This window comes from Halalkalibaculum sp. DA384 (genome assembly GCF_043951955.1).
Classification (GTDB): domain Bacteria; phylum Bacteroidota; class Rhodothermia; order Balneolales; family Balneolaceae; genus JAMQKA01.
In genome coordinates, this window is sequence record NZ_JBINJE010000013.1 from 1 (window position 1) to 57,671 (window position 57,671).

Sequence of the window (57,671 nt, forward strand, 5' to 3'; positions counted from 1 at the left end):
GTAATTCTCCTTCAGATTTCAATTCTTTAGATTTCATTTTATAAAAAGGCAGATGGGTGAAATCTATTTGATCTGCTTTTTTACTGGCGTCTTTACTTTGTCCATCGTCAATGTCTGATAATATAGGTCCCGTTCCCATTAGCAACCATTGGGCACTTATCCTGTTTTCATTTTTGATAATATTTTTCAAAAATATTGAATCTGGAACAGATTCTCCTTTTCTATACCTATAATAGGTTGCCTGGCTACATCCCCCTAATTCTGCCATTTCGGGTGGTTTTAAATCTAAAATATCTTCTATCTTCCGTAGCCTATTACTTATTATTACATTTTCTTCTGTCTCTACGCTCATTATACTTTATCAATATTGATAATTTTTGTATCCTCTCATATAATTTTTTGAGGAGTGATTAAAAATTTCGTGGCCCTATAGAATTATTAACAAAAATTAATCTTTTAAAACTTTAAGCCAAAAGTGGGTTAGCATTGGATTCTGGGCACTAAATTACGATTGCTTATAACCGTAAATGTGTTTCGAGGAAGTATTAGTGCGACCATTTGAATTTTTTCCTGTAGTTTATTTTACAAATGGGAAAAATAGGATAATAGGTGTAAACGAGCAGTTTAAAAATAAATATAGCAATTCTTTTGATGTCATTGGTCGCTCATTAGATGAAATTAAACAGCCAATTCTTCCTGATAATTTTGTAAGTAGTCCATTTCTGGCAGGCGAAAGAGAATTTGCATTCTTCCATTTCAATAAAACAAAAACTGAATTGGTAGAACTTGTTTATGCTGTTGAAGAGTTTGAGGAAGAGTCGATAAATATTGCGTTCTTTAATGAAATTTTTTCTCCATCTCAATTTAATGAACAGAGAGAAGCTAATCTACCGGGTAAATGTAAGAACTTGGGTGAAATTGTTTTTCTGTTAAATAATGATGAGAAGATTCAACACATAAATGAGGCGGCTAGTCATAAGCTGGGATATTCAAAACAAGAGTTATTAGGCGTACATATTTCGCAGATAATTTACCCAGATCTTGGTTCCTACCTTGAAAAGAAGTGGAAATTAATGCTTTGCGACGGTGAAAGTAGTGGAGAGTATTTACTACAAACGAAGAAAGATGAACTACTTTTTGTTGAATATCGTGCCGTAGCAAATATAAGACTCGGATTACATCTGATGCTTATTAGGGATATAGCAACTGTTATTTCTAATAACACCCAAACTTCCGACAATTCTAAAAACAAGCGATACAATTAGTTAACTCAGAATATTGTGAAGCTAAAATTTTTAGTTCTACCCATCTGTATTAAAATGTCTCCAACAGGTTATCACAATTATTAAGGGGGACAGATCAATTATTAATAAACTATTACTTAATAAATGAAATCAAACAAAATTAAAACAGGTATTAAAGGACTTGATGAAATATTATTTGGTGGCTTTTTACCTGAACAAGCGTATTTGCTGCGTGGTGGTCCGGGTACAGGAAAATCGACAATCGGTTATAGATTTTTGGGAAAGGGTACAGAATTAGAAGAAGGGACCTCACTTCTTATAACCTTATCAGAATCCAAAGAAAACGTAATTCGAAATGCAGCTTCTATTAATATTGACCTTAGCCGGGTTTCAATTCTTGATTTAAGTCCAGAGGAACATATATATGCCGAGGCTCAGACTTATGATGTTTTTCCAGCTGAAGCAATAGAGGCAAAGCCATTTATTGAGTCAATCGTAGAAAAAGTTGAGGAGCTGAAACCTGACCGGGTATTATTGGATTCTGTTTCTATGCTAAAATATATGCACCAGGATCCCTATCAATACCGTAAAGTTGTGCTCTCCTTCATCCGGTATACTTGTAATATGGGAGCTACTGTCTTGATTATATCGGAAACGGAATCTGATGGAAAGGAGTCACAAGTGCCTTTCTGGGTAGATGGAATTATTAATCTGAGTTATAAACCCGGTTGGCGAAGGATTAATGTTACTAAATACCGGGGATCAAAATTCTTAACTGGAGACCACTCTTTTAAACTTGGCAGTAAAGGCCCTGAAGTCTTTCCAAGAATCCGTCCTGCCCAATATAACCGAGAGTTTCAAAGTGAACTGCTTACCACGGGCATAAAAGAATTGGATCACATGCTTAAGGGGGGTATTGAAAAGGGAACAGTTAATCTGGTTGCCGGCCCAACCGGCGTGGGTAAAACCAGTCTGGGAACCCAATTTATAAAAGAGGCTGCTTTGCGGAATGAACGTTCTGTACTATACACATTCGAAGAATCAGCTGACATCATTATAAAACGAACAAGTGCAATAGGCATTGATTTACGTGATGCGATAGCTTCTGGGAATTTAAAAATATTATCCATTGAACCATTGACCTATTCACCCGATGAATTTTCCAATATCGTCCGACGAGATATTGAGCAAAATGGTACAAGGGTTGTAATGATAGATTCAGTTAGCGCTTTTCGAATGTCTTTTGCCGAGGAGCATCCATTAAAGCGGCTGCATGCCCTGGGTGTGTACCTGCAAAATATGGGCGTAACCACCTTTTTGATAAATGAGGCGCCTAATGTTTCTGAAGGATTTCAGATGACAAATATGAATGCAAGCTATCTTGCCGATAACATTTTATTCCTGCGTTATATTGAACATAGCGGTGAGTTAAGAAAAATAATTGGTGTACTTAAAAAACGACTGGGCGATTTTGAACGTACAATTCGGGAATTCAAAATAGACGGATCGGGATTAGTGCTGGGTACACCGATGAAAAATTTTCAAGGATTATTAACGGGTAATCCAACAGTAACTGAATAATTTTTTTACCAATATTCTATGGCCTATATGGATTTTTATAGTCGGGAGTCTCCAAATCGGATCCTTTTACAACTTTCTAATCCAATGAATAAAAAAATGATCCGTCGGTATTTTGGTGATGATTATAAATTCATTGATATAAATATAGGTGAGGATTTAAAATCTGAATATTTTGATCTATGCATCCTGGGAGAAAAGTATTTACAAGACTTAGAAGAGGATATTGTCACCATAAAAGAACAACAAGCACCAATTTATCTACCTGTTATCCTGTTGGTCAGTGAAACCCATCTAAAAAAATATTTTAATACCGATTTTGGCTCTCTTTATGATGATATTTTGCCTCTTCCTATATCCCCTCAAATTTTAAATTCCAGAGTCAAATCCCTGCTCAATCAACGACGTCAATCCCTGGAATTAAAAGAGAAAGTTTTTCTTGCAAACAAGGCGATTAATTCTACCGATATTGGTATCTGCATAACCGATAAATCTCAGGAAGATAATCCCCTGGTATATGTCAACAAGGGATTTGAGCAATTAACCGGTTATTCAGAAGATGAAGTGTTGGGGAAAAATTGCAGAATACTACAGGATAATGATAATGAACAAGAGGGAATACAAAAATTGCGGGAAGCTATTGATGAGAATGATTATGAAAAAACAATAATACGGAATTATAAAAAGGATGGGAGCTTATTCTGGAATGAAATTACCATTTCTCCAATAACAAATTCCGATGGTACAGCTCGATATTTTGTTGGTACTCAAAATGATATTACGGAACTGGTATCAATCAAAAATGACCTTGAAGAATTAGTCGAAGAAAAAGAAGTATTACTTCAAGAAGTTCATCACCGGATTAAAAACAACTTGGCTGTTATTGTAGCACTGCTTGAGTTAAAAATAATGAATTCGGAAAAAGTGGAAACGGTTTTATCACTAAAGGAAACACGTACAAGGATTTTTTCGATTTCAAAAGTACATGAACTGCTTTACCATCAGGATCAACTCAATAAAATTCAGTTTAAGGATTACATTAAAGATTTAGTAGAACACCTCAATGAAGTTTACTCTGATATTTCTAAAAAAATAGATTTTCAACTGGACTTGGAACAGCTTTTAATTAGTCTTGACCAAGCTGTGCCTTGTGGTATGCTGATATCAGAACTTATTACCAACGTGTATAAACATGGTTTTGAAGAAGGGGATGTTGGTAAAGTAAGCTTAAAAATGAAAGAACAAGCTGGAAATATGGAAGTTAGGGTAATAGATAATGGAAAGGGTCTACCAGAAGGAAAAGCATTAAATGATATGAAAGACTTTTCCCATTCCATTATCAGGACATTGCTCTTGCAGCTGGAGGCTGACTGGGAGGCAAAATCAGGAAACGGGTTCCAGTTTATGTTCAATTTTAAGCTTAAAAACTATGCCGGAATAGTGAAAGAAAATATTAATGAGGTATAATTTCTTGATAAATATTTTCTGAAAATCAGGTACTTAATTAAGAAGTATGATCAAATACAGCAGAATAAGTTTAAGCTAATATATTATAAAATATACGATTATAAACACGTTAATAGCAGGGAAGCACGCACAGCGAAGGAACCAGTATTTTTGCAAAACTAATTTTAAAGGTTTCATAAGGAGAGAACAGGTAATTAAGTAGGATTGATTAATAAATTACCAATATTCCCTTATCCTCTTATTATTGTGTTGTAGCTCGGAACAATCCATCACCTTTGCCTATATATGCTAACGAGCTATCCTTTTATTTCAGGTACAATCACCTATATCATTTATTAATTTTTTTTAATATTCTAAATTAGTTAGGGAATCTGCGAAAAATTAAGGTGTTCCTCATTTAAAAACATGAAGGGCTGGGGAAAATTATTGAGGTGTCAGATATGGTAACACCACTTTTTACAGAGAATTCCAGCCCTATGTGGATTGTAGCAAACGATTCAATGAGCATTTTAGATGTCAATAGTGCTGCGATTGAAATCTATGGATATGGGAAAGAGGAATTCTTAACAAAAACGATTGGTGACCTCCAACCTAAGGCCAATTTGGTTTCTGAATTTGAGGAACAGGCCTTGCCCTCCAAGCAATTTGAACGCATTGGAATCATTAAAATTGTGGACAAGTGGGGGAATACCTATCCGGTAGAACTATTCAGCTGTTCAATGGAGTATGGAGGGGAAAAGGCCCAGCTAATAAAAGCAGTTCCATTAGAGACTGGTCTTGAAAACATTCGCCTGATTGACAAGACGGAACAGGAGCTAAATTATCACTTGGCCAACAGCCCGTTGGCTTATATCATTTGGGATAAAAGGTTTCAGCTCCAAGAATTCTCTCCAAAAATTACCCAGTGGCTTGGATTTACGGAAGATGATCTTCGAGGTGAAACGTCTATAAAGCTGGCTTTTGAACATGTCGTAGATTGTGATTTTAGCAAGGTAAAACAAAAGATTGATGCACTGCTTTCAGGGGCCGAAAAAAGCAATGAAATGCAAGTTGGCGTCACGAGCAAGGACAATGAGACAAAATACCTGCATTTCTATAACTCGGCCCTATCAAATGATGACGGGGAGTTGGTGTCGGTGCTATCTCTTGTTGAAAATGAAACGGTTTACATCGAAAATGAAAAAATCAAGCTGCGCCAACGAGAGCCATCCAACATACTTCTGATTTTGTAGGATTGGTAGATACAGAGGGTAATATTCAATATATGAACCCGTCAGGACGAAAGCTTCTCGGTCTGGCAAAAGACCAAGATATCATTGGCACCAACCTTGAAAAATTCCATCCTGAAATCACTAATCAGTATCTCCAAGAGGAAGTCTTCCCAAAAGCTGCGGAAGAAGGCGTATGGAGAGGGGAGCTTACCTTTCAAACCGTCGACGGGAAAGGTATTCCAACCTCAACGGTAATGACGGCCCATACAGATGCTTCGGGAAATGTCGAGTATTTTTCTACCATTTGCCGTGATATCAGTGAAGAAAAACAAACGATTGCGACGCTTGAAAAAGAGCAGCAAAAGTTGGCGTTGGCAATGCATGCAGGTGATGTGGGTTTCTGGCACTACTATCCTCAGAAAAAGCAGCTGGATATCAGCCACCAGTGGCTACAAAAAAAATTGGGATATAGTAAATCAACATTACAAGATCCGGAAATTTGGTTTGACATTATTCACGAAGATGACCTTTCAAGAATTCTCGAGAAATTTAACTTAATAACAACCGGAGAGGCTGAAATATTTGAAGAAGACCTCAGACTAAAAAAGCAGGACGGAACATATTTATGGATTCGTAGTCGGGCAAAAGTTATTAAACGAAATCGTAATGATAAGGTTGAGGAAATTAGTGGTCTTCACATAGACATTAACAACCAGAAACAAACAGAACTTAACCTGCGAAGAGAACGAGACCTCCAGAACCTTTTAAGTGATATCAGATATAATATAGACCACTTTGAAAAAATTGAAGAGGCCTTAGAAGAAAGTCTTAAAAACATCTGTGACTTTATAATGTGGCCATTTGCTCATATTTACGTCTTTGATGACGAGAAAGAACAGCTGGAAAGCGCCAGCGTTTGGTATTCCGATACATCTGGTACTAACCCTTTTATAGAAGCATCCCTCAAAACGACCTTTAAACCTGGTGAAGGTCTTGTAGGAAAGGTGCATGCTGAAGACAGCCCTTATTGGGTCAAACAAATTCAAAAATTTCCTGCCTATAAAAGAAAAGATTCTGTAACAGGAATATATAAATCCTGCATGAGCATCCCTGTCAAAGGAGAGCCATCGGCTATTATCGAGTTTTATCACAAGGATTCAATAGAAAGGGAACAGCAGACTTTGAACCAGTTATCTATTGTTGCCAAACAGCTTGGGCATCTTTTGGAGCGCAGGAAGTCTCAACAGGAAATAGCCGAACGAGAACGTAAGTTTCGATACCTGGCCGAAAATGCTACTGACAAAGTGGCCATTTTTGATGAAGAGGCTAACTGCATTTATGCCTCTCCTTCTACGGAGTTGCTTTTAGGTTATACGCCGGAAGAATATATGAAAAAAGATATCATTGGCTTGGTCCACCCTGATGATCGGCCAGATATCATAAAAAACCTTTCGGAGTTAATGGAAGGTAATGGTAAGAAACGTATTACCTACCGGCTGCAGCACAAGGACGGACATTACATTTGGATGGAAAACAGCATGAAACCCATTTATGATGAAGAAGGGAACCTGTTGGAAATACGGTCGGCTGCCCGAGATGTTTCTGATCGTATTGCGTATGAACAACAACTGGAAAAAGAAAAAGAATTTACCGAAAAAGCCTTAAACAGCCTGCCTGGATTGTTTTATGTACTGGACGAAGCCGGCAACTACGTGCGCTTAAATAAAGGATTTGAAGAAGAGCTGGGCTATTCCAAAGAAGAGGTAAAACAAATGAGCCCGCTGGATTTTCATTATGAGGAAGATCACCACCGGATTTCGGAAGCCATAAAACAAGCATTTACGGAAGGCACAGTAAATGTTGTAGCGAAGGTTAAGAAAAAAGAGAGAGGCGACGCATGGTATTACTTAACGGGAGCCCATTTTCAGCAAGACGGCGAAAACTATATACTCGGTGCGGGGATCAATATCTCTCAACGCATACAAGCAGAGCAACAACTTGAACATCAAAGCGCTTTGCTCTCAAACCTATTCCAAAATGCCCCGGTGGGTATTGCGATGATAGATGGTGAGAATAACGTTCTTGATGTTAATAGAAGCTTTGAAGATATATTTGGGTATTCTGCAGAACAGGCAAAAGGAAAGAATATTGATGATCTAATTACACCAGAAGAGTACCAAATAGAGCAAAAGGAACTTTTTCGTGAACAACGAAAAGGTGGCCAAGACTCCTTCCAATATGAATCTGTCCGACTTAACAGTGAAGGTGGGGAAGTCCCAGTTTTAATTGGCTTGGTCCCTATAGTGGTTAGCGATACCTCTACAATTAGTTACCTCATTTATGTAGACATTACCGAAAGGAAGTCGTACCTGGATAAGGTACGGCAATCGCTTAACGAAAAGCGGATCCTGTTGCAAGAGATTCACCACCGCGTCAAAAACAACTTGGCAGTCGTATCCAGCTATTTGCAGTTACAGAAGTTTAAATCCGATGACGAGCAGTTACAGAAAATACTGTCGGATAGTGAGATGCGAATTCAAACAATGGCCCTTATTCATGAGCAGTTGTATCAAACCGAATCTCTATCAGAAATAAATGTAGAAAACTATATTAGAGAACTTGTAGATTCAATTAAAGATATTCACGACCCAGAAGGCCGGATTGAGTTCATTATAAGTTGTGATGAAATCACCTTAAACATAAATCAGGCGGTTCCTTGCGCCATGATCGTGAATGAGCTCATTAATAATTCCTTTGAACACGCGTTTAAGGAGACCGAACAAGGAGAAATTGAGATTAGTTTAACTGAGAATAATGATAAAATTGAAATGTCCATTAAAGACAATGGTTGTGGGCTTCCAACCGGATTTAATCCCGATAACACCTCTACGTTAGGCTACACCATTATCAATACATTGGTGCAACAACTCGAAGCAGAAATAGATATTGAGAACAACCTGGGTGCAAGTATCTCTATTGCTTTTGATAAAGCAGATGTTAGGGGTTCTAGTAGTGCATTAGTTTGATAGAACTAAAGAGAATTTTATAAAATGAAATTCCGGTATTCAAAATTTAAAAAAAGGCAGTAAACCTGCCTTTTTGATTGAATGGTTATACTGATCTCAAAAGTTTGGTTGTTACTTTCCGAATAAGGCCACTAAATCGAACTAATCCCCCCACCAAACTGATCAATTACAAGCCGTAGCTCATGCAGGAAAAGATCTAACAGTCGCTCCTTTTCCTGCGGTGATAATTTTCTTCCTTCCTCGCTGTTGGGATTGGAGTACGCGGGTACAAACAAGGGTGGTTTTTATTGCATTTCATCAAATGCTTAAAATCAATTTTAGATTAAAGTTCCATATAGTACTACTAGTATCCCCGATTCGAGTAAAATGATATATAGCTTTAGGAAAATAAATGAATTGCGGGATAGTCTTTTTTATTTAAAAATAGATGGATAAAATCCTCTATAATTTAATATGGTTGTAAGAGATCAACGCCATAAAAGTTCTAATCTACCACAGGCTAATAGTTTCCCTGAGAGTCAGGAAGCCTACAAGAGCAATAAAACTTGTATTTAAAGAGTTATATAATGCATATTGTGGGAAATCCCACTATGGTATATATTTATCCCTGATATCTAATGGCAAAAGGTAATTTGTTATGAATACAACCGAAAAGAAAAAGGAGTACGATGCCAAGCTCGACTCCAAAAAACGATTAACTATTCGAGGAGCCCGTACAGAATATTATCATGTCACTGAATTTGAAGATGGCTCTGTTAAGCTAAGTCCCCGAGAGTTGATCCATCCTGATGAGATTTCCAAGCGTACGTTGGAGATGATGGATAAGGCGATGAAGAACCTCAAGGAAGGTAAAGTTTCAGAGCCAGTGGATTTGGAAGAACTCGAAAAGCTACTTGAGGAGTAATCCCATTACATGTTTGAAATATTGATGGGCGTTCCGGAAATGAAAGAATTTTGGGACAATTTAAAGGCCCGAAAAAAGAAGAATGAGTTAAGAGGAGATGAAAAAGAGTTATTTAAAAAGTTTGGTAAAGCCATACAGTTTTTAGCGGCCGATCCCCGGCACCGGGGACTGCAGACCCATGAAATAGAGGATTTGACCCGCCGATATGGCCAAAAAGTGTTTCAGTCATATCTCGGACAAGGAAAGCATGCGTACCGTATGTTCTGGGTATATGGTCCCAATCGAAAGCAAATAACGATTATTGGGCTGGAACCACATCCAGAGGATGCTAAAAGTGGGGCTTATGATCGTATTAAGCTTTCGGATGTGCCAAATCGTTAGTACCGGCTATAATAGATTTACAAGACAGACAATACGTATAGCTGGCATTCCATGTACCATCATTTGTTACATCAGGATGGAGAAAAAATGATCTTCTCTGTGTTTTTCCCGTTAGGATAAAATAAAATGTGCCCGCCAAAAATGACGGGCACTTTGTTTAAAAGTACGCCCGAGAGGACTCGAACCCCTAACCTTTTGGTCCGAAGCCAAACGCTCTATCCAGTTGAGCTACGGGCGCAGGTGTATTGAAGCTAAATATAACAACCAGCTCCAATTCTGAGAAAGACAAAAGTAAGGAATAATTATCTTTTCTTCATTTATTAATTTTACGGTTTAAATAAGCTAAAATACAACATGTTGTGGTGACACCGGATGAAGCGTATATAAAGTTCGCAGGTTGTTTTTTGTTGTACTCATCCCGGCAAAATTCGTACCCGGTATAAACGGTTTGCCGTCAAATTGAGTTGTACCAATAGCTAAACCCTTCAGGTAAATGGAAAATACAAAATGGGAGTTACATCATGAAGAGTACAGGGATTATTTCGGTTATAATGATAATGACAGGAATATTGTTGGTTATAGGTTGTTCAGAAGAGGATAAAGATCTGATCGATCGGATGCAGCTTGAGCATAATGATGATGAACCGGTTGCCAATGCGGCGGCTGACTACTCTCCAATACAGGAAGTTACCACCGAGACTGTTACGTATGCTACGGTTGACGGGGAGCCGGTTACCGGATATCTGGCCTACCCCGGGAATGCGGCTGATGATATTCCCGGGATAATAGTTATCCACGAGTGGTGGGGACTCAATGACAATATCCGCATGATGACCCGCCGGCTCGCCGAGCAGGGATACCGTGCGCTGGCGGTGGATCTATACAATGGGGAGTCGGCTGAATCTGCTGACCGGGCCGGTGAGCTTGCCCGGAAAGCAGGAGAACACCCAGAGCGGGCCGTCTCAAACCTGGAACAGGCCTATCGTTACCTGAGAGAGGAGCATCGTGTGCCTCGCGTCGGGACCATCGGCTGGTGCTTTGGGGGTGGTTGGTCGCTGCAAACGGCCCTGGCTCTCCCGCAGAATATTGATGCCACTGTCATTTATTATGGGCGGCTGGTAACCGACCCGGGACAGCTCCAAAAGCTGGAGATGCCAATACTTGGAATTTTCGGATCCGAAGACAGCGGGATTCCCCCGGAGGAGGTCAGGAAGTTTGAAACCGCACTCAATGAAGCGGGGATCTCCAATTCTATTCATATTTATGATGGGGCCGGGCACGCTTTTGCAAACCCTTCAGGCAATCGTTATATGGAGGAAGCCGCCGAGGACGCATGGAATAAAACCATATCATTTTTTGAAGAATATTTGAAATAATCGGAATATTCCCCTCTTGTCAGGGACTGTAGAACTGGAATCTGAATTTTATCTCAACATACGATGTCATACACAGTTGATATAACAGGTATTGAACAGGTTACGCATGATGTAAAGCGATTTAAAACAGAAAAACCGGAAGGCTACGAGTTTGAACCGGGCCAGGCCACAGAACTTTCGGTCAATAAGGAGGGATGGGCAGACGAAAAACGTCCATTTACTTTTACCTCCCTGAATGAGGAGCCCGAACTGGAGTTTACCATCAAAATTTATGATGATCACGACGGGGTGACCAAACAGATCGATCGACTGCAGACCGGGGATCAGTTTATTATCGGTGACCCCTGGGGTACCATCCAGTACAAAGGTCCGGGCGTTTTCCTGGCGGGTGGCGCCGGAGTTACCCCGTTTATCGCCATTTTGCGGGATAGTTATGAAAACGGGGAAATTGAGGGAAACAAACTTATTTTCTCCAACAAAACCGAAAAGGATATTATCCTTAAAGAGGAGTTCGAACAGATCCTGGGTGATAACTTCATCAACGTGATTACCGATGAGCCGACCAGCGATTATATCTATCTCGACGGGTTCATTGACAAGGCATTTTTAGAAAACCAGATCGACGATTTTGACCAGCCATTCTATATTTGCGGTCCCATGCCGTTTAATATGGCCATGATGGATTACCTGGAAGAGCTCGGGGCAGAGCCCGATGCCCTCATTTTTGAGGAATAGGCGGAGAAGACGGCTTGGCGGTGCTCCCTCGGCCTGGCACCCAGTGCTGCCGCCGGAATCAGATTTCTCCTTTGACCCACGGATTTTGTTACGCGAGGTCTTTACGACTATTCCAGTCGCCCCGAAAGGCGATCTCATCCAGCTTTTTGCGACTTCGCCCCGAGGAAGGCTCGGCCTCCCCGAGGTAACCCAGGGCGATGCCCGTAAAAGGCTCATATCCCTCGGGAATGTTGAATACATCGCGGGCGGCGCCGAGGTCGATTCCCGCCATCTGATGCAGGTAGATATCGTGGTTCATAGCCTCCAATGTCAGATAGGCAACGGCCTGGCCGAGATCATGCCTGGCGGAACGGTTTGGAGATCCGCTTCCTGAAAATATGGTCTTGACCACCGTAAGAATCAGAACCGGGGCTTCTTGTGCCCACCGGCGGTTTCCGGGATTAAGTATATCTAAAAGCTGCTCATATTCTTCCGGGTGATCCCGGGTTGCAACGATGAAACGCCACGGCTGTTCATTGTATGAGGAGGGCGCCCACCGTGCCGCATCAAAGAGCTGGCGCAGGAGGTCGGGATCCACCGCTTCACCGGAAAAAGAGCGGGGACTCCACCGCTGCTGTATTAGCGGATGAACGGGATAGTGCGTATCTGATGCGACAGTATATTTTTCTGTTTCGATACTCATGCAGATGGATTCAGGATTATTGTTCAATGTTAAACCAGGGAACGAGTCCCTGGAGGTCTTCATTCCAGCATTTAAGGAAACCGGTGGGGGAGTAGAGATGTTTCCAGAAGGGCCTGCTATATTTGCCGTTTATTTGAAGCTCTGCCAAAGGATTGATATCCTGTTAGTTCGTGTTATAAATGCAGAAATCAGAACAAGAATGAACACAGAACATAATGAAACTTGTAGATCCGTCAGGAAATGAAGTAACGAGTAAGCAAAATGAAAATGCCCAGGAGCTGGAAAAGCAGGTCTCCAAAAAGGTTGAAAAGTTACTGGAGCCGATCTTGAACAAGGTCAAGTTGTCGGGCGCCCAAGTTCCGCAGCAGCAGCTTGTACAGCTGAGTTCAATGGCCCATCAGATGCTGTTCAACCGCATGATTTATAATCTTATTCAAAAAGTTGGCATTGATGATATCGACGAGCTGCTGGCCGACGATGATGTGGAAGAGCTGAAGACAGAGCTGAGCAACCAGATCCAAATGGTTGACCAGGCCGATTTGCAGGAAAAGATGCAACAAGCTCAACAACAGGACAAGCCGGAAGCCTGACTATAACCTGGGTTAAAGTTCAAAACCCTTTAATTATTACAGCCTGTATCCCGCCGGGGTGCAGGCTTTTTTATTTTGTTGCTGCTGAAGGCTGCTGAAGGCTGCTGAAGAATGAAAAAAACTTTATAGCGCATGCTGTACGAAAGGAGTAGAATTTGAACAGGGAGAATTTTCAAAGGCAGGCAATGAAAAAACCCGATTGCTCAACGGGCTTTTTGAATCAACTGTTATTAATATAGGGAACAATACCTATACGGGGCAATATTATCTTTAAATACCCATTTAATATATAACTAATATACAAGTGAAGTCATTTTATCATATGTCTAACGTTATCTTTTGTTGATGAACTTTGTACCGGGATTGAACATAATAGAGACTTTTGGAAGGGATGTTGTGTCAGGGACAGGCCATATACGATGATCGCGCTTATAACCGTCCCTTCGTTGCCGATAGGTTATAAGATAAGCATGGCATCACCAAAGGAGTAAAACCGGTATTCGTTTTCGATTGCGTGCCGGTATACGCGGTGCATCTCCTCAAATCCCATAAAGGCTGCAATCAGCATCAGCAGGGTGCTCTTGGGCAGGTGAAAGTTGGTTATTAATGCATCAGCGGCCTTAAATTGGTAGCCCGGGCGAATAAATATATCTGTTTCCCTGGTTTCCGGTTTGAACTGTCCCGCCCTGTCGGCGTTGGATTCCAGCACGCGCATGCTTGTTGTGCCGATTGCGGTGATATGTGAGGCGCTGTTCAGCTTGTCGGCCGTTTCCCGGTCGATCTCATACCACTCGCTGTGCATATTGTGTTCGTCGATATCTTCCGTTTTTACGGGGGCGAATGTCCCCAGTCCCACATGCAACGTGACTTCGGCCCAATCAATAGTTGAAGCTTCAATTTTATCAATCAGGCTATCCGTGAAATGGAGTCCCGCTGTTGGGGCCGCCTTGCTTCCGGGGTCCCGGGCGTAAACCGTCTGGTATTCTCCGGAAAGCGACTCATCCTGCTCGATGTACGGGGGAAAGGGAGTATATTTATAGGTGTTGTAAATCGGGTCGTGCAGGCTCGGGGTGAGCTGAAGCGTACGGATGCCCTCTTCATCTACAGAAAGTACGGTTGCCGTTATCTGCCCGGTAAGCTCAACGGTCTTCCCCTCCCCAAATTTTTTCCCGGGCCGGACCAAAGCGCGAACCGTCGTCGGGTTGATGGTTTCGAGGATAAAAATTTCTCTGCGGCCATCTTCAAACAGGAGCCTGCATTTTTCAACCTTGCTGTTGTTGGCCACCAGCGTCGTGTTTTCAGGGAGGTAGTCAAGTATATTATAGAAGTGATCGTCGGTGATCGTTTTTCGAGAGCGGTCATAAACGAGTAGTCGTGCGTGATCGCGGGGATGGACCGGCTCTTGGGCGATCAGCTCCTTGGGGAGCTCATAGTCAAAATCAGAAAGGGAAAAACTCATTACAGATATCAGTTCGGGGATGATCGATTAGTGCCAGTTAATGCCGTTTAAGGTAAACACATCGGCCTACAGAAAAAAGGAAAATACGGCAAAAGTCGCTCGTCTCTCGCCCCCCGGTTTATGCAGCAAGTACCGAAGTTGAGGTTTCCCGACGATCAGTTCTCCCGGTTGTTGCCAAACGGCAGTTCCAGCTGTTTGTGAATCCCCTCTTCATTTAGATTGAGATTGGATAGGGTGATTCCCAGCAGCCGGACTTTTCGCTGGCCCGCCTGGGTCTGTTCCAGCAGGATGGTAGCCGCCCTGGCGATCTCATCCGCATCATCGATATAGTGGTCAAAAGAGACGCTTCGGGTAATGGTTTCAAAGTCGGCATATCGCACTTTAATGGTGATGGTTTTGCCTGCCGCATTTTTACTTTTCATGCTGGTGGAGATTTTTTGGGCCAGCTCACTAAAAAAATTGCTAATCCATTCGATATCGTCTACATCTTCAGAAAACGTGCGCTCCTTGCCGATCGACTTTCTGATTCGATCCGGTTTCACCTCCCGGTTGTCGATGCCGCGGACAATCCGATAGTAAAACCGGCCCGTCTTGCCGAAATGCTCCACCAGATCGATCTCCGACCACTGCTTCAGGTCCGCTCCATTGGTGATGCCGAGAGCGTGCATCTTTTTTTCGGTGGCCTCCCCTATCCCGTAGAATTCACCGATGTCCAGTTGTTCAAGGAAATCCGGGGCCGCTTCCGGCGTAATCAGGGCCAGCCCGTTCGGTTTGTTGAGGTCGGAGGCAATTTTAGCCAAAAACTTGTTGTAGGATACGCCCGCCGAGGCGTTGAGCTGTACCTGCTGTTTAATAAGTTTGCGAATTTTTTGGGCGATAAGGGTGGCGGAGGGGATATCATGGTGGTTCTCCGTGACATCCAAAAAGGCTTCATCCAGCGAAAGGGGCTCCACCAGGTCGGTGAACTGGTAGAAAATCTCCCGGATCTCTCCCGATATTTTCCGGTATACCTCAAATCGGGGTTTGACAAAGATGGCATGGGGACAGAGCCGTGCGGCTTTGGCGGCCGGCATTGCGGAATGGACTCCATATTTTCGCACCTCGTAACTGGCAGCGGCCACCACGCCGCGCCCCTCGGGCGAACCGCCGACAATCACCGGTTTCCCCCGGTATTCAGGGAAGTCACGCTGCTCCACGGATGCGTAGAATGCATCCATGTCGATATGGATGATTTTTCTGATGTTATCGGGATCCGACATGCCAGACCGGGATATTATTTTACCTGAAATGTACGAGTTCTGCTTCGAATGTTAAGCATCTTCCCTATATTTAAGGAAACAACCGCTAAACAAAAATTCACGGAGGTTATATCGTTTTATGGAACAAGTAAGTGGAGAAACTATTTTTTGGTTGATCGCGCTGGGAATTGTTGTAGGGTGGATTACCCACCTGGTCATCGGGGAAAAGGGATTTGGACTGGGTCCCAACCTGGCCAGTGGAGCTGTTGGCAGCTTGATCGTGGGGTTGATAGCCCTGCAGCTTGGAATGCCCGGAAGCCTCCTGTTTGGATTTTTGGGATGCATGACGATCCTGTTTTTGGCGAATGTATTCAGCGTGGGTTCGGCGCACGAAACAGGAATGAAAATCACCAACAAGCGTTAACCGCCATGCAATCTCTTGCACGCTCCTGTCGTCCAAAACCCCTTGAAATGGCATGGATGGTTGGTTTTTTCAGGTTCAGAAGAGTTGGGCCCTGATATTTTTTCCTTTTTTTGCATTGGTGAAAAAAATATTAGGACTTTTCCATAAAATTTTTAATTTATGTGTAGGGATTGTGATGGGATGATAACGAAAAGGGCCTCGATGTAATGTCGGGGCCTTTTTTATTTCCTCAAATTACCGCCTGCTCTTTCCCTTATTTTGCCTTCCGTCCAATATTTATTCCATTTCCCATTCATAATGCCGTTTAATAAGCATTTTCAGGACTGTTATCGTGCAAAAGAAACGCTTTCCTCAGAACTGCATGTCTTTTAAAACCGAATTGTACCGGTCGCAGCGTGCAGAATTTCACATCCTGGATGAACAGTCTGGCGCACAGGTGATGCCGTGGGGCTGTGCGCAGCCGGATCTTAAGAGTGAGGAATTTGCTGGCCGGGACCTGTCAGGAATGGAGGGTTTATGGAAGGCGGCATCTCGGTTCCGCCGATTACCTGCCTGCGTCACTGCCGTTGAATGATTGAATAAACTAATGTAGCTTGCGAAGCGGATGAATGAATGTTGCTGAATAAAAACATATGACCATATGAGTCAAAAGCAGACGTATTCCTTGTGGCTTCGTCCATTTGGGGATATCGCTTACAGCCTGCATGAGCGGATTAAAAAGCTAAGTGCCCAACACGATACCCCGGTTTTTGAGCCGCATGTAACACTGCTGGGCGGACTTGCGGCCGGGGAGACTGCACTCACACAACTGACCGATACACTGGCTTCTTCGCTGCATCCTTTTGAGATACTGCTAACCCGTGCGGGATATACAGACAGCTTCTATCAATCCCTGTTTGTGCATGCGGAGAAAAGCGAAGAGCTGGTTAAGGCCAGGAGAAATGCCGAGCGTTTATTTGATGTGCATCCGGAAGAGGAGTTTATGCCCCATCTGAGTTTGTTGTATGGTAATCTTACGCGCAGGGAAAAGGAGCGTATTCTCAATGTGATGGGACGAGAATTTCATACCCGGTTTCCTGTCCACAACCTATTGCTTATTGAGACGACAGGAAAACCGGAAAGCTGGAAGAAAATTCATTCGGCAGAATTTAAATCCTGAATGCGCTATACCCGTGGTTTGTTATCCGGAATATATCTGGCTGCGGGACCCAGGCCGACGAACTGTGAATTAATTTAATTCCAAAAAAAATTGACTATGTCCAACTATAAATTTTTTGACCAGGTAAACAAGGCGTTTGACAAGGCGGCAGAATTTTCACGCTTTGAAAATGGATTACTGAATCAGATAAAGATCTGTAATACCGTATATCACGTGACGTTTCCGCTGAGAAGGGATAACGGTGATATCGAGGTTATCCAGGGCTGGAGGGTGGAGCACAGCCATCACAAACTGCCGACCAAAGGGGGAATTCGGTTTAGTACTACGGTTAATGAAGATGAAACCATGGCGCTGGCTGCACTGATGACGTACAAATGCGCTGTTGTTGACGTGCCGTTTGGAGGGGCCAAAGGGGGGATAAAGATCGATAAAAACAACTACTCGGATGCCGAAATCGAACGTATTACCCGCCGGTATACCTTTGAGCTGATAAAAAAGAATTTCATAGGTCCAGGTTCGGATGTGCCGGCCCCCGATTACGGCACCGGGGCCCGGGAAATGGGCTGGATTTTGGACACCTACCGCCAGCTTTCCAATGATATCAACAGCGAGGGTTGCGTTACTGGTAAACCGATTCCCCAGGGAGGAATTCGCGGGCGCACGGAAGCGACCGGACGAGGGGTGTTTTTTGGAGTTCGGGAAGCGTGCGAAAACAAGGAAGACATGAATGAGCTGGGGCTCTCCAAAGGTATCGAAGGAAAAACCTTTGTTGTTCAGGGATTGGGCAACGTTGGCTATCACTCGGCGAAATATATGACAGAGGCGGGCGCCAAACTGGTGGGAGTGGCAGAAATTGAGGGTTCAATATACGATCCTGGCGGTATCGACCTGGAGGCACTGGTGGAATACCGGAAAAAAAACGACACCCTCATCGGGTTTGGCAATGCCAGGGAGCTGGGAAACAACAAGGCCGTCCTGGAGGCTGAGTGCGATATCCTGATACCCGCCGCGCTCGAGAATCAGATTAACGAGCAGAATGCCCCCAATATCAAGGCCAAAATTGTTGCCGAGGCGGCCAACGGGCCCACGACCTCCGAGGCCCATGAAATATTAAAGAAGCGCGGGGCCCTTGTCATTCCCGACAATTACCTTAACGCGGGCGGGGTTACGGTCTCCTATTTCGAGTGGCTGAAGAATCTCTCGCATGTGCGATTTGGCCGGCTCGAAAAAAGAGCGGAGGAAACCAGCTATCGCAAAATATTAAAAGTGGTTGAAAATATTTCCGACAGGTCGTTTACCGAAGACGAGATGAAGGCACTGGCACACGGGGCCGGTGAATACGAGCTCGTTGATTCTGGCTTGGAAGAGACGATGGTCAACGCCTATATCGAAATTAATGAGCTCCGCAAGCGACACGACATAGACTTGCGTACGGCGGCTTTTTTGAGTGCCATAGAAAAAGTCGGGATCATGTATGAACAGATGGGCATATTCCCATGATGGATTACGAGTTGTGGGTCATGGGTCATGACTCGTGAGTTGTGGGTCGTGGGTCTTGAGTTGCGGGCAGCTGGTTGTTTTGTCAATGACAGTCCGTTTACTCGTTTTTGCCTGATTCCCTCATCCCGGATCAATTTTGCATAAGCTAAAATATGAGGTCTGTTAAAAACTTCTGAGTCGATGCTTAGCTTCTACATTATGATGTTTGCAGTGCCGGCAGCTATTATCATATTTAGCTTTTGGCTCGTGCATAACGCCAAGACCAGCTGACTGCCGTGGAAGAAAGCCAGATCATATCCATAGCTGCCAATGAGTACGCAGTGGGTGCTTTTGTCGGGTACCTGCTGTTGCTCGTGGGGATCGGTCTCTACTCATCCCGCTTTTCTTCGGAGGGGATCAGCGAGTTTTTTATTGGAGGTCGAAAGATGAACCGGTTTGTTATCGCACTCTCCGCCGTCGTCTCCGGTCGCAGTGCGTGGCTTCTGCTGGGCGTCACCGGCATGGCCTACAGCCAGGGGGCGTCGGCTGTCTGGGCGGTGATCGGGTATATTGTGGTGGAGCTCTTCCTGTTTCTTTATTATGCACGAAGGCTCCGAAACTTTTCTGAAACCTATGACTGCATTACCGTTCCAGACTTTTTTGCCGAGCGGTTTAATGATAAAAACGGTTCGCTGCGGATAGCGCTGGTGAGCGTATTCCTTATTTTTATGGTGGGCTATGTCTCTTCCCAGTTTGTGGCGGGCGGAAAAGCATTTGCGTCGAGCTTTCATATCGAACAAACGACCGGAATCTTCTTTTCTGCAGCCATCATTTTGCTGTATACCGTGCTTGGCGGATTCCTGGCCGTAAGTCTGACCGATATGTTTCAGGCTATCTTTATGATTTTTGCGTTGGTTGTGCTTCCGTTCATCGCAATACTTGATGCAGGTGGGCTGCAACGGGTACTCTCGGAGCTGGCCGGCCTGGAGGCCTCACTGGTCGACCCGTTTGCACTCACCCTGGGCGGGGTGTTGGGATTCCTGGGCATCGGGCTGGGCTCGCCGGGCAATCCGCATATCCTCTCCCGCTATATGGCTATTGATGATGTGGAACAGCTCCGCTGGACGGCTGTTGTCGGCACAATATGGAATGTCGTGATGGCCTGGGGCGCGCTGTTCATCGGTCTTGCGGGCAGGATCTATTTCCCGGAAGCGGATATGCTGCCCGCCGCCGACCAGGAGAACCTCTACCCGGCGCTGGCCCAGCAGCACCTGCATCCCGTTCTTTTCGGAGTGGTGGTGGCTTCGATTTTTGCGGCGATCATGTCCACTGCCGACTCCCAGCTGCTGGTTGCAGCTTCTGCGGTTGTGCGGGATGTATACGATCGGATCATCCAAAAAGGAAACGAGATTCCCCAGAAAACGCTGGTATTGTACAGCCGGGCGGTCGTTTGCATTCTTGTTGTTATTGCGCTGGCCTTCGGTATCTTTGCCCAGGAGTATGTATTCTGGCTGGTACTGTTCGCATGGGCCGGGCTGGGTGCCTCCATAGGGCCCACCTCCATTTTGGCGCTGTATTGGCGGGGTACCACCAGGGCCGGTGTTTTTGCCGGCCTGTTTACCGGTACCGCCGTGACGATAATCTGGTATTATATACCGGTGCTGAAAAACAGCCTCTACGAGTTGATCCCGGCTTTTTTCCTGAGCCTGCTGGCTACCTGGCTCGTTAGCCTGTTCACCCAAAAACCCGAAAATATTGATGAGGCGTTTGTTGAGCTGGAAAAATAAATACAGAATCACGGAGGGAGAAGGCCAGTTGCCGGAAAATCTAAAAAAATCAAAAATCGATTGGACAGCAGTAAACTGGAAAATATATTTCGTCTCCCGTCTCCCGTCTCCCGTCTCCCGTCTCCCGTCTCCCGTCTCCCGTCTCCCGTCTCCCGTCTCCCGTCTCCCGTCTCCCGTATTTTTCTCCTTTCACCTTTCCCGCATTTTCCTTAGCCTGTCACTGAAACTATAAAAAACATAAGGGATCGGGACTTTGGACAAAATATTATCCGACAAGAAAAAATGGTTGTGGAATGAGGGCAAATACCACCGGGCATATGAGTTGCTGGGAGCGCATCCGGTCAAAGAAGATGACATGGAAGGAGTGCGATTCACGGTTTGGGCCCCCAACGCCCACCGGGTAAGTGTGGTCGGTGACTTTAACAGCTGGAATGGAGACGCCAATATCATGGACAAGGATGATGATACGGGGCTCTGGAGTACGTTTGTTCCTCATGTGGATCAGTGGGCTATCTATAAATATGAAATCAAGACCGCCGAGCACGCCCCCCCGTTTTTGAAGGCCGATCCCTACGCGTATGTCAGCGAACTCCGCCCGAAAGTGGCTTCTCTGGTGTATGATCTCGACCATTACGAATGGAGTGATGACCAGTGGTTGAAAGAGCGAGAAGAGCGCCAGAAGACCGATCAGCCGATATCAATCTATGAAGTGCACCTGGGATCCTGGCGGCGAAAGGGTGAACACCAGGAATACCTGACCTATCGAGAGCTGGCCGATGAGCTGGTTTCTTATGTCAGTGAAATGGGTTTTACTCATATCGAACTTATGCCCGTGGCCGAGCACCCGTTTGATCCTTCCTGGGGCTACCAGGTGATGGGGTATTTTGCCCCTACAAGCCGGTTCGGAGATCCCGATGACTTCAGGTATTTCGTGGAGCAGTGCCATAACAACGGGATCGGTATCATCCTGGACTGGGTGCCGGCCCACTTCCCCCGCGACGAGCAGGGGCTGCAGATGTATGACGGTTCACCACTGTATGAATACGAAGATCCCAAGCGCCGGGAACAAAAAGACTGGGGAACCCATATTTTTGATTATGGCAAGGCGGGGGTCCGCAACTTTTTGCTGTCTAACGCGCTTTTCTGGTGCGACAAGTATCATATCGACGGGCTGCGCGTAGATGCGGTAGCCGCCATGCTCTATCTCGACTATTCGAAGGAGGAGGGAGAGTGGAGCCCCAATAAATACGGCGGACACGAACACCTGGAGGCGATTGAGTTCCTGAAACAGTTCAACGCCATGATGCACAAAGAGTATCCGGGCGTGCTGACATTTGCGGAGGAGTCCACCTCATGGCCGGGCGTTACCCATCCGACAGAACACGGCGGACTTGGCTTCGACTTCAAGTGGAACATGGGATGGATGAATGATACGCTCACATACATGGAGATGGGGGTGGACAAACGCCGGGTTTATGCCGACAATATCACCTTTCCCATGGTATACTCCCTTTCTGAAAAATTTGTGCTTCCGCTCTCGCATGACGAGGTCGTACACATGAAAAAACCGCTGATATATAAAAGCCCGGGCGAACATGAACAGCAATTTCCCAACCTTCGGCTGCTGTTTGTATACCAGATGGGGCATCCCGGTAAAAAGCTGCTGTTTATGGGAGGAGAATTTGCGCAGACAAGTGAGTGGGCGGAGGACCGGTCGCTGGACTGGCACCTGCTGGAATTTGAGCCACACCGGGGCGTAAAGCGACTGTATAAAGACCTGCTTTCGCTGTATCGGCGGGAAGCGAGCCTGCATGAGCAGGACGACCGGCAGGAAGGATTTGAGTGGACAGACCTGGGAAGAACCCACGGGGGCGTATTCTCCTTCCTCAGGAAAGCGAAGGATCCGAGCAACCACCTGTTGTTTATCCTGAATTTTTCGGACGATATGATTGGGGAGTACAAGCCGGGTCCATTTCAGGGAGTAGATTACAAGGTAATTTTAAACAGCGACTCCCGTTTCTATGGCGGGGATGATCGGGGAGGGATCATCGATCGCTTTAATAATTCCATTCCCGTTGCGCCGTTCTCCGGGTTGGTTTTAAAACCGGAAGACAAGTAACAGCCGCGGAAATCAGATTTTGATCTTACCACGGGATTCATTACTAATAAAAGGTTTCAGTGTTAAAAATATGCGGGATGCCGGCACGCCCGGAAGTAGACTTTATTAAAAAGCTTCATTTTAGTATCTTAGACCGTTTAAATTTCAATCTCAAACAGGCATATGGCATTTAAACTTAACCATCTTCCGAAACGAACAAGCAAACCGCGCGAGAAAGGGGTCACCCTAGTTTTGGACAAAGGCTTAAGTGTTAGGCAAGCCGAAGATTTTTGTGAATCCAGCTCAAATTACATGGATATCGTAAAGCTGGGCTGGGGCACCAGTTATGTAACACAAAATTTAGAAGACAAGCTCTCCGTTTACGCCAATGCCAATATACCCGTTTATTTTGGAGGCACGCTGTTTGAAGCGTATATGCTGCGCGACCAGCTGGACGGGTATCGGCAGCTGCTGGATCGGTTCGGCATAGAGTACCTGGAGGTCTCCAACGGCACAATTTGGCTTTCAGATCAGCGGAAACTCGAAATTATCCGGGATCTGAGCCGCGATTATACCGTGCTGTCGGAAGTGGGAAGCAAGAACCCAAACGATATTATCCCGCCCTACAAGTGGGTAAAGATGATTGAGCGAGAGCTGGATGCCGGCGCGTGGAAAATTATTTGTGAAGCGCGCGAAAGCGGAACAGTAGGTGTATTTCGGCCTAACGGGGAGGTACGATCCGGTTTAATCGACGAAATTGCCGATCAGATTTCTGTTGAAAATCTGATCTTTGAGGCTCCCAAAAAAGAACAGCAGGTCTGGTTTATTAAAAAATTTGGCAGTAATGTCAATTTGGGAAATATCCAGCCCTCCGAAGTCATCCCTGTTGAGACTCTGCGCCTTGGCCTGCGAAGTGATACCTTGTTCGACTTCTATTCGTTAAACGATGAAGAGATGGATCAGCTCTACATAGAAAAAGAGCTGGACAAGGAAAACAATGAGAACGAAGAATAATAGTACTCACCCCAATTTTTTAGCCATCATAAATTTATGAAAGTTTTATATGCTGCTGCCGAAATTTCTCCATTCGCCCGAATGACAAACACTGCGGATCTGCTGAGGTTCCTGCCGGCTTCTTTGCAGGACAAGGGATATGAAATCCGCATTCTTCTGCCCAAATACGGTACTATCAATGATCGCCGAAATCGACTGCATGAAGTAATTCGCCTGTCCGGAATTGAGGTTGAAGTGGGGGATAAGGTCGAAAATATGCGCATCAAGGTTGCCAGTATCCCCAATGCCAAGCTTCAGGTCTACTTCCTGGATAACGACACCTATTTTAAACGGAAGGCGCTGTTCCTTAATCCCGAGACCAATGAACATTACGAGGATAATGACGAACGCTTGGTCTTCTACAATAAAGGGGTCCTGGAAACAGTTATGAAGTTGGGCTGGAAGCCGGATATTATCCATTGCCACGACTGGCCGGCCGGTTTGATTCCGTTACTGGTGAAGGAAAAATACAATGACCTGGATATTTTCAAGGATTCTAAAATCGTGTATAACATCCACCATCCCGAAAACCACGGAATTTTTGACCAGTCACTGCTCGACCTGATCGGGTTATCTGATTCGTTTGATATCGACCAGGTCCAGAAAGACGGCAAGGTCGACCTTCGAACACTCGGGTTGAAATATAGTGATGCAGTGGTGACCGGCAACCACCTGACAGGTCAGCTGGACGACCTTTTTGAAGAGCTGGGAATAGAGCCTACCCAGATACAGGGGTCTCCTGAAAATGTTTCCAGCCAGTTTGCTGACTACTACGACAAGCTGGCCGGTGAATGACTGGTGAGTGGCAAATAACTAAATTAGATTTTCCATACTGTTAACATCGCTTATGAATATTGCACAATCCCGTGCATCTGAAAGCAGAAATGTCCTGTTTCTGTTGTTGGTAGTCTCGTGTGTTACCCTGCTCGTCGGTTGCGACGAATCTGGAGTAGTGGGAGGCGGATTTACAGATTCCGACACAACCATCAAGGTTGATACGCTGATGGTGGACGGAATCGAGACCGAATCCTACAACTTCTATTCCGGGAATTTAACCTATTTCACGCCGGGTCAGTTCAGCGATCCCCTGTTCGGGGATATGAAGGTTACCGGGCTGCTCCGTCCCCAGTTGCTCTCAGGCAGTGCCGAAATGGCCCCGGATGCCAATATGAAGCTTCGGCTGGTGTTCAACCAGGAGCTCGTCTATGGCGACACAACGCAGCCGGCGGAATATGACATCGTTGAGCTCGATCAGGTTTGGCGCGGCAGGGCGTGGAAATTACATGATGAGCCCGGCCTTTCGGGCAATGCCCCGCTGGCCTCTTTTACAGCTGAAAAGGAGGATTCGGTTGACATCCCCCTTTCCGGAAGCTGGGTGCAGTCCTACCGCGATTACACGCAGATGGAGGGCGCCAACAGAGATTCTCTCTACAGAATTGAATTCCCGGGACTGGCCCTCGTACCAAAAAATTCAGCCAAGCTGCTGCCGGTAGATGCACAGGCAAGCAAATTTATCATTGAAAACCCGGAGAGTGATACCCTGGAGGTTGCCCCGAGAGATTGGGCCAACAGCCTCGAAAGGACCAACGTGCCGGATACCCCGGACAACACGTTTAAACTGCACAGCACGCTGGAGCAAGTTGTGAGTTTTGATATGGACCTGACCAGAGAAAATATCGGGTCTGTGAATCTCTCAAAGGTAGAGCTGGTACTGTACGAAGACACGCAGCGCCTGGAAAACACGATGGATCAGGTGTCGCCGACCGCCGGGCGCGGACCGATAAGCGAAGCCAGGCTGCAGATACTGGATCCGGCCGATGTCCCGATATCCCTGCAAACAGGTTCTGTTCTCTCAAACGGATCCTACAACGAGGAGGACGGGAGTTATCGATTTAATATAACTTCATTTACCAATAGCGTTTTACTGGATGGGCTGCCTTCGGAACTTAAATTTTATGTGTCACTAGAAACAAATAACGGCATTATACGATCCAGCTTGATTCATAATGAGCAGGCACCGGAGGCTAAACGACCCAAACTCATTGTCACTTACGTTAAAAATCAAGAAAACACAGATTGAAAAAATTTGTATTTATAGCGGTCATATGTAATCTGCTAACAGTTCAGGCGTTTGCACAGGTTGCTGCCGACAAGGCGCGTACGGGCACCGTTTACTCCAAGATCGGGGTTGGCATGCCGGTGGACCTGACCTCCTCCAGTGCTGACGGAATGGGAGCGCTGGGCGTTTCTTTTAATGAAACCAACGTTGCAGGACTCGGAAATCCGGCAACGTGGGGTAACATGGCCTGTTTCAGCGGGGAGGGAATGGGCTGTTTTGCGCTGGCTTCCGGCGGATTTTCGATGGAGCGCCTGAACGGTACCGATAACCAGGGACGGGCAGAAACGTCTGTTTTTTCCGCGAACCATTTTCAGTTGCAGCTTCCCGTTAAGAAAAATAAAGTCGGAATTTCTGCTTCTGTTACTCCGCTCACCCGCTCAAACTATAACTTTATTGGTAATCAAACCTGGACATCCGGCGGGCAGCTGGATACGGCCACGGTTCAAAACCAGGGTACAGGAGGAATTAATAGTATTGAGCTTGGATTTGGCTGGGAAATATCCCGGAATATCTCGGTGGGATACGCGGGATCGCTTGTGCTGGCTTCGCTCGAAAATAATATTACCACGGTATTTCCGGGAAGCGACTACCAGAGTGTGGAATACACCGTGCAGACCAGCGGAACAGGCTTCGGAAACCGCTTCGGTACGTTGATAACCCTTCCCAACCTGCTGCAGGAAAGAGATTATCTCAGAATTGGGGCCTCCGTAAACTTGCCGGTGGTGCTAAACGCTGAGCGGATACAGAAGTCCGACAAGCAGATAAGTTCAGGAGCTGTTGAAACCATTACGGTTCGGGAAGGTGAAGGACTGGGCGACGGAAAGCTGCGTCTCCCTCTCGAGCTAAGTGGAGGGTTGACCTACCAGGCAAGCCCGAAACTCTCATTCACCACGGAAGCCCTGTATGAGGAGTGGTCTGATTTTGGATTTGATTTCAACGAAGAGATCCGGCAGGACGCTCAGCTTATCGACCGATATAAAGCCGCTTTCGGAATTCGGTACTTTCCTTTTGCGTCAGGATCTAATAACTTTCTGTCACAATTTAAATATAGAGCGGGTGTATCTTACGATGCGGGGCATCTGAAAATCGATGGAAAAAGAATCGAAACAATATTACTTTCTGTTGGTTTAGGAATTCCTTCCCCCAATTCTAATTCTTCGATCGATGTTAGTTTCCATTACGGGATGAGAGGAACAGAAGCTCAAAATCTTGTCAAAGAATCGATATGGGGAGTGAAGCTTTCCATAAACCTGGCAGAGCTAATGTTTAGTCAGCCCAAATTACAATAAAATATATCGGGTGCTTTAGGAGTTTCTTAAAAACAAGTAAATATTCACCAAATACTGAGTCATGAAAAAATTGATACTGGCAATAGGGTTATTGATACTTTGCAGCCCATTGGTATCTACTGCGCAGGATGAAAATGTGCAACCCCCAATGGGCCTGGATCAACTATCTGCGTATTCTATCTACTACGAAAATTATAAAAACGAGGAATATGAAGGGGCCATACGGTATGGCCGCTGGATCTACAAAGCGATGCCTAAAAAGCTGAAGGGCTATTCGCGCTTCGACCTGGAGCGGAACCTCAATCGGTTGATAACCGCATACAGCGAAGTCGCCATGCAGAAGCAGGACCCCAGCGAACGCTCTGCTTACCTGGATACGGCCCAGGTTATATTCGAAAAAGTATACAACGAGTTCGGTGAGGATGAGATCGATATGTTTGAATGGAAGTTCAAAGAAGCGCGCTTTCTTCAGGAAAATTCCGATTTTATTGACGATGCCATGACCCGCGCTTACGGTATTTATTTAGATCTTTTCGAGCAGGATCCCGAGAAATTTACCCAGTCGGGCGACGGGTACTATGTTCAGGTCACGCTGCAGCACCTGGTGAATGAAGAACAAAAAGACAAGGCGCTGGATATGATTGAAAAAGCCGAACCGCACGCTCCCAACGACAAGCTGCTCGCCTTTTTCGATACTATCCGCAATAAGCTGTTTGATTCCCCGAAAGAGCGAATTGCCTTTCTGGAAAGCCAGCTTGAACAAAACCCGGACAGCACGGCAATTCTCCAGGATCTCGCTGACCTTTACGACCAGCAGGGGCAGATGGATAAAGTGCGTGAAATACGCAACAAGTTGTATGAGGTCAACCCGAATTTTGAGAACACCCGGGCCCTGGCAGATTACGCGATCAACAATGCAAACTATGATGAAGCGATCAGGTACCTGAAAGAGGCGCTTGATAAAACGGATGATCAAACTGAAAAAGCGAGGGTGGCCCTGGATATTTCAGATGCCTACCTGAACAAGGAGAATCTGCAGCAGGCGCGCAGTTTTGCCCGCCAGGCCATGAATCTTGATTCCAGCTCGGGGCAGCCCTACATGCAGATGGCTTCCATCTATTCGCAGGCGGTAAGTCAGTGTACGGGAGGTCGAAAAATGGACCGGAAAGACAAGGTCGTTTACTGGCTGGTGCTCGATTATCTGGACAGGGCCCGACAAACAGATTCTTCCCTGTCTTCCCAGGTGCAAAATCAGTATCAGTCATATCAACCTGTTACACCTACAACAGAAGAGAAATTCATGTGGGATCCGAACCCACTGGAAGAGGGACAGGAGATTGAGGTGGGAGGAAACCTCCACTCTTGCTACGAATGGATCGGAGAAACAACCACCGTTCGGTAAGTTTTAAATTCTTCCAAACATTATTATCTTCCCTCTATACGATAGTTAAATTTGCAGTGCAGCAGTTACACAGGGCTGCACTGCTCTTTTCTTCACCTCTCAATTTTTTGCAATCACTTACAAGATTACCAATCCTCTTGCTTTAGCCTGTCCGATACGCATGTGAATTGTTGCTAAGCAGGATTGTTAGTTTAACTCAAACAAAGATCTAATGGGACGTTCCAGAAACAACAAAAACCGCGGTAGAAAGAACAAAGGCAAGAACAACGTCTTTGTACCCCGTTTCAACGAAAATCACAACGTTGAGGTCGCCGGCAAGTACCGGGGCGTATTGGAAATCAATGAAAAAACCTACGGGTTTGCCCGGAAAATAGATCATGAATTCAGTTATGAACCCCGTGATCCCTTCCTGAAGCCGGACGAAGTGAAACATTACGATTTGCGCCCGGGACTGATCCTGGAGGGCGAATACGAAGAGGATGGACATGGACACCGCCACATCCATTCCATCGAAAAAATAAACGATCGTGACCCCTGGCACTGGCAGATGGCCACCCGCTTTGAACTGCAGACCCCGATCATGCCGAACGAGCAGATCAAGCTCGGTTACGACGCCGATGATATAGAGATGCGGGTAATGGACCTTGTCTCTCCTATTGGAAAAGGTCAGCGGGCGCTGATTGTAGCTCCGCCCCGTACCGGAAAGACAGTGTTGCTGAAAAAAATTGCAGAGTCAATCACCAAGCACCATCCCGATATAAGTACCAGTGTATTGCTCGTGGATGAACGTCCCGAAGAGGTAACCGATTTTATGCGAAGCACCGATGCACAGGTATTTGCCTCCTCCAATGACAACCCAACCTCGAGCCATATTCGCGTCAGCGAGCTGGCACTGGGATATGTGAAGCGAATGGCCGAGCTGGGCGACGACTCTGTGCTCTTGATCGACTCGCTGACCCGCCTGGGACGTGCCTACAACAACATCCAGAGCAGCAGCGGGAAAACCCTTTCCGGTGGACTTGATGTCCGCGCACTGGAGATCCCCAAGAAAATTTTTGGCTCGGCCCGTAAAATTGAGGGCGGCGGATCCCTTACCATCATTGCCACATGCCTTATCGAGACCAACTCTCGCATGGATGATCTTATTTTTGAAGAGTTCAAGGGAACCGGTAATATGGAGCTGGTACTCGACCGTGAACTGGCCAACGACCGGATCTTTCCGGCTATCAATATCGCCGCGTCCGGGACCCGTAATGAAGAGCGTTTTATTGAAGATTCCCTCGAAGAGCGGAACATGGTACGCCGGTATCTGCTCAAAAAATCCCCAAAAGAAAGCATGCAGAGCTTGCTGAAAGTGTTGCGCAATACCGAAAGCAACCAGGAGCTGCTCAATCAGATTGCAGCAATGGTATAGGTTTCAGGGGCAGGCAGAGCCCTCTGAGGTAAGTCCATACCCCTTTTCTTCCCCAGGGATTTATGCTTTGTACTCCGGGAAGGGATCGGGTTGCTTTATCTCCACCACTTGTCCCTCCTCTTTGGGATAAATTTCGAGCGGACGCCCGGTAATCTCCTCAAAAAGATGGCGTTTGCGCATGGCCCCCCATATTTCGAGCTCCGGATCACTCTCCGTGGTGATGTAGAAACAGGTTTTACCGTCCACAATTTCAATTTCCAGATTCTGCACATTTTGATAGTGGCTTCGATCCAGCCCGTCGGCCACACGCAGAAGTCCAGCCAGCATTCGTATTCGCCTTTTTACCTCTTTATTTTGCCGGTCATAATACTTGTGCCGGCTGGCAGGCGTCGAACGGCGATGATAACGTGCCACATTGGCGATGATGTTGATCTCTTCGTTGTTGAACCCACGCAAATCGGAGTGCCGGATCAGGTACAGCGTATGTTTATGGTGCTTTCTGCGAGAGATAAAATACCCGATATCGTGCACATACCCTGCATATTCAAGCAGTTCGCGGTCGCTGTCGGGCAACTCCAGTTCCAGCTGCAGTTCATCGAAAAGCTGAAGAGCCATATTGGTGACATGGGTAGAATGATCTTCGTGCCATTTATACTTTCGGAGCAGCTCAAAGATGCTTCGCCGCCGGGGATTGCGTCCCACCGACCTGGCGGCCAGCAGGTCCAGATTCAGATTTTCCTTCTCCTTTTTAATGTATTGAAGAATCATCCCCTCGCGCAGCGCTGATTCGGATATTTTTACGTTCTCTATTCCGAGCTGTTTTATGAGCAGTTTTAGCAGGACCAGCCCAGGAGCGATAATATCAACCCGCTTATCGTCCAGTCCCTTTTCACCGAGGCGTTCGTCATGACTGCGCTTGATGAAATCCTTGTAAAATTTCTTGTAGGATTTAGCTGAAAACTGTAGTTCATTCAGCGTCATCTTGGTGCTTATATCGTTCCGGTTGGCTATCATCTGGCCGATATTTTCCATCGTCCCCGAAGACCCTACGATGGTATCGATTTCATACTTTTCAGCCGCCTCAAAAAGGTCCTGGAGCTGCTGTTTAAAATGGTTGCGCAATTTTTTCTTCTCTTTCTTGGAGATCGGATCGGTTGAAACAAACTGCGCGGCCATCCGGGCCACCCCCAGTTTCTTGCTGGATGAATAAAAGAACTTCTTGTTGTTGGCGATGATAAACTCCACGCTGCCGCCGCCCACATCGGCCATCAGTACGGGCTTTTCATCCAGTGAAATGCCATGTTGAACAGCGTGACCGATCAGTTCGGCCTCCATTTTACCGGAGATGGCCAGTGCCTTTACCTGCACCTGGTCGATCATTCGCTGAATGAATTCCCCCCCGTTGCGCGCCTCGCGGATGGCACTGGTGGCGTAGGCCAGGATCTCCTCCACCCCCTGGTTGTCGCACAAAATTTTTATCTTCTTCAGTGCCGCCAGCCCGCGCTCCATCGCATCCCCCGAGAGCAGGTCACCCATCCCCTTTTCCGCCAAAATCACCATCTCTTTCAGCTTGTCCACGGTGCGAAAACTCCCGTCAGGGTAGATATCTACAATGACTGCGTGGAAGGAGTTTGTCCCCAGATCGATTGCCGCTATACGTTTGGTCGGAGTGCCGTTGGAACTGTTTGCTGCCATATTCCCCTTTCTTAGAGTAGAGTTTGTCTAATATATAAATTTTCGATGGTTTTGTTAGTGTGCGGTTTTACCTGCATCTTGAGCGTGATCCGGAAACGGTGTTGTCAGGCCGAAATACGACTGCACTACAGCGAGGTTGGTGGTTTGGCTCCTGGAAACTTTTATCCTGCTAAATGAAGATATATATACCCATTTTCGCAGTTACTTTTAGTATCCTGTTGCTTGTGCCGGGACTTCTCCCCGCGCAGGGCAGCCGCCCGCAGTATCTCCCAAATACGCTTATCATTAAATATGAGGATCAGCAGACGCTCGGTACCCTCCGGCAAAAAAGCGGTACTGAACCAAAAGACAAGATCCATAAATTTCTAAACAGGTTTGGCGCCACGCATCCCAGACCGATCTGGGAACAATCCCAGTTCCATTTCCGAAAAAATAAAGCAGGCACAGGTTTTTCCAACAACTCTGAAGTTGAAAAAGCGGCGGCCGGACTGCAGCGGATCTATTCTGTCCGGTACGCTGCAGATATTGATCCCGCCTGGCTGGCGGCCAAGGTGTCCCGCCTGGAGGGGGTGGAGTATGCCGAACCCCGATACCTCCGGTTTACCCAGCATATCCCGGACGAGGAGTTCAGGAATCCGTATGAAGAATACCATCACTTCTATGATGCCTGGGAGGTTACACAGGGGTCGCCGGACGTAGTGATTGCAATTATTGACTCGGGGGTGGATTACAACCATTCTGATCTTGATGAAAAGCTGTGGGAGAATGAAGATGAAATAGCCGGTGACAACATCGATAATGATGGGAACGGTTTTGTTGATGATGTGATCGGCTGGGATTTTTGGGCCGGCGGCACGCTCTCCGGAGATGTTACCGAAGACAACGACCCGATGATGGATGCCAACGACCACGGAACCCATGTGGCGGGCATCGCTGCTGCGGAAACCGACAACGGCCTGGGACTGGCGGGTGCGGGGTACAAGGCCCGGTATATGGCTGTTAAAGCAGGCGGCGTCCCCGCAGATCCGGAGGCGATTGCTTTTGGATTTGAAGGAATTTTGTACGCGGCCAGCAACGGCGCCGATGTAATCAATTGCAGCTGGGGAGGATACGGCTCTTCTGAAGCAGAAAAAGAGGTCATCGAGTACGCTACCCGTCTAGGAGCCGTGGTGGTCGGGGCCGCCGGCAATGAGGGGAATGCGGAAGTGATCTACCCGGCAGGATACAATGATGTCGTGTCGGTAGGGTCTGTGGAGCCGGGAACCGACCGGCGTTCCGGCTACAGCAATTACGGGCTGGGGCTGGATGTTCTTGCAACAGGATCGGGCATCCAAAGTACCGTCGGCAATAACGGGTTTGGGGTCAAAAGCGGAACCTCGATGTCAACACCCGTAGTCTCAGGCCTGGCCGCGCTCCTGCGTGCCCGGCATCCCGGGTGGTCGGCCCGGCGGATCGCTCAACAAATACGGGTTTCTTCAGACCGGATTGACATGGGGATACTGCTCGGGCGTGGAAAGATTAACGCCTCAACGGCGGTGAGCAGCAACTTTCCCGGAATCGAGGTGGATCGAGTCGGGTTTGTCAATGAAATTGGACAGAAGCTGGGGTTTGACGAACCTGGTCGCATGGAGATTACCCTCGTCAACTACGGGGCCTCAACTTCAAATCTTGAGATGAACGCTGCGTCCCTTTCGGGAGACGGGATTCAGCTTCGGGAGCCGACACGTTCGTTAGGCTCTATCTCTACGGACGACACCGTCCGGGTAACGGTGCCCCTGCAGATCAGCAGCAGCTTCAACCTGGAGCAGGTCCCAACCTTTGTGCTGGAATTTGAAGATTCTTCGAATGGGTATGAGGATTTTGATGTGGTCCGGTATGGCGACCTGTTGTATGATACGATGGCCGAAAACCGCGTTAAGATTTCCATCTCAGCCGACGGCACGATCGGCTTTACCGATCCTCTCAGCCAGGAGGGCGGGGTTGGATTTATTCCCCGCGACGAGGTGAACGGCCAGTATGTAGAGCGGAATAACCTGCTGTTTGAAGGAGGACTTATGCTGCAGGTTAACCGCACGATGCACGATGCCGTTCGCACCGCGGATGGTGCCGTATCGCGCGACTTTAATCCGCAGTCAACCGTTCGGCTTGATTCGTTGGCAGCCGAGGCGGATCTGAAAGGGCACACCCATTTTACGACCGATACCGTGAATAACCGTTCTGCCCATATTGAACTGACAACGTATGCCTTCCGGAGACCCAATCTTTCCAACACCGTGCTCATGCTGTATCAAATCCGGAATCCTTCATCCTATCTTGAACTTGAGGAGGTCTATGCCGGCCTGTTTAACGACTGGGATATTGGCGAAGAAGCGGGTAACAACGGGATCTCCTACAGCCCGCAGGACAGTATTCTCTACATCTATGACGAGGGTCCCGAAAGCACGCAGCCGTTCGTGGCGGTAGCAAGCCTGGGCCCCACCTCCAGCGTGTTTGCGATCGATAACGCGGCTTCGGGGAGGGGGGCGAACTTCGGGATCTACGATGGGTTTACCGATGACGAAAAAAAATACGCACTCAGCGCCGGCACTGAACATACGTCCGTTTCGGGGGCAGATGCATCCGCCGTAGTGGCCTCCGGGCCGTATACCGTCGGGGCAAACGCTACAGTCAGGGTGGGATTTGTCTACGCTTTTGGCGACAATCTGGATGAGCTTCGTTCACAAATACAGGCGGCCCGGGCTCAAAAGCCGTTTCAGGTATCGGGGAAGGGCCGGGTGCAGTCTGCACAGCCTCCACAGGTAACCGATTTTTTTCAGAACTACCCAAACCCATTTAACGGCTCCACACGCCTGCGTCTCGACCTGGCTGAAAAGAGCCATGTCAATATCTCAATCTACAATATCCTGGGACAAAAGGTAGGGGAGCTTGTCGACAGCGAGCTGGGAGCGCGCATCCATATATTCCATTTTGATGCACAAGACCTTAGCAGCGGCATCTACTTTGCCCGCCTGCAAACGGAATCTCGTTCAACGACCATCAAATTGGTGCTGGTGAGATAGTTGTGGGTCTTGAGTCGTGGGTCTTGAGTTGGGGGGGGCAAGATTTGCTGGTCAGGATTTACGAATGTTCCCTGTTCCGCCTCCTGTGGGCATCTTCATTTTGTTTGGAGATATGCAGCCGCATTTCCCGTCGTTCTGCAGCCTGCTCATAGCGCTCCTGCTCAAAGTCGGTTTCCGGAATAATCCGGGGAACCGGCACCGGTTTGCCATCCGCATCAACAGCTACAAAAGTATAGAATGAGGTGGTACACAGGCGTCGTTCACCGGTACGGAGATTCTCCGCCCACACCTGCATCGCCACTTCCATCGAGGTATTGAAGCTTCGGGTTACCTCGCCCTCGATGACGACAACCTCTCCCAGGTCGATCGCATTTTTAAATTCCACGCTGTCGACCGCCACGGTAACCACGTTTCGGTTGCAGTGACGCTGGGCAGAGATCGCCGAACAGATGTCCATCCACTGCATCAGGCGTCCGCCCATAAGCTTTCCGAGTGGATTGGTGTCATTGGGCATTACCAGCTCGTTCATGCGTACGCGGGAAGAGGCTACCGTTTTTTTACTGCTGTCGGTTTCCACCGGAGGGGTCTCATCAAATCGATTGGTCATTTTTTAATAAACTGCTTGAATTTACCTATTCTGGTATGGAAGGTAAGGAATTGTATCCATAATGTTATCCCATAACTGCAAACTACCGCCGGTGCCCACTCCTCTTTTCAATGGCAAAGCGTTTCAACTGGTTACGAAGAGTGCAGATAACTGGACACTTGAATATTATTCTACCAGCTCCTTAATAGCATTTGATGAAAAAACAGAACTGGCCTATACTTAAGAATTCAAATTAAATCACGAAATAATTGAAGACAGACCTGCCATATATTGTTGACTTTCAGGCGCCGTCCTGGTGTTTGAACGGTCATTTTCATACCATCGGGCGTTCACTGTTTAACAATGCGGAAGATCCTTATCACCAACGCATCGAAATCCCTACACCAGACAACGATTTTCTGGATCTCGACGTTATCAAGGCGCCCAGCTACCGGCCGGTGGTGGTTCTTTTTCACGGGCTGGAGGGCTCTTCAAAGCGGTATTACATAACGGAGCTGGCCCGGGCGTTCTCGGAGCAGGAGTATACGGTCGTAGCAACCAACTTCAGGGGATGCAGCGGCAGGCTGAACCGGCAGCGGCGTTTTTATCATTCGGGTGAAACTGAGGACATCAGTACCGTGATCCGATGGGTTGGTGAGCGGTTTCCGAATGCACCGATAGGGGCTGTGGGGTTTTCCCTGGGCGGCAACGCCCTCCTCAAGTCGCTCGGTGAACTAAAGAGCCGACACCCGCTGACGGTGGCTTCAGCTGTTTCCGTACCCTACGACCTGGCGCAGGGAGCTCAACACATTTCCCGGGGATTTAATCGCGTATATGAGATCAATTTCATTCGCACGCTACGTGAAAAACTGAAGAAAAAACGCGAGTTCTACCCGGATCTTCCCACCTTTGAGGGGAATACCATCTATGAGTTTGATGATCAGGTGACCGCGCCCCTGCACGGTTTTTATGGAGCGGACGACTACTATAGCCGCTGCTCGTCACAACACTTTCTGGAGCATATCGGGATCCCCACCCTGGTGGTACACAGCCGGTCTGACCCGATCTGTCCAATGGATATAATACCGCTTGAGAAGATCGAAGCAAACCGCTCGATGTCTCATGTCATTACGGACGAAGGCGGACATGTGGGGTTTTGGAGCGAACCGCCCGGCTGGTTAAATAATACCATAGTGAACTTTTTTGCGAAAAAAATTGATGTGTAAGCTTCCCGCAACTATCACTTTAAACTTTAAACACTGGTAAAAATGGTAATAATCGTAGGTGCCGGTCCTATTGGACTCGCAACCGGCATTGCCCTGAAACAGCGAAATATTCCCTTTAAAATTATCGAACGCGGATGCCTCGTTAACTCAATATATAACTATCCCAAGAATATGACCTTTTTTTCCACCTCCGACCGACTGGAGATCGGGGGCATCCCCTTTATTTCCCATGGTCACAAGCCGACGCGCCGTGAGGCGATGGAGTATTACCGGCGGGCGGCCGAAAGCTATGAGTTGCCGATTCACCTGTATGAAGAGGTCCGAAATATTGACGGCGAGGATGGCCGTTATACCGTGACAACGGACAAAGATGAGTATGCGGCCTCCAAGGTCGTGGTCGCAACAGGATTTTACGACATCGCCCGCAAGATGGATGTTCCAGGGGAAGATCTGCCAAAAGTCAGTCATTATTACGATGAAGCTCACGCCTACGCCTGGCAGGATCTGCTTGTTGTAGGGGCTGGAAACTCGGCGGTTGACGCCGCTCTCGAAACCTACCGCGCCGGGGCCAACGTAACGATGGCCATTCGCGGAGACGGCATCAAGGAGACGGTAAAATACTGGGTAAAACCGGATATCGAGAACCGCATCAAAAAAAATGAGATCAAGGCCTATTTTAACACCGAGGTGGCAGAATTTCGTGAAAAAGAGGTCGTCCTCGATACCCCGGAAGGCAAAAAGATAATTCCGAACGATTTTGTGCTGGCCCTGACTGGCTACAAGCCAAATTTCAACCTGATGGAAAAGTTTGGCATTGAGCTGACTGATGACGAAACCAGGATGCCGATCTATGACGATGACACACTGGAGACCAATCGCGCGGGCATGTACGTGGCCGGAGTGGTCTGCGGGGGCATGGATACCAACAGCCTATTTATCGAAAATACCCGGATTCACGCCAAGCATATTGCTGACGATATCCAACAGAAACTCGCATAGCCGCTGTGTTTATTGGATACAGGGATAAATAAACAGAGTGTAAAGAGAAGAAATTGCGGTCTGTATCCCCCAAATAACTACTAGGGACCGTTGCAGAACCTGCTATTTTGTTGGGAGGGAGTTGTACTACCGACCTTGGTGACCTTTTAACGGGAGTACAACTCCCTCAGAACGAGGAATTGAGGGAGTTGCAAAGCCCTCGACTACACTAATTGTCCCATAACCAGACTGGCACTTGGGCTGTTGCCGTCCCAGCATTTGTGAAAAAACCTGGCCCGGCCCTGCGGTAAAATTCAGGTTAGCAGCTAAGCATCAGAACTATTAACTTTGACAACTGATTTTCCCGAATTTTACAACCAAAGCATATATCTTCAGGTGGCGGACTTCACCTGGCAATATTGAATATTGAATAACCTTATTTATGTACAAAGCAACCGTTAACGTCACGCTCCGCAAATCGATTCTTGATCCACAGGGAAAGGCAACCCATAACGCCCTCCAAAACCTGGGTCTCAGTGAAGTGAATGAGGTCCGAATCGGCAAACTTATTGAGCTCGATATCGATGCGGAAGACAAGGAAAAAGCTCATGAAATTGCTGAAACAGCCTGCACAAAACTGCTGGCCAACGAGGTAATGGAAGATTTTGAAATAACGATCAATGAAAACTAGCGGAATGCCTATGGTAGATCCGTTCTCTATCGATTCGGCAGACAACCCCAGGCCCGATCCCGGTACTCCGGAAGAGACTCCCTCGGTCGAGGTAATGACAGAGGAAAAAGAGGAAGACAAGGAGAAGACACCCTGGCGCGTTATACTGTACAACGACGAAGAGCATACATTTGATGAAGTAATCAACCAGATTATGAAAGCAACCGGCTGCAGCCGTTCAAAAGCGGAAAAATTGACCTTCAAAGTACATAACGAGGGCAAGGCCAATGTGTATGAGGGATCGTTCGAAGAATGCTTCCAAGTGAACAGCATACTCAAGGAAATTCAACTAATCACCGAAATTAAAGGATAACCGTGTCTTCAACTTTTGGCGTAATCTCGTTTCCGGGTTCCAACTGCGACCATGATGCCTATCATGCGCTGGCCCATATTATGAATGTAGAAACTCAATTCCTGTGGCATAAGGATACCGACCTGTCGGGCATCGACTTTTTGCTGATTCCCGGCGGTTTCTCCTACGGCGACTATCTCCGCTGCGGGGCGATTGCCCGTTTTTCTCCCATCATGCAGTCGGTCGTGGAATTCGCCGAAAAGGGCGGCCCGGTACTGGGTATCTGCAATGGATTCCAGATCTTGCTGGAAGCCGGGCTGCTGCCGGGAGCCATGCTTCACAACAAGGAACTGCGGTATGTCTGCAAGCAGGTGCACCTGCGGTGTGAGTCAACAAACTCTATCTACACGCGCGCACTTTCAAAAGGGCAGGTGCTCAAAATTCCCGTTGCCCACGGCGAAGGCAATTACTTTATCGATGAAGAGGGACTGCGTGACCTGCAGGAGAACGACCAGGTGATATTCCGGTATTCCGATGAACAGGGAAACGTCAGCGAAGACACCAATTTTAACGGCTCGGTTGATAACATCGCCGGAATCTGTAACAAGCAGCGCAACGTGCTGGGCATGATGCCCCATCCGGAACGTGCCGTGGAGAACATGCTCGGCTCCGACGACGGCAAGCTTATTTTTGAGTCGATTTTAAGTGAAATGGTAGCGGTATAGCGACAGGTCGACCACAGGTTATTTTTGAACCTGGTCTCGATACGTATCGCGTATTCCGTGTCCGGTGCAACCAAGCTCTTTTCTACGCAATACGCAGTACGCACTACGTTTTAAAAACACAGAAACACCTCTCACTTTAATCACCAAACCAGGTAAGCCAGGCAATGCCCGATTATTCAAAAAAGATGAAGCTTTACAGCCAGGGCCTGGTCAAGCGCTACCGGAAGCGCGAAGTGGTTTCGGATGTTTCGATCAATGTGCAACAGGGCGAAATCGTGGGATTGCTTGGTCCCAATGGCGCTGGTAAAACGACAACCTTCTACATGTTTGTGGGGCTGATTGAGCCCAACGAGGGGAAGATCTTTATGGATCAGAAGAATATAACCAATCTGCCGATGTACAAACGGGCCCGCATGGGAATCGGGTATCTATCGCAGGAAGCCAGTGTTTTCCGCAATCTTACCGTACGGGAAAACCTGGAATCGGTTCTCCAGTTTTTTGATATGTCGAAACAGGATATCCGCCGGCGTGCCGATCAGCTTATCGAAGAATTTGGGCTGGAACGGGTCGTTGACAGCAAGGGATACAGCCTGTCGGGCGGCGAGCGGCGGCGCACCGAAATTGCCCGCGCCCTGGTTACCGATCCCAAATTTATATTGCTTGACGAACCGTTTGCCGGGGTCGATCCTATTGCGGTTGAAGATATCCAGGAGATTGTAGCCCAACTCAAATACCGCAACATCGGGATCTTTATTACCGATCACAATGTGCATGAAACACTGGCGATAACCGATCGCGCCTACCTGATGTTCGAGGGCAAGATTTTAAAAGAGGGGTCGGCCGACTACCTGGCGGAAGATGAAGAGGCCCGGCAGCTGTACCTGGGCAAGCAGTTTCGGCTGGACCGGTATGACAACGAATGATAGTGGTATGATCCAGGAAGAAATATGGATGTCGACCCGTTTTCCCGGTTCAAGCACGAAAAAAGCGGGGAATATATCACCGCTGGGAAATGATCCTTGCCTGGAACTATTTTTATAGCATCATTAAACAATCGCAAATATATATACCCGACGCATCACATTATGGAAGAGATTACCGTTCAACAACTGAAACAAAAAATAGATGACGGCGACGCCCTTTTGGTGCTGGATGTTCGCGAACCGTTTGAAAAACACCAATCCGATATAGGTTATGAGCAGACGGTATTAATACCGGTGGATAGCCTGCAAGACCGTGTTGGCGAGCTCGAGGAATACAAAGACAAGGAGGTCGTATGTCTCTGCCGGAGCGGATCTCGCAGTGCCAGGGCCTGCCGTTTCCTGGAGCAACAGGGATTTACCGATGTCAAAAACCTTAAAGGGGGGATTAATCAATGGGCTCGAAATATCGATTCCCGCCTGCCGATTTATTGATTTGGTTATGTTGCCCTGATTCCACAAATTTATCATTCATTCTAATCAATCCATGTAATTATGTATAAATCTGTTTCTTTTTTGGTCCTTTTTTTATTGGGAGCCGGGTCTTTCGGCCTTCAGGAAGCCGGGGCCCAACAGGCTGATGAAGCACAACTGCTTGTTTTTACCAAAACCGAAGGTTTCCGCCATGCTTCTATTCCGGCCGGTGTGGAGGCTCTCAAAGAGATTGCCGCCGAGCACAATTATTCAATCGATCACACCGAAGACGCCGCTCTTTTTACTGAAGAAAATCTGGCAGGATACCAGGCCGTGATCTTTCTCAATACTACTGGAAATGTTCTCAATGACGAACAACAGCAGGCTTTTGAGCAGTATATTACCGCAGGCGGGGGATTTGCCGGTATTCACTCGGCCAGCGACACCGAGTACGACTGGTCCTGGTATAACAAGCTTGTGGGCGCCTACTTCAATGGGCACCCGGCTGTACAGGAAGCCACCGTCCGGGTGGTCAACCAAGATCATCCATCTACCGAACATCTTCCTGAAGAGTGGGTGCGGACGGATGAGTGGTACAATTTCAAGAGTATCCAGGATCACATAAATGTCCTGGCGTTTCTGGATGAGTCGACCTACGAGGGGGGCACCAACGGAGATTATCATCCGGCCGCCTGGTACCATGAAACGCTGGGGGGGCGTGCCTTCTATACCGCCGGGGGGCATACCAACGAATGTTATGCTGATCCGGCTTTTCGTCAACACCTGGCAGGTGGAATTGAATATGTTCTTGGTGAATAACTAATAACTATGCATGTGTGGATCGGCGGTCCTCAGGAAGCCGGTACCAGCTTGTGAATTTTCCCGTCGAAACCGCAAATATAAAGTTCATTATCCTGGTCCACGCCGAAAGAGGATATCCCGAAGTCGGCTCTGTACAGCAGGGTATTGACGGGATTATCCATATCCGAGAAATCTAAAGCCCATATACGCCCCGATTCGTAGTCGGCATAAATGTACTGGCCGGTGAGCTCGGTCAAAGAGGGACCGCGATACACAAAACCGCCCGTCACCGATCGGTCGCCGTTGCTCTGGGAGTATTCGAGGACAGGAAGTTCCAGGCCGGATTGGTCGCATCCTTCCCGGGGATTAAAACAGTGATTGCCCTCCATGGTATTCCAGCCGTAATTCCCCCCGTTTTCAATGATATCGATCTCTTCATAGGCGTTTTGTCCCACATCCCCGGTCCACAGCTGGCCTGTTTCGGCATCAAAACTGAATCGCCACGGGTTTCGCAGTCCATACGCGTAGATCTCTTCGCGGTATCCCTGGCTGTTGTCGTAAAACGGGTTATCCGGGGGAATAGCATAGTTCCTGTTTCCTTCCCGCCGGTCCACATCGATACGGAGGATGGTTCCCAGCAGGGTAGAGCGATTTTGACCATGTTCCTGGGGATCGCCGCCCGCCCCGCCATCTCCAACAGCGATGTAAAGATACCCGTCCGGTCCAAAGGAAACCTGCCCGCCATTGTGGTTGCCGTAGGGCTGCTCAAACGAGAGGATAACCTTCTCTGATGCCGGATCCGCCTGTTGCGGATTGTCGTCTGACAACGTAAACCGTGAAATGCGGGTAGTCGAATTGTTGGTGGTATAGTTCAGGTAAAAGTAGCCGTTCTGCTCAAAGTCGGGATGAAAGGCCAGCCCCAGCAATCCCTCTTCATTGCCCCGGTCATCTACACGCTCCTCGATATCCAGGAACGGGGTCTTTTCAGCTGTTTCGGCGGTATTTTCAAAAAATGTGATAACGCCCCGCTGTTCCACCACAAACAACCGGTTGCTGCCATCCGGGGGATACTGCAAGTCCACCGGACGTGTAAACGAGAGATGGGGAAAAGCCTCGGTCAGCTCATATGACGAATTGGGGTCCATGGTTCCCGTCCCGTTCCCGTCGGGTCCTGTCGACTCATTTGACTTGGCGCACGCAATGGTTGAGGCGATGACCAGGAATGCACTTAGAAAATAACGGAAACTCTTTAATATATTCATGCTTATATAGGGTTACGTTGGGAAAATCACTTGTTAAATATCAATCTACAACTTATTCAGTATCCGCTCATTAAATTAATTCAGCTTGACAAAATAAAAGAGACGGTATTTTTTTCTTTTCAATAACCGGCTGCGTGACCATCCTTGCGCGATTCAGACGCCCCAAAATAGACGCCGTTTTCCGCATCATACATAATCGCCTGGTAGCCGCCGTAGCCACCCACGCTGTAATCCACATCATGGCCGCGCATCATGAGTCCACGAACAGACTCCCAGTCATAACCCGATTCCAGGCTGACGGTACCCCCATCCTGCAGGTAAGTATCAGCTGCACCGGTTGGCTGGGTGGAACCCGCATGACGCCACCGTGCCGCATCGCCGGCTTCCTGCAGGTTCATGCCAAAGTCGATGATGTTAGTCAGGATCTGCAGGTGTCCCTGCGGCTGCATTCCTCCTCCCATCACGCCGAAACTCATAAACGGGACGCGGTCTTTCATCACAAAAGCGGGGATAATGGTGTGAAACGGGCGCTTGCCGGCCTCATATACGTTGGCATGCTCCGGATCCATTGAGAAAAGCTCACCGCGATCCTGGAATACAAATCCCGTGCCCGGTACCACGATACCGGAGCCCATGCCGCGGTAATTGCTCTGGATCAGTGAAACCATATTGCCGGCCGAATCGGCTGTTGTCAAGTATATCGTGTCCCCCTCTTCCAGAATACTCATTCCGGGTTCCACGGTGTTGGCCGACTGGCTGTCAATCTGCTTTCGGCGCTGTGCGGCGTATTCCTCCGAAATCAGTTCAGCCACCGGTATATCTGCAAAATCCGGATCGGCATAGAGTTTGGCGCGATCTTCAAAGGCCAGTTTTTTGGCCTCCAGCATATAGTGAAGCGCCTCTTCGCTGCCGTATCCCATCGATTCCAGGTCATATTCTTCCAATATCTGAAGCATTTGCAGGGCGGCAATGCCTTGCCCGTTGGGCGGGAGCTCATACACATCATACCCGCGATAGTTGACCGAAACCGGTTCCACCCAGGTGGAACGGTGTTCCTGCAGATCTTTTTTACGGAGAAAGCCCCCGTGTTCCCGCATAAACTGGTCGATTTGGTCGGCAATTTCGCCTTCATAAAACGCATCGCGTCCCTCGCTGGCCAGGATGCTGAGCATGTTGGCAAGGGTGGGTCGACGCACGATTTCCCCTTTTTCAGGTCCCCGTCCGTTGATCGTCATCTCTTCTCTGAAACCACCCGGGCGATCCCTGTGAATGCGGGCCCCTATATCCCAGTAAAAGGCGATGAGCTCACTTACGGGGAATCCCTCTTCGGCGTACTCAATAGCGGGTTGAAGAATTCGGTCCATCGGCATGGATCCCAGCTTCTCATGCATCTGGAACCAGCCATCGACTGCGCCGGGTACCGAGATCGGGAGAAATCCGTAGGGAGGAATCGATTCGCGGTCCCGTTTTCTCAATTCTTTTTTCATCTGCTGGTAGCTGAGTGCCAGCGGAGAGCGCCCGCTGGCGTTTAACCCGTAAAGCCGCTGATCTTCGGCGGACCAGATAATGGCAAACAGGTCGCCCCCGATACCGTTACCGGTCGGTTCCATTACACCCAGTGCCGCGTTTGTGGCGATGGCAGCGTCAACAGCGTTGCCGCCATTTTTGAGAATATCTAGCCCCACCTGCACGGCCAGCGGTTGACTGGTCGCCACCATGCCGTGTTTCCCGATAACTTCTGAGCGGGTGGCGAACGGTTCTCCGGTGAGCCGGTCGGGCTGGGCGTGCACCTGTAAACTGAGCAGCAACGAGACAATAAAGAGCAGAAAAGAGGTTCGTTTTGTCATACAAGCAGCAATTTGGTTGAAGAGCATCAAAAACAATAATACACAGGAAACGGGAATGATGTAAAACTTTTTGAGATCTGGCGGATCAATAAAGGGGAAATTGGTCTCCAAACCAACCAGATAAAAGGTTCCCGGCCGACTGCTATTCCGGGGCCGTCAATTTTTATTCAAATCATCGTGGGGACGCTGGAGATCTTCCGGTAACTGCTCCCCCTCTTCCCGCAGCTTTCTCAGGTAGTCTTCCCGTCGTTTCATCCCGGCTTTTGTGCCGTAATAAGCACCGAGATAGACGGCAAAAATGGCTGTCAGGGTAAATACCATCCGGCTTTCAGCAAGTGCCGTCTCCTTGGTATAGATCCAGACGAGGGTAGGCAGAACAAGAAGTGTAGCCATCACATAACTGGTGGTTGACGGGAACTTGAGTTTTTTGTTATACCGCCGGCTCATTCCATAGCTGAGATTGACGAATACCAGTCCATATGCCAACAGTGTTACATATCCTGTCCAGCCGGGATAATTCACATAGGTCAGAAAACTGTTGGTAAATATGATAAACAGGAGACCGAATACAAGTGAGGCGGTGACATAGGCGAAAGTACGATACCAGCTGTCCATGAATGAAAGTTCAATACTGTTGAATAGGTTGCCAGTTGAGAGGGAAAATAAGAAATGGGATCGGAAATGGATACCAAGACTTTTTGTGGATGGAGTTGCCTTATGCCTTCCTCACGTCTTTTTCGTTTTTGTGGCACAATCCAAACGTTCCCTCTGGAGAGGAAGAACCCAATGCATAAAGAGAGCAATCATTTTACCGCTGACCGCCCTTACACTATTTATTGGCCAGCCATGCTTCTGGATTAAGATTTGTGTTGCCTTCCCGAACCATGAAAAAGACCGATTCTCCCTTGGCCGAGTTTTGATCACCCGAAAGCCCGATGATGTCGCCGGCGTTCAATACCGCATTTTTGCGCACCATCACCTCGCTCAAGTTGCCGTAAGCGGTAATGTACTTGCCATGTTTGACCACTACGACATCTCCATAGCCCGGCAGCGGCTGCACCGCCACTACATATCCGTCATGGACCACGCGAACGGCATCTTTGGGCTTGGTCACAATTTCCACCCCCAGGTTTTCAGTGACGGTTCCGTAGACCGGGTGGCGGCGGCGGCCAAAATGTTCCGAAATGGTGCTGCTTTCCACCGGCCAGCGCAGTTGCCCCTTCTGGTTCGCAAACGATTGCTCCAGGGTAGAGAGCCTCTCATCGGTAATATAGCTTTCGGGTTCAACGGGTTCTGAATACTTGGCCATCTCCCGGTTTCGCTCGGCTTCATTTTCAATTGATTTGGCGGCTGCCAGCTTCTGCTTGCGTTCGGCTTCCAGCTCATTGATGCGCGCTTCCATCGCCTTCCGGACCTTTTCTTCTTCCATGATAAGGGAGGTCAGCGTGCGGTCCAGTTCATCTTTCTGCTGCTTTTTTTCAGCCAGCTGCTCCTCGATCTGCTCGCGGTCGCGCCGAAGGAGTTTCACATTTTCGGCCTGTTTATCCCGTTTTTCAGCCAGCTCCTGCTTTTCTTCGCGTATTTCAGTGAGTACAGCCCTGTTCTTTTTTCGGGCCTCCTCGAGCTGTGTTTTTGAGACCTCAAGCTGGGCGGTGGTCTCCCGGATCTCCCGCGTCTGCTTCAGCCGGTGTTCCTCAAACTTGTTCAGGTAATAGGCTCTTACGAGCATCTGGTTGACAGACCCGGATGAAAAGATGAGCGCCAGGTGCGATGTACGCCCGTGCTTGTAGACATACGTAAGCGTTTCTTTATAGTTTTCTACCAGTCGTTGCAGTTCCTTCTCGTTTTCCTCGATCTGTTGTTCATTGACGGTTATCTCTTCGCGGATATGGGTCAGTTCGGTTTCAAGCTTGGATATTTTTTGATCCTGAAGTGCAATGAGTCGTTTTAGATCTTCATACTGGTTATACAGTCGCTCATATTTCTCTTCCGCCAGCACCAGCCGCTCTTCATACTGATCGATCTGCTTGTTGATCTCGTCAATTTCCGATCGCGTGGCCTGCTGTTTTTGGATCAGCTCCTGGCGCATCTCCCTGTACCTGTCGGCCTGAGCCGCTCCCGCAAGGGGTATCAGCCACAAGAATGTAAATAGTATGAGCGTTATCCGTTTCATTGCGTTACAAGTTTTACGTCGCTCGGCAGATCAATGTCCAGGTCGAGTTCACCGGGATTAATCTCAAGCGACTGTATTAACAGCGCTACTTTTGACTCTGCATCCGCACTAAAGATAGTAACTCTCCGCGGAAGTTTGAATCCGTTGATAGTGCCATAGGCTTCATAGATAATCCGTGAATATGGCAGGTTGGCGCTCGTCGGCTGGTCGACACGGCGCACGTTGTAATTATTCTTGTCGATATACACTTTTGTTCCGCTCTTCATAACCACGAGGTAGCGGTTCTCCGACTCGTAGACCCGGAGGGTCCGGCCTTGACGGGGCACAAAATTGATCATCTCCAGTACATTGACCGAGGCCAGGTGGCCAATGCTGGTCACATTGCGGTCCAGGACAGAAATTTTCCGGGCTGTCCTGTCCACCTTGTTGTAGATCAGCAGAGAGTCGCCCTCCGAGAGGAGCTGTCCCCCTTCGATACCCAGCGCATTTTTTATGGTGACAAGACTTTTCCCCCTGTTGCCCGAAAAATAGACAGTAACGCGCTCGGAATTTCCGGGTTCACTTACAATAGCCTTTCCCTTTCCCCGGATCGTGTTAAGGGATGCAGAATAATCCGGGAGATGGGCCAGCAGCGTATCGCCCCGTACGGGAGAACGCTCGAAGTCCCGGTCAGTATCTACCGTGGCAATCCGCGGAGAAGAACAGGCCGCGGAGAGGGCGACCAGGAAACAAACGGCAAGTATGGTTCTTGTCTGCACCAGGATATCCTTTAGTTTATTTTCTCTTTCAAATGGGTCCGGGAGGGATCTTTCTTTAGGGCCTTGTTCCACCATTGACGGGCCTGCTCGGGGTTACCCAGTTTCTGCATCACATCCCCCATGTGTTCAAGCACTTCTGCGCTGGCCGATCCGGTATCGATGGAAGCTTTGATATAGCGACGGGCCTTTTCGAAGTCTCCTTTCTTGTAATAGACCCATCCCACAGTATCGAGGTAGGAGGGGTTCTCCGGCGCCTGTTCAATCGCTTTGAGCGCCATTTTTTCAGCTTCATCCAGCCTTTCGTCGCGCTCCGACAGGTAGTAGGCGTAGTTGTTCAGCACGTTGTGGTTCTGGGGATCCAGCGACAACGCCTGTTCGTAGGCTTCCACGGCTTTGTCCCACTGGTCTAGTGCGGAGTAGGCATCGCCCATGGAGCCGTATATTGCCGATTTAAACGGTTTGCGGGAGGGCGTACGGGAGGCTTTTTCGAACCATTCAAGCGCCTGTTTCTCTTCCCCCTTGCCCAGATGGGCATTGCCCACAAAGTAGAGTACAAATGGATCCTGCGGGATATGCTCGTCCGCCTTTTTCCCTGCCTCAATTACAGCATCGTACTGCCCCTCGGCCAGTAGAAGCTGGATGCGTTGCCGCCAGGCCATATCGTTGCCCGGGTCCAGTTCATTGGTTTTGGCAAGCGCTTCCAGCGCCCGGCCGTTGTTATTTTCATTCAGGTGGTAGTCGGCGGCCAGGGCGTGAGCCGCCCCATATTCCGGTTCCGAAGCCGTAAACTTTTCCAGTATGCGCTCCAGAGATCGTTTCAGGGAAGGATTGTTGGGATCCTGCTGGTAGCGAGAAAACAGGTATTGAGTGACATCCAGCTTGGCCTGCCGTTCAATAACGGGATCCGAAACCACGTTTCCGAGCAGGGTGCCCACGCTGTCCCACTGGGTCTCCTCAACATATATATCGGCCAGCATGACCAGTGTTTTGGGATCGCGCCGGTTTTTTTCGAGGGCCTCCCTGAGCATCTGCTTGGCCTGATTTGTCTGGTTTACCTCCAGGTAATAGTTGCTGAGCATCTGCAGGGTGGAGAGGTTGTCGGGGTCGAGCCGGCGTATTTTTTTGAGCTGTACGATTGAAGAGTCCCGCATGTTCAGCTCATTAAAGTTTTGTAGCTTCTGCAGGTAAATACCGATATCAGGACCGGTTCTGTTCAGCAGCTGGTCATATATTTTATTGGATTCAAGATACTCACCATGCTGTGAGTATACGCTGGCCAGCTCCGACATCACATCAGTTGCGTTGGGGTGGTATTTGAGCGCCAGTTTGAGCTCGTCGATAGTTGCCTGGTTTCTGCCCGCCCGCCGGTATATGTTAGCCAGCTTCAGGTGGTACCATTTGTTTTTGGGATTAAGTTTGGCCGCCTTTTTGCCATAAAAAGCCGCGTTGGAGAGGTCATCTACCGCCATGTAGGCATCGGCAAGGGCGTAGTTGAGCCCGGGATTGTCAGGCAGCTCCATGTAGGCAGTCGTCAGATGATCGAGGGCCTCCTCGTAGTTTTCATTTTCAAACTCCTCGAGTCCCTTGATGTACTCGGCATGGGCCCTGACCTGCTTCTTTTCGGTTGAATCGCCTGTGACCGGACTCTGCGCCTGGAGCGAAAAGGGAAGCAGCAGTCCCGCCATCAATAAATAGAATAGGTTTTTCTCGTGCATGGTTTGAATCATATTTGTAAAATCTGCCCGTAGATTTTTTTCAACGGTGACAAACGGTTAATAGTACAACTTAGATGGCTGGAAATCTAGGAGAGTAGCAGATCAGGCAATAGCTTTTCTCCAGACGTTCAATTTTTCAAATGCCGGCAACATGCGCGAGCCGTACCAGCTAAACCATTCGCCTTCGACGAGCAGAATGCGGGTATCGGGCAGCTGTTCTTTTACTTCGTCTACATGTTTCTTTTTAAAAGGATAAGGCTCACTGCTGAGCAGAAGGAGGTCCGGGTCCCGCTGCCCGATCTGCTGGAGTGTTATTTGCGGGTATCGCTGCTGGTCGTCAAACACGTTGATCAACCGCCAGTGATCCATCACATCGCGGATGTAGGTATCCGCCCCGACCGTCATCCACGGGTCGCGCCATATGAGGTAGGCGGTGCGGAGCGGAGGCTCTTCGGGGCGCTGTTCCAGGGATGCGGCAATTTGGCCTGCCAGCTGATCCGATTCCACCTCTTTACCAAACCGCTTGCCGATCTCGTGGATAGTGATCAGGGCATCTTCAATGGTCGTAATATCGGTCAGCATGACCTTGACATCCTTTTCCAGGCTCTTGATATCCTCTTTCCTGTTTTCCTCCCGGTTGGCCAGAATAATGTCAGGCACGGCTTTTTTTATCTCTTCCAGCCTGGGATTTTTGGTGCCCCCGAAAATCGGGATATCCTTGATTTCATCGGCCGGATGAATGCAAAAACGGGTGCGTCCCACCAGTCGTTCTTTTAAACCGAGGTGAATCAGCAGTTCCGTCAGGCTGGGCACCAGGCTGACGATACGTTGGTAAGTGCTCATCCTGCTGTAGCTGTCGGGTTAGTGGTGATAGGGTTATCTGAAAACATGTAAATAGAATATGGAGCTTAAAAGTGATTGGTAGAATTTGAATTTATTCCTGTTCCCGATTTAGTCCGTACCGGGGCGGCCATATCAAAATTGCCGGACGACCGACACCACCTGCCGGGCGTAGTGTCCGCCGAAAAGGTTCGCATGCACCAGCAGCGGGTAAAGATTATAGATATCCTTGCGGCTGTTAAAATCCGGGCTCAGGGGCCACACGTCATTATATGCCCTGTAAAATTCGGGAGAAAATCCGCCGAACATCTTCGTAAATGAGATCTCCATCTCCCTGTTGCCGTAATAAACAGCGGGATCGTAAATTGCGGCTTTTCCATCGGAGTTGAAAAAATAATTGCCCCCCCAGAGGTCGCCGTGCAGGAGGCTGGGCGGTTCATCCGGAAAAATACCGGGTAACCGTTGGTACATGCGCTGGAAGGAAGAGTGAACAGAACCCGAAAGCTTGCCGGCATCTACCGCCATGCTCACCTGTGGTTCCATCCGTTCCTGGATAAAAAAGTCGATCCACTCATCATGCCAGTAGTTGGACTGCGGCAGTTTGCCGATGTAGTTGTTGTGATCCAGTCCATACCGGGTGTGACGTGTCTTGTGCAGTGCCGCCAGCTCCCGCCCAAATGCTTTTGAAGAAGCGGGGCTGCCGCTTCCCTCCTCTATATATTCCAGCAGGAGGTATCCCTTGTCGCCGTTGTAGGTGGCCTGCTCAATAACGCGAGGCACAATCAAGTCCGTTTCCGCAGAGCGCAGAAGTGCCAGTCCCCTGACCTCCTTGGCAAACAGATCGGCCTCGGTGGCGGTATTCCATTTCAGGAAACAGCGGCCCGTATCTTCCAGTTCAATCAGTGCGGCCTGGTTGATGCTTCCGCCGGAAACGCGCCTGCTGGAAGTGATGGACTGGCCGGTCTGTTCGACGATATGGTCTTTAAGAGAATCTGGAATCATGTTGTTTTGTGGGTCTTGCGTCGTGGGTCTTGGGTCGGGAGCTTCAGCCCCAACCTTTAACTTTCGACCTTCACCCTCTTATTTAATCTTCAATTTGTTGCTCAAGCTCGTCCAGCAGCGACTCGCAACTGCGTTTGACCACCTGGAATACATTCTCAAATCCCCGCATTCCCCCGTAGTAAGGATCGGGGACGGCTCCGTCTCCCGGTTGGGGATCAAACGAACGCAACAAGGTAATTTTATCGGAAAAGCGATCCTTTCGGTCCAGGCTCTGTATATTTTTAAGATTATCGTGATCCATTGCGAGAATAAGGTCGTAGTATTCCAGGTCCCCGTATTCAAATTTCCGGGCTCGCGACTGGAGCTGGACGCCGTACCTGCCGGCCACCTGCCGGCTGTTGCTGTTGGGGGATTCTCCCACATGATAAGCCGAAGTTCCAGCTGAGTCGATTTCAAAATAGACCTCTAAATTCCGCTCGTTGACCAGGTGCTGGAAAACGCCCTCAGCAGTGGGGCTGCGGCAAATATTCCCAAGGCATACAAAAATGATTTTATACGGATTCTCTTTTGTTATCTCTTTCTCCAGGGCTGACTCCATAAGTCTGAAATATTTTCAGGTTCTTTTTTAATTCAAAATATGGCAAGCTGCACAAATCATCTTTTAACATCCCGCACAGGGTATAGGGATGCTTCACAGTCGTTCAAAGGTACGTTGCCAAATCAAAAAAATAAAAGCGATATATCGCTCTCTGCGTTCATCTACCTTGATTATTTATCTTCTAATCTGTTTTATTGGTCCACTGTTTCAACGATTTAGAATGAAATAATATGAACAGAACCGTCAAATCTTGTATCTTAATCGCTATTTTCACCTGAATGTTCAATAACCTGGAGTGATTTCACGTGGTAAAATGAACGTGAAACTTTGTATATTTCAGGTTTTATAAAAATAATTGTCGACCAAAATCGACCTTATGGCTAAACAGTTTGAAGAAGTAAAGCAGCTCAATTTTTCCAGGCTTGAAGTCGAAACGCTTAAGTGGTGGAAAGAGAATGAGATCTTTCGGAAAAGTGTGACAACGCGTGAAGAGGGAATCCCTTTCACCTTTTACGAGGGACCGCCCACAGCCAATGGCAAGCCGGGTATTCACCATGTGATGTCCCGGACTGTGAAAGATCTTTTCTGCCGCTACAAAACGCTCAAGGGGTATAAAGTAGAGCGCAAGGCAGGGTGGGACACGCATGGCCTGCCCGTGGAAATTGAAGTTGAAAAAGAGCTCGGTCTCGAGGGACGTTCCCAGGTCGAGGAGTACGGCATCTCCAAATACAACGACCACTGCCGCAAAAGTGTACTCAAATACAAGGATCTGTGGGACCGCCTGACGAATCGCATGGCGTACTGGGTAGATCTCGACGACCCGTATATTACGTTTGAGAATGACTATATCGAGTCTATATGGTGGGCATTCAAGACCCTTTTTGACAAGGATCTCGTTTACAAGGGATATAAAATTCAATGGTACTCCCCGGGCAGCGGAACCGTCCTCTCCTCGCATGAAGTGAGCCTGGGATATGAGGAAGTCCAGGATCCCTCCATCTTTGTGAAGTTTCAGCTGCGAATGTCGGAAGACACCTATTTCCTGGCATGGACGACCACCCCGTGGACAATCGTATCCAATATGGCGCTGGCAGTAAATCCGGAACTGGATTACGCGAAAATAAAGCTTTCCGAGGGGAACCGCACCGAATATTACATCCTGGCCAAAGATTGTATTGAAGAGACGATCGATCATGAATACGAAATTGTAGAGGAGTACAAGGGCAAAGATCTGGTCGGCTGGACCTATGATCCCGTATTTGAATATGCCCTGGAAGAGCACGACCGGGATGACGCCTGGAGGGTTATCCCGGCAGAATATGTGACGACCGAGGAGGGAACCGGCGTGGTACACACCGCCCCTGCTTTTGGTGCCGATGACTTCGATACCTGCAAGGAGGCCGGCATCCCGATGTTTAACCCGATCGACGAGGATGGGAAGTTTACCGAACAGGCGCCTGATTTTGAAGGCCAGTGGTTCAAAGACGCCGACAAGGAGATCTCGCGCGCCATCAAGGACAAGTATCTGATGTACAAGCACGAGACCTATGTGCACAACTATCCGTTTGACTGGCGCAAGGGCACGCCGCTGATGTCGTACCCGGTGGAATCGTGGTTTATCCGCACCACTGATGTGAAAGACAAGATGGTGAAGTACAATGCTGATATAAACTGGAAACCCCCGAGTACCGGCAGCGGCCGATTCGGGACGTGGCTGGAGAACAATGTGGACTGGGCGATATCCCGCCAGCGCTACTGGGGTACCCCGATTCCCCTTTGGGTCAGCGACAAAGATCCGGAATATGTGGAATGCATAGGAAGTGTGGAGGAGCTCAGGAAAAAGGCGGGGCTCGCTGATGACGAAGAGATCGACCTGCACCGCCCACATATCGATGAGCTAACTTGGGAGGGCCCGAATGGCGGAACGATGCGGCGCGTGCCCGACCTGCTGGATGTCTGGTTCGACTCCGGCGCCATGCCGTTTGCGCAGTGGCACTATCCATTCGAAAACAAGGAGCGTTTCAAGACCAATTTCCCGGCCGACTTCATCGCTGAGGGAGTAGACCAGACGCGCGGCTGGTTTTATACCCTGCACGCGCTGGGTACCATGCTGTTTGATGAACCCGCGTATAAAAATGTCGTCTCCAACGGACTTGTGCTCGACGCGGAGGGCAACAAGATGAGCAAGTCGAAGGGGAACACCGTGGAGCCGTTTGAGGTCATACAAAAGTTCGGCGCAGATACGGTCCGCTGGTATATGATGAGTAACTCATCTCCCTGGGAGAACCTGAAATTCAGTGAGGAAGGGCTCCGGGAAACCCAGCGAAAGTTTTTTAATACACTGGTTAACACCTACTCGTTTTTTGCCATGTATGCCAATATCGACGGGTTTACCTACTCCGGTTCCCCGATTCCGGCCACCGATCGACTGGAGATGGATCGATGGGTGATCTCGAGGCTGAATACGGTGGTTAAAAAGGTAGATGAATTTCTTGATGACTACGAGCCCACCAAGGCGGCCCGCGAAATCGAGGGGTTTGTCGAAGAGCTCAGCAACTGGTATGTGCGTCGCAACCGCCGGCGCTTTTGGAAAGAGGGTAAAAGCCTGGATAAAACGGCTGCCTATCAAACGCTGTATGAGTGCCTGTTGGATGTTTCCAAGCTGATTAGCCCGATCGCCCCGTTTTTGGGAGAGTGGCTGTATCAGCAGCTCAATGACGTTACGAATGAAGATGAAGAGTCGGTCCACCTCTCTTTTTATCCTACTGTGGAAGAAACCGCTATTGACAAGTCGCTGGAGCACCGGATGGAGATGGCGCGCCAGATCTCGTCAATGGTGCTCAGCCTGCGAAATAGAATTGAGATCAACGTGCGCCAGCCGCTGCAGCGTATCATACTGCCGATCGAGAACGATGAGGAACGGCAGGCGGTAGAATCGGTCAAAGGTATTATCCTGGACGAAGTGAACGTTAAAGAGGTACAGTTTGTAGATGATGACTCCGGGATTGTCCGGAAATCCGCCAAACCCAACTTCCCCGTTCTGGGTAAAAAGATGGGTAAAAAGATGAAATCCATTACCCCGAAAGTTCAGGACTTAAACACTGAAGAGATTACCAAATTTGAGCAAACCGGCTCTATTGAGCTGGATCTGGGCGAAGAGGGCGTCGTTCGGCTGGGCAGCGAAGATCTTGAAATTAGCCGTACCGGGCTTGAAGGCTGGTCGGTGGAAACGGAAAACGGCCTGAGCGTTGCGCTCGATACCGAACTTTCTGCCGAGCTCATCCGTGAAGGGCTGGCCCGCGAATTTGTCAACCGGATCCAAAATATGAGAAAAGAAGCCGATTTTGATGTTGTTGATCGCATTATGATCGGCTTTGAAGGATCGGAGACGCTTGAAAATGCCGTAGAGTCGATGGATGAATATATTAAAAGTGAAACCCTCGCAGAAAAGATAACCTCAGAAGAACTCGATGTATTTGACTTTGTAAAAACATGGGAGATTGGTGAAGAAGATTGTACAATCTCCATAAGACGAAACCCTAACTAAGACGAGAGTGCAAGCTTATGGCAGCTGCAAAGAAAAGTGACAATGAAAAAAAGGAGCGTATTTCTCCTTATACAGACGAAGAACTTGAATATTTTAAAGAAATAATTATAAAGAAAAGAGACGAGGCCACCCAGGAGCTGGAATCCCTGCAAAACTCTCTTAAAGAGAGTATGGAAAATGCTTCTGATGAATCGGCCTACTCGTTTCATATGGCAGACGCCGGAACGGATGCCCAGGAGCGCGAAAAAACGTATATGCTCTATAACCGGACCCGAAAGTTTATCCGGTACCTGGACGATGCCCTGAAACGCATAGAAAACAAGACCTACGGTGTATGCAAGGTAACGGGTAAAAAGATCTCCAAAGGTCGTCTTGAGGCCGTTCCCCATACCCAGCTCAGTATTGAAGCCAAGTTAAAACGTCGCTAACTATTAAAAGTGTTGGTTACGGTTCTTGAAAAGAAATAAACTCATTGTTCTCTGGATACCAGCCCTGGTCATTGTGACTCTTGATCAGGTTACCAAGCATTTGGTGCGTACCACGCCTTCTGTACAGAATTGGGATATTATCCCGGGCTGGCTCTCTTTTCACTATACCCAAAACCCGGGTATGGCCCTGGGTATGGACTGGATCAGCACCCCGGCAATCAGCTCAATTGCGATAGTGGCAACAATCGGCATTATTGTGTACATCCTCCGTTCCCTTGAACACGCGAACCTGGGATACCTGGCATGTATGGGACTGGTGCTGGGCGGGGCGTTCGGAAATATTATTGACCGCCTGGTTATGGGCTATATTGAGTCATATGGTGGAATTCTTGAAGGTCACGTAATCGATTTTATTCACTTTACCCTGCGCATTGACGGATATCCCGTCTTTCCCTATATCTTTAATGTGGCGGATATCGCAATTAGTATAGCGATAATCTCTCTCCTGCTTTTTCACCAGCGTATTTTGCCGGTTCCGCCCGAAGAGCGGTATGACGACGATGACCAGGAATCAGAGCGTGAAACCCCGGGCTCGAAACAAGCAGCGGCCCCGGCTGGTGGTGGAATTTCCATTGAACCTGGACCAGGAGACGTGGATATCGAGACAGAAGAGAGGTCGTCAGATTCAGAGGGAGAGAGGTTTGCACCAGGTACCGATCCGGCGGATCAGCGCAATTCCACCGACTAACGGCAGGCAGTATCTTACATCATATTTTACAGGCATTGTATGTAACAGGGTGTAACGTGCCGCGAGATTTGCCCTCCGGCTGCGTTAAAGGGAAAATCGCCTGCTCAACGTACGAAAGTACATCTGCACGGCCATTTTGCCTTCGCCTTGCTGAAGAACAAATTTCTTGGTGAGAAATGCAGGCTAGTCGTCGGTGACAATACTCTCTAAAAATTCCGGACTGTGCGGGTCGATATCGTCCAGCTTCAGGTCGTGCCCCATCTTGTCGCGTTTCGTTTTGAGGTAACGGACATTTTCAGGGTAGGCGCCCACTTCTATGGGAACCCGTTCCACCATTTCCAGCCCGAAACTTTTTAGTCCAACACGCTTGACCGGGTTGTTGGTCATCAGGCGCAGCTTGGTAACATCCAGCGAGCGCAGGATTTGGGCGCCGACGCCATAGTCGCGGTGGTCCGGTTCAAAGCCGAGTGCCTCATTGGCTTCCACCGTATCCATGCCTTGTTCCTGGAGCTTGTAGGCCTTCAGCTTGTTGACAAGCCCGATTCCGCGGCCCTCCTGATTCATGTAGAGTACCACACCCTGCCCCTCCTTTTCTACGGTCAGCAGTGCCTGGTGCAGTTGTTCGCCGCAATCGCACCGCTTGGAGCCAAAAATGTCGCCGGTCATACAGGAGGAGTGTACGCGAACCAGCACGGGGTCGCCCTCATCCCATTCTCCCTTGACGAGTGCAAGGTGGTGATCTCCAGTCAGGCGCTCCTGGAAGGCGTGCAGGGTGAAGTTGCCATAAATAGTGGGCAGGTTGACATCCACAATTTTGCGCACCAGCGATTCATTCTGCATCCGGTAAGCGATCAGGTCTTTTATGGAGATCAGCTTCATATCGAACTCCTCGGCGATCTCCACCAGGTCCGGCAGCCGGGCCATCTCCCCGTTGTCCTTCATAATTTCACAGATCACACCGGCCGGTTTCAGTCCCGCCAGCCGGGCAAGGTCGATGGAGGCCTCGGTATGTCCGGCGCGGCGCAGAACGCCTCCCTCCGTACTGATAAGGGGAAAAATATGGCCGGGACGCCGAAATTCAGCAGGCCGGGCGTTATCCTTGATGAGTTCCAGGATGGTGTTGGCACGGTCGGAAGCCGAGATACCCGTGCT

General features: G+C 48.2%; 49 protein-coding genes, 1 tRNA gene and 1 pseudogene (1 of these 51 running past the window's edge). 34 read left to right on the top strand and 17 right to left on the bottom strand.

Going from position 1 to position 57,671, the window contains the following annotated elements:
- Nucleotides 1–352: pseudogene (locus tag ACG2E4_RS09195) on the bottom strand (hypothetical protein); the annotation flags it as partial.
- A 175-nt stretch (nucleotides 353–527) separates the two neighbouring features.
- Between ACG2E4_RS09195 and ACG2E4_RS09200 the strand changes: the two are divergent.
- The 7 genes from ACG2E4_RS09200 (at nucleotide 528) to ACG2E4_RS09230 (ending at nucleotide 9,811) form a co-directional block, all read left to right on the top strand.
- Nucleotides 528–1,265, top strand: coding sequence for a PAS domain-containing protein (locus ACG2E4_RS09200; RefSeq protein WP_395276348.1), 738 nt, complete (start codon nucleotides 528–530; stop codon nucleotides 1,263–1,265).
- Between the two features lie 123 nt (nucleotides 1,266–1,388).
- Entirely contained in the window at nucleotides 1,389–2,825 is a 1,437-nt protein-coding gene (locus ACG2E4_RS09205; protein ID WP_395276349.1) for an ATPase domain-containing protein, read from the top strand.
- Between the two features lie 84 nt (nucleotides 2,826–2,909).
- Nucleotides 2,910–4,289, top strand: coding sequence for a PAS domain-containing protein (locus ACG2E4_RS09210; protein ID WP_395276350.1), 1,380 nt, complete (start codon nucleotides 2,910–2,912; stop codon nucleotides 4,287–4,289).
- A gap of 440 nt (nucleotides 4,290–4,729) precedes the next feature.
- Nucleotides 4,730–5,521, top strand: coding sequence for a PAS domain S-box protein (locus ACG2E4_RS09215; protein WP_395276351.1), 792 nt, complete (start codon nucleotides 4,730–4,732; stop codon nucleotides 5,519–5,521).
- 2 nt (nucleotides 5,522–5,523) lie between these two features.
- Nucleotides 5,524–8,526: a PAS domain S-box protein gene (locus ACG2E4_RS09220; RefSeq protein ID WP_395276352.1), complete on the top strand. Its 3,003-nt coding sequence runs from the start codon at nucleotides 5,524–5,526 to the stop codon at nucleotides 8,524–8,526.
- 637 nt (nucleotides 8,527–9,163) lie between these two features.
- Nucleotides 9,164–9,430, top strand: coding sequence for a hypothetical protein (locus ACG2E4_RS09225; protein WP_395261669.1), 267 nt, complete (start codon nucleotides 9,164–9,166; stop codon nucleotides 9,428–9,430).
- 9 nt (nucleotides 9,431–9,439) lie between these two features.
- Nucleotides 9,440–9,811, top strand: coding sequence for a hypothetical protein (locus tag ACG2E4_RS09230; RefSeq protein ID WP_395276353.1), 372 nt, complete (start codon nucleotides 9,440–9,442; stop codon nucleotides 9,809–9,811).
- Between the two features lie 164 nt (nucleotides 9,812–9,975).
- On the opposite strand, the gene ACG2E4_RS09235 is transcribed toward ACG2E4_RS09230, so the two are convergent.
- Nucleotides 9,976–10,049: transfer RNA gene (locus ACG2E4_RS09235), tRNA-Arg, on the bottom strand.
- A gap of 283 nt (nucleotides 10,050–10,332) precedes the next feature.
- Here ACG2E4_RS09235 and ACG2E4_RS09240 point away from each other — a divergent pair.
- Together ACG2E4_RS09240 and ACG2E4_RS09245 are read left to right on the top strand one after the other, a co-directional pair.
- Entirely contained in the window at nucleotides 10,333–11,187 is an 855-nt protein-coding gene (locus ACG2E4_RS09240; protein WP_395259486.1) for a dienelactone hydrolase family protein, read from the top strand.
- 63 nt (nucleotides 11,188–11,250) lie between these two features.
- A complete protein-coding gene (locus ACG2E4_RS09245) occupies nucleotides 11,251–11,922 on the top strand; it encodes an FAD-binding oxidoreductase (RefSeq protein ID WP_395276354.1) in 672 nt (223 codons plus the stop codon).
- An 88-nt stretch (nucleotides 11,923–12,010) separates the two neighbouring features.
- On the opposite strand, the gene ACG2E4_RS09250 is transcribed toward ACG2E4_RS09245, so the two are convergent.
- Complete coding sequence (locus ACG2E4_RS09250; protein WP_395259488.1) at nucleotides 12,011–12,604, bottom strand: nitroreductase family protein; 594 nt, start codon at nucleotides 12,602–12,604, stop codon at nucleotides 12,011–12,013.
- 215 nt (nucleotides 12,605–12,819) lie between these two features.
- Here ACG2E4_RS09250 and ACG2E4_RS09255 point away from each other — a divergent pair, with 215 nt between their 5' ends.
- The gene (locus ACG2E4_RS09255; protein WP_395259489.1) at nucleotides 12,820–13,194 is read left to right on the top strand and encodes a hypothetical protein; all 375 of its coding nucleotides are present in this window, start codon (nucleotides 12,820–12,822) and stop codon (nucleotides 13,192–13,194) included.
- A gap of 457 nt (nucleotides 13,195–13,651) precedes the next feature.
- Here ACG2E4_RS09255 and queA read toward each other — a convergent pair whose 3' ends face one another.
- Together queA and dinB are read right to left on the bottom strand one after the other, a co-directional pair.
- Nucleotides 13,652–14,653, bottom strand: coding sequence for a tRNA preQ1(34) S-adenosylmethionine ribosyltransferase-isomerase QueA (queA, locus tag ACG2E4_RS09260; protein ID WP_395276355.1), 1,002 nt, complete (start codon nucleotides 14,651–14,653; stop codon nucleotides 13,652–13,654).
- Between the two features lie 155 nt (nucleotides 14,654–14,808).
- Nucleotides 14,809–15,912 (bottom strand): DNA polymerase IV, encoded by a 1,104-nt coding sequence (gene dinB, locus ACG2E4_RS09265; RefSeq protein ID WP_395259491.1) that lies wholly within the window; start codon nucleotides 15,910–15,912, stop codon nucleotides 14,809–14,811.
- 118 nt (nucleotides 15,913–16,030) lie between these two features.
- Here dinB and ACG2E4_RS09270 point away from each other — a divergent pair, with 118 nt between their 5' ends.
- The 12 genes from ACG2E4_RS09270 to rho all read left to right on the top strand — a co-directional run bounded on the left by ACG2E4_RS09270 (nucleotide 16,031) and on the right by rho (nucleotide 30,115).
- Nucleotides 16,031–16,315: a hypothetical protein gene (locus ACG2E4_RS09270; RefSeq protein ID WP_395259492.1), complete on the top strand. Its 285-nt coding sequence runs from the start codon at nucleotides 16,031–16,033 to the stop codon at nucleotides 16,313–16,315.
- A 361-nt stretch (nucleotides 16,316–16,676) separates the two neighbouring features.
- The gene (locus tag ACG2E4_RS09275; protein WP_395276356.1) at nucleotides 16,677–16,889 is read left to right on the top strand and encodes a hypothetical protein; all 213 of its coding nucleotides are present in this window, start codon (nucleotides 16,677–16,679) and stop codon (nucleotides 16,887–16,889) included.
- Nucleotides 16,890–16,955: 66 nt separating this feature from the next.
- Nucleotides 16,956–17,474 carry a 2'-5' RNA ligase family protein gene (locus ACG2E4_RS09280; protein ID WP_395259493.1) on the top strand — a complete coding sequence of 173 codons (519 nt, stop codon included), beginning with the start codon at nucleotides 16,956–16,958 and terminating at the stop codon, nucleotides 17,472–17,474.
- Nucleotides 17,475–17,570: 96 nt separating this feature from the next.
- Nucleotides 17,571–18,974 (top strand): Glu/Leu/Phe/Val dehydrogenase, encoded by a 1,404-nt coding sequence (locus ACG2E4_RS09285; protein ID WP_395259494.1) that lies wholly within the window; start codon nucleotides 17,571–17,573, stop codon nucleotides 18,972–18,974.
- 275 nt (nucleotides 18,975–19,249) lie between these two features.
- Nucleotides 19,250–20,740, top strand: coding sequence for a sodium/proline symporter (locus ACG2E4_RS09290; protein WP_395259495.1), 1,491 nt, complete (start codon nucleotides 19,250–19,252; stop codon nucleotides 20,738–20,740).
- A gap of 253 nt (nucleotides 20,741–20,993) precedes the next feature.
- Entirely contained in the window at nucleotides 20,994–22,859 is a 1,866-nt protein-coding gene (glgB, locus tag ACG2E4_RS09295; RefSeq protein ID WP_395276357.1) for a 1,4-alpha-glucan branching protein GlgB, read from the top strand.
- Nucleotides 22,860–23,021: 162 nt separating this feature from the next.
- Nucleotides 23,022–23,852, top strand: a complete 831-nt coding sequence (locus ACG2E4_RS09300; RefSeq protein ID WP_395259497.1) for a phosphosulfolactate synthase — start codon at nucleotides 23,022–23,024, stop codon at nucleotides 23,850–23,852.
- A 36-nt stretch (nucleotides 23,853–23,888) separates the two neighbouring features.
- Nucleotides 23,889–24,686, top strand: coding sequence for a glycogen/starch synthase (locus ACG2E4_RS09305; protein WP_395259498.1), 798 nt, complete (start codon nucleotides 23,889–23,891; stop codon nucleotides 24,684–24,686).
- Nucleotides 24,687–24,738: 52 nt separating this feature from the next.
- Entirely contained in the window at nucleotides 24,739–25,971 is a 1,233-nt protein-coding gene (locus ACG2E4_RS09310; RefSeq protein ID WP_395259499.1) for a hypothetical protein, read from the top strand.
- Nucleotides 25,968–27,299, top strand: coding sequence for a hypothetical protein (locus ACG2E4_RS09315; protein WP_395276358.1), 1,332 nt, complete (start codon nucleotides 25,968–25,970; stop codon nucleotides 27,297–27,299). The genes ACG2E4_RS09310 and ACG2E4_RS09315 overlap by 4 nt, the downstream gene beginning before the upstream one ends.
- A gap of 61 nt (nucleotides 27,300–27,360) precedes the next feature.
- The gene (locus tag ACG2E4_RS09320; protein WP_395276360.1) at nucleotides 27,361–28,701 is read left to right on the top strand and encodes a tetratricopeptide repeat protein; all 1,341 of its coding nucleotides are present in this window, start codon (nucleotides 27,361–27,363) and stop codon (nucleotides 28,699–28,701) included.
- Nucleotides 28,702–28,912: 211 nt separating this feature from the next.
- Nucleotides 28,913–30,115: a transcription termination factor Rho gene (gene rho, locus ACG2E4_RS09325; protein WP_395259502.1), complete on the top strand. Its 1,203-nt coding sequence runs from the start codon at nucleotides 28,913–28,915 to the stop codon at nucleotides 30,113–30,115.
- 60 nt (nucleotides 30,116–30,175) lie between these two features.
- On the opposite strand, the gene ACG2E4_RS09330 is transcribed toward rho, so the two are convergent.
- The gene (locus ACG2E4_RS09330) at nucleotides 30,176–31,810 is read right to left on the bottom strand and encodes an HD domain-containing protein (protein ID WP_395276362.1); all 1,635 of its coding nucleotides are present in this window, start codon (nucleotides 31,808–31,810) and stop codon (nucleotides 30,176–30,178) included.
- A gap of 173 nt (nucleotides 31,811–31,983) precedes the next feature.
- Here ACG2E4_RS09330 and ACG2E4_RS09335 point away from each other — a divergent pair, with 173 nt between their 5' ends.
- Nucleotides 31,984–34,869, top strand: a complete 2,886-nt coding sequence (locus ACG2E4_RS09335) for a S8 family serine peptidase (protein ID WP_395276363.1) — start codon at nucleotides 31,984–31,986, stop codon at nucleotides 34,867–34,869.
- Between the two features lie 58 nt (nucleotides 34,870–34,927).
- On the opposite strand, the gene ACG2E4_RS09340 is transcribed toward ACG2E4_RS09335, so the two are convergent.
- Nucleotides 34,928–35,476 carry an acyl-CoA thioesterase gene (locus ACG2E4_RS09340; protein WP_395259505.1) on the bottom strand — a complete coding sequence of 183 codons (549 nt, stop codon included), beginning with the start codon at nucleotides 35,474–35,476 and terminating at the stop codon, nucleotides 34,928–34,930.
- 248 nt (nucleotides 35,477–35,724) lie between these two features.
- Between ACG2E4_RS09340 and ACG2E4_RS09345 the strand changes: the two genes are divergently transcribed.
- The 8 genes from ACG2E4_RS09345 (at nucleotide 35,725) to ACG2E4_RS09380 (ending at nucleotide 41,619) form a co-directional block, all read left to right on the top strand.
- A complete protein-coding gene (locus ACG2E4_RS09345) occupies nucleotides 35,725–36,681 on the top strand; it encodes a YheT family hydrolase (RefSeq protein ID WP_395276364.1) in 957 nt (318 codons plus the stop codon).
- Nucleotides 36,682–36,723: 42 nt separating this feature from the next.
- Nucleotides 36,724–37,680 carry a YpdA family putative bacillithiol disulfide reductase gene (locus ACG2E4_RS09350; protein WP_395259507.1) on the top strand — a complete coding sequence of 319 codons (957 nt, stop codon included), beginning with the start codon at nucleotides 36,724–36,726 and terminating at the stop codon, nucleotides 37,678–37,680.
- Between the two features lie 421 nt (nucleotides 37,681–38,101).
- Nucleotides 38,102–38,350 carry a phosphoribosylformylglycinamidine synthase subunit PurS gene (purS, locus tag ACG2E4_RS09355; RefSeq protein ID WP_395276365.1) on the top strand — a complete coding sequence of 83 codons (249 nt, stop codon included), beginning with the start codon at nucleotides 38,102–38,104 and terminating at the stop codon, nucleotides 38,348–38,350.
- 94 nt (nucleotides 38,351–38,444) lie between these two features.
- Entirely contained in the window at nucleotides 38,445–38,702 is a 258-nt protein-coding gene (locus tag ACG2E4_RS09360) for an ATP-dependent Clp protease adaptor ClpS (RefSeq protein ID WP_395259564.1), read from the top strand.
- Between the two features lie 2 nt (nucleotides 38,703–38,704).
- Nucleotides 38,705–39,406, top strand: a complete 702-nt coding sequence (purQ, locus tag ACG2E4_RS09365; RefSeq protein WP_395259509.1) for a phosphoribosylformylglycinamidine synthase subunit PurQ — start codon at nucleotides 38,705–38,707, stop codon at nucleotides 39,404–39,406.
- A 164-nt stretch (nucleotides 39,407–39,570) separates the two neighbouring features.
- Nucleotides 39,571–40,329, top strand: coding sequence for an LPS export ABC transporter ATP-binding protein (lptB, locus tag ACG2E4_RS09370; RefSeq protein ID WP_395276366.1), 759 nt, complete (start codon nucleotides 39,571–39,573; stop codon nucleotides 40,327–40,329).
- A 162-nt stretch (nucleotides 40,330–40,491) separates the two neighbouring features.
- Nucleotides 40,492–40,821, top strand: coding sequence for a rhodanese-like domain-containing protein (locus ACG2E4_RS09375; RefSeq protein WP_395276367.1), 330 nt, complete (start codon nucleotides 40,492–40,494; stop codon nucleotides 40,819–40,821).
- Between the two features lie 60 nt (nucleotides 40,822–40,881).
- The gene (locus tag ACG2E4_RS09380; protein ID WP_395259512.1) at nucleotides 40,882–41,619 is read left to right on the top strand and encodes a ThuA domain-containing protein; all 738 of its coding nucleotides are present in this window, start codon (nucleotides 40,882–40,884) and stop codon (nucleotides 41,617–41,619) included.
- A gap of 32 nt (nucleotides 41,620–41,651) precedes the next feature.
- On the opposite strand, the gene ACG2E4_RS09385 is transcribed toward ACG2E4_RS09380, so the two are convergent.
- From ACG2E4_RS09385 to ACG2E4_RS09425, 9 genes are all read right to left on the bottom strand, one after another.
- Nucleotides 41,652–42,863, bottom strand: a complete 1,212-nt coding sequence (locus ACG2E4_RS09385; RefSeq protein WP_395276368.1) for a PQQ-dependent sugar dehydrogenase — start codon at nucleotides 42,861–42,863, stop codon at nucleotides 41,652–41,654.
- Between the two features lie 119 nt (nucleotides 42,864–42,982).
- Nucleotides 42,983–44,710, bottom strand: coding sequence for a gamma-glutamyltransferase (gene ggt / locus ACG2E4_RS09390; protein ID WP_395276369.1), 1,728 nt, complete (start codon nucleotides 44,708–44,710; stop codon nucleotides 42,983–42,985).
- A gap of 156 nt (nucleotides 44,711–44,866) precedes the next feature.
- Nucleotides 44,867–45,325 (bottom strand): hypothetical protein, encoded by a 459-nt coding sequence (locus ACG2E4_RS09395; protein WP_395259515.1) that lies wholly within the window; start codon nucleotides 45,323–45,325, stop codon nucleotides 44,867–44,869.
- Nucleotides 45,326–45,539: 214 nt separating this feature from the next.
- A complete protein-coding gene (locus ACG2E4_RS09400) occupies nucleotides 45,540–46,883 on the bottom strand; it encodes a murein hydrolase activator EnvC family protein (protein ID WP_395276370.1) in 1,344 nt (447 codons plus the stop codon).
- Complete coding sequence (locus ACG2E4_RS09405; protein WP_395259517.1) at nucleotides 46,880–47,641, bottom strand: DUF4292 domain-containing protein; 762 nt, start codon at nucleotides 47,639–47,641, stop codon at nucleotides 46,880–46,882. The genes ACG2E4_RS09400 and ACG2E4_RS09405 overlap by 4 nt, the downstream gene beginning before the upstream one ends.
- Nucleotides 47,642–47,652: 11 nt before the next feature.
- On the bottom strand, nucleotides 47,653–49,356 hold the full coding sequence (locus ACG2E4_RS09410) for a tetratricopeptide repeat protein (RefSeq protein ID WP_395259518.1): 1,704 nt from the start codon (nucleotides 49,354–49,356) through the stop codon (nucleotides 47,653–47,655).
- Between the two features lie 102 nt (nucleotides 49,357–49,458).
- Nucleotides 49,459–50,199, bottom strand: a complete 741-nt coding sequence (locus ACG2E4_RS09415; RefSeq protein ID WP_395259519.1) for a helical backbone metal receptor — start codon at nucleotides 50,197–50,199, stop codon at nucleotides 49,459–49,461.
- A 132-nt stretch (nucleotides 50,200–50,331) separates the two neighbouring features.
- The gene (locus tag ACG2E4_RS09420) at nucleotides 50,332–51,198 is read right to left on the bottom strand and encodes a fructosamine kinase family protein (protein ID WP_395259520.1); all 867 of its coding nucleotides are present in this window, start codon (nucleotides 51,196–51,198) and stop codon (nucleotides 50,332–50,334) included.
- 82 nt (nucleotides 51,199–51,280) lie between these two features.
- Nucleotides 51,281–51,796: a low molecular weight protein-tyrosine-phosphatase gene (locus tag ACG2E4_RS09425; protein WP_395259521.1), complete on the bottom strand. Its 516-nt coding sequence runs from the start codon at nucleotides 51,794–51,796 to the stop codon at nucleotides 51,281–51,283.
- A gap of 376 nt (nucleotides 51,797–52,172) precedes the next feature.
- On the opposite strand from ACG2E4_RS09425, the gene ileS reads away from it, so the two are divergent.
- Genes ileS through ACG2E4_RS09440 form a run of 3 tightly spaced genes read left to right on the top strand, consistent with a single transcriptional unit; the run spans nucleotide 52,173 to nucleotide 56,519 of the window.
- Nucleotides 52,173–55,343 carry an isoleucine--tRNA ligase gene (ileS, locus tag ACG2E4_RS09430; RefSeq protein WP_395276371.1) on the top strand — a complete coding sequence of 1,057 codons (3,171 nt, stop codon included), beginning with the start codon at nucleotides 52,173–52,175 and terminating at the stop codon, nucleotides 55,341–55,343.
- 17 nt (nucleotides 55,344–55,360) lie between these two features.
- Nucleotides 55,361–55,771 carry a TraR/DksA family transcriptional regulator gene (locus ACG2E4_RS09435; protein WP_395259523.1) on the top strand — a complete coding sequence of 137 codons (411 nt, stop codon included), beginning with the start codon at nucleotides 55,361–55,363 and terminating at the stop codon, nucleotides 55,769–55,771.
- 25 nt (nucleotides 55,772–55,796) lie between these two features.
- Nucleotides 55,797–56,519 (top strand): signal peptidase II, encoded by a 723-nt coding sequence (locus ACG2E4_RS09440; RefSeq protein WP_395276372.1) that lies wholly within the window; start codon nucleotides 55,797–55,799, stop codon nucleotides 56,517–56,519.
- Nucleotides 56,520–56,702: 183 nt separating this feature from the next.
- Here ACG2E4_RS09440 and ACG2E4_RS09445 read toward each other — a convergent pair whose 3' ends face one another.
- Nucleotides 56,703–57,671, bottom strand: the 3' portion of a protein-coding gene (locus tag ACG2E4_RS09445) for a bifunctional 3,4-dihydroxy-2-butanone-4-phosphate synthase/GTP cyclohydrolase II (RefSeq protein ID WP_395259525.1). It continues 300 nt past the right edge of the window; only the last 969 of its 1,269 coding nucleotides appear in the window; its start codon lies off the right edge, out of view; it ends in the stop codon at nucleotides 56,703–56,705.

What these genes read in the sequence shown, in the direction of transcription:
- ACG2E4_RS09310 (WP_395259499.1), top strand. Translation starts at nt 24,739, where the DNA reads ATGAATATTGCACAATCCCGTGCATCTGAAAGCAGAAATGTCCTGTTT.
- ACG2E4_RS09255 (WP_395259489.1), top strand. Translation starts at nt 12,820, where the DNA reads ATGAAACTTGTAGATCCGTCAGGAAATGAAGTAACGAGTAAGCAAAAT.
- ACG2E4_RS09210 (WP_395276350.1), top strand. Translation starts at nt 2,910, where the DNA reads ATGAATAAAAAAATGATCCGTCGGTATTTTGGTGATGATTATAAATTC.
- purS (WP_395276365.1), top strand. Translation starts at nt 38,102, where the DNA reads ATGTACAAAGCAACCGTTAACGTCACGCTCCGCAAATCGATTCTTGAT.
- ACG2E4_RS09250 (WP_395259488.1), bottom strand. Translation starts at nt 12,604, where the DNA reads ATGAGTATCGAAACAGAAAAATATACTGTCGCATCAGATACGCACTAT.
- ACG2E4_RS09425 (WP_395259521.1), bottom strand. Translation starts at nt 51,796, where the DNA reads ATGGAGTCAGCCCTGGAGAAAGAGATAACAAAAGAGAATCCGTATAAA.
- ACG2E4_RS09225 (WP_395261669.1), top strand. Translation starts at nt 9,164, where the DNA reads ATGAATACAACCGAAAAGAAAAAGGAGTACGATGCCAAGCTCGACTCC.
- rho (WP_395259502.1), top strand. Translation starts at nt 28,913, where the DNA reads ATGGGACGTTCCAGAAACAACAAAAACCGCGGTAGAAAGAACAAAGGC.
- ACG2E4_RS09300 (WP_395259497.1), top strand. Translation starts at nt 23,022, where the DNA reads ATGGCATTTAAACTTAACCATCTTCCGAAACGAACAAGCAAACCGCGC.
- ACG2E4_RS09395 (WP_395259515.1), bottom strand. Translation starts at nt 45,325, where the DNA reads ATGGACAGCTGGTATCGTACTTTCGCCTATGTCACCGCCTCACTTGTA.
- ACG2E4_RS09270 (WP_395259492.1), top strand. Translation starts at nt 16,031, where the DNA reads ATGGAACAAGTAAGTGGAGAAACTATTTTTTGGTTGATCGCGCTGGGA.
- ACG2E4_RS09280 (WP_395259493.1), top strand. Translation starts at nt 16,956, where the DNA reads ATGAGTCAAAAGCAGACGTATTCCTTGTGGCTTCGTCCATTTGGGGAT.
- ACG2E4_RS09420 (WP_395259520.1), bottom strand. Translation starts at nt 51,198, where the DNA reads ATGATTCCAGATTCTCTTAAAGACCATATCGTCGAACAGACCGGCCAG.
- dinB (WP_395259491.1), bottom strand. Translation starts at nt 15,912, where the DNA reads ATGTCGGATCCCGATAACATCAGAAAAATCATCCATATCGACATGGAT.
- ACG2E4_RS09240 (WP_395259486.1), top strand. Translation starts at nt 10,333, where the DNA reads ATGAAGAGTACAGGGATTATTTCGGTTATAATGATAATGACAGGAATA.
- ACG2E4_RS09330 (WP_395276362.1), bottom strand. Translation starts at nt 31,810, where the DNA reads ATGGCAGCAAACAGTTCCAACGGCACTCCGACCAAACGTATAGCGGCA.
- ACG2E4_RS09435 (WP_395259523.1), top strand. Translation starts at nt 55,361, where the DNA reads ATGGCAGCTGCAAAGAAAAGTGACAATGAAAAAAAGGAGCGTATTTCT.
- ACG2E4_RS09275 (WP_395276356.1), top strand. Translation starts at nt 16,677, where the DNA reads ATGTCTTTTAAAACCGAATTGTACCGGTCGCAGCGTGCAGAATTTCAC.
- ACG2E4_RS09375 (WP_395276367.1), top strand. Translation starts at nt 40,492, where the DNA reads ATGGAAGAGATTACCGTTCAACAACTGAAACAAAAAATAGATGACGGC.
- ACG2E4_RS09320 (WP_395276360.1), top strand. Translation starts at nt 27,361, where the DNA reads ATGAAAAAATTGATACTGGCAATAGGGTTATTGATACTTTGCAGCCCA.
- ACG2E4_RS09305 (WP_395259498.1), top strand. Translation starts at nt 23,889, where the DNA reads ATGAAAGTTTTATATGCTGCTGCCGAAATTTCTCCATTCGCCCGAATG.
- ACG2E4_RS09410 (WP_395259518.1), bottom strand. Translation starts at nt 49,356, where the DNA reads ATGCACGAGAAAAACCTATTCTATTTATTGATGGCGGGACTGCTGCTT.
- ACG2E4_RS09245 (WP_395276354.1), top strand. Translation starts at nt 11,251, where the DNA reads ATGTCATACACAGTTGATATAACAGGTATTGAACAGGTTACGCATGAT.
- ileS (WP_395276371.1), top strand. Translation starts at nt 52,173, where the DNA reads ATGGCTAAACAGTTTGAAGAAGTAAAGCAGCTCAATTTTTCCAGGCTT.
- ACG2E4_RS09335 (WP_395276363.1), top strand. Translation starts at nt 31,984, where the DNA reads ATGAAGATATATATACCCATTTTCGCAGTTACTTTTAGTATCCTGTTG.
- ACG2E4_RS09230 (WP_395276353.1), top strand. Translation starts at nt 9,440, where the DNA reads ATGTTTGAAATATTGATGGGCGTTCCGGAAATGAAAGAATTTTGGGAC.
- ACG2E4_RS09215 (WP_395276351.1), top strand. Translation starts at nt 4,730, where the DNA reads ATGGTAACACCACTTTTTACAGAGAATTCCAGCCCTATGTGGATTGTA.
- ACG2E4_RS09350 (WP_395259507.1), top strand. Translation starts at nt 36,724, where the DNA reads ATGGTAATAATCGTAGGTGCCGGTCCTATTGGACTCGCAACCGGCATT.
- ggt (WP_395276369.1), bottom strand. Translation starts at nt 44,710, where the DNA reads ATGACAAAACGAACCTCTTTTCTGCTCTTTATTGTCTCGTTGCTGCTC.
- ACG2E4_RS09360 (WP_395259564.1), top strand. Translation starts at nt 38,445, where the DNA reads ATGACAGAGGAAAAAGAGGAAGACAAGGAGAAGACACCCTGGCGCGTT.
- lptB (WP_395276366.1), top strand. Translation starts at nt 39,571, where the DNA reads ATGCCCGATTATTCAAAAAAGATGAAGCTTTACAGCCAGGGCCTGGTC.
- ACG2E4_RS09380 (WP_395259512.1), top strand. Translation starts at nt 40,882, where the DNA reads ATGTATAAATCTGTTTCTTTTTTGGTCCTTTTTTTATTGGGAGCCGGG.
- ACG2E4_RS09400 (WP_395276370.1), bottom strand. Translation starts at nt 46,883, where the DNA reads ATGAAACGGATAACGCTCATACTATTTACATTCTTGTGGCTGATACCC.
- ACG2E4_RS09200 (WP_395276348.1), top strand. Translation starts at nt 528, where the DNA reads ATGTGTTTCGAGGAAGTATTAGTGCGACCATTTGAATTTTTTCCTGTA.
- ACG2E4_RS09205 (WP_395276349.1), top strand. Translation starts at nt 1,389, where the DNA reads ATGAAATCAAACAAAATTAAAACAGGTATTAAAGGACTTGATGAAATA.
- ACG2E4_RS09285 (WP_395259494.1), top strand. Translation starts at nt 17,571, where the DNA reads ATGTCCAACTATAAATTTTTTGACCAGGTAAACAAGGCGTTTGACAAG.
- queA (WP_395276355.1), bottom strand. Translation starts at nt 14,653, where the DNA reads ATGAGTTTTTCCCTTTCTGATTTTGACTATGAGCTCCCCAAGGAGCTG.
- ACG2E4_RS09415 (WP_395259519.1), bottom strand. Translation starts at nt 50,199, where the DNA reads ATGAGCACTTACCAACGTATCGTCAGCCTGGTGCCCAGCCTGACGGAA.
- ACG2E4_RS09385 (WP_395276368.1), bottom strand. Translation starts at nt 42,863, where the DNA reads ATGAATATATTAAAGAGTTTCCGTTATTTTCTAAGTGCATTCCTGGTC.
- ACG2E4_RS09340 (WP_395259505.1), bottom strand. Translation starts at nt 35,476, where the DNA reads ATGACCAATCGATTTGATGAGACCCCTCCGGTGGAAACCGACAGCAGT.